We start from the raw sequence: 56,636 nt of genomic DNA, 5'->3' as shown, positions 1-56,636 counted from the left end.
CCTCGGCGTGGTCGGCGCGGTGCTGCTCGGCGGCGCCGGCGCCATCGGCTACGTGGTCTGGGACAAGGCCGAGAACACCGGCAAGAACAAGGTCGTGCTGCCGCAGTCCTTCCACGACATGACCTCCGACCCGGAGGACGAGACCACCAAGGCGCTCTCCACCGAGCTGCAGAAGGGCTTCGACGGCGAGAAGTCCTCCTTCACCCACCCCGTGCCGGTCAGCACCATCTACCGCTCCGCCGAGGGCACCAAGATGCTGCTGGTCTCCGGGGCCACCGGCAACGTGCTGCTCCCCTCGCAGGAGGTGGACGCGGCGTTCAAGAGCTTCTCCGGCGACGGCTCCACGGCCGTCACCGACCGCAGCGACATCGACCCGGGCCCGCAGGGCGGCAAGCTCTCCTGCGGCTCGATCGACCTCAGCGGCCAGAAGGGCGGCATCTGCGTCTGGGCCGACGGCTCCTCCGTGGTCGTGGTGCTGGAGATCGACGCCGAGAAGGAGGTCACCAAGGACGCCGTGGTGGCCGACACCAAGGAGCTCCGCAAGATCTCCGAGGTCCCGAAGTAGTCCGAGTGCCGGGCGCCGCACGGCGACCGGGCACGCGAAGGGCCCCGCACCTCACGGTGCGGGGCCCTTCTTCGCGTGGACCGGGGCGGTGCCCGGTCAGGCGCTCTTCTCCCGGCGCTCGCGCTTGATCATGTCGCGCGGGACCAGGGTCGGGATGGCGTGCTTGGAGACGACGTCCCCGGTGACCACCACGCGGGCGACGTCCTGCCGGGACGGCACCTCGTACATCACGGACATCAGCACCTCCTCCATGATGGCCCGCAGACCGCGCGCGCCGGTGCCGCGGAGGATCGCCTGGTCGGCGATCGCCTCCAGCGCGTCCCGGGTGAACTCCAGCTCCACGCCGTCGAGTTCGAACAGCTTGCGGTACTGCTTCACCAGCGCGTTCTTCGGCTCGGTGAGGATCTGCAGCAGCGCCTCGCGGTCCAGGTTGTGCACGCTGGTGATGACGGGGAGACGGCCGATGAACTCCGGGATCATCCCGAACTTCACCAGGTCCTCCGGCATCACCTGGCGGAAGTGGTCCGCGGAGTCCTGCTCGCGCTTGGAGCGGATGGTCGCGCCGAAGCCGATGCCCTTGGCGCCGGCCCGGCCCTCGATGATCCGCTCCAGGCCGGCGAACGCGCCGCCGACGATGAACAGCACGTTGGTGGTGTCGATCTGGATGAACTCCTGGTGCGGGTGCTTGCGACCGCCCTGCGGCGGCACCGAGGCGGTGGTGCCTTCCAGGATCTTCAGCAGCGCCTGCTGCACGCCCTCGCCGGAGACGTCGCGGGTGATCGACGGGTTCTCGCTCTTCCGGGCGACCTTGTCGATCTCGTCGATGTAGATGATCCCGGTCTCGGCCTTCTTGACGTCGTAGTCGGCCGCCTGGATCAGCTTCAGCAGGATGTTCTCGACGTCCTCGCCGACGTAGCCGGCCTCGGTCAGCGCCGTGGCGTCCGCGATGGCGAACGGCACGTTCAGCATCCGGGCCAGGGTCTGGGCGAGCAGCGTCTTGCCGGAGCCGGTCGGGCCCAGCAGCAGGATGTTGGACTTGGCCAGCTCGATCGCGTCGTCCCGGCCGGTGCCGGAGCGGCCGGCCTCGCCGGCCTGGACGCGCTTGTAGTGGTTGTAGACCGCGACCGACAGCGACTTCTTGGCGAGGTCCTGGCCGACCACGTACTGGTCGAGGAACTCGTAGATCTCGCGGGGCTTCGGCAGTTCCTCGAAGCGCACCTCGGAGCTCTCGGCGAGCTCCTCCTCGATGATCTCGTTGCACAGGTCGATGCACTCGTCGCAGATGTACACGCCTGGCCCGGCGATCAGCTTCTTCACCTGCTTCTGCGACTTGCCGCAGAACGAGCACTTGAGCAGGTCGCCACCGTCTCCGATGCGTGCCACGAGGTGCTTCCCCTTCGCCAGGGGCCCCGCGGGGGTCGGGGCCTGGTGCTGTGGACCGGCTTCGCCGTCGGCGGTCGGTCTGGTATCCGACGGTACTCTGCCGAGTCGCAGTTTCCGCCGACTTCGACCGCTCTGCCCTACGCCCTGGGCGAATTGATACCGAACAGATGCCGTCGCGGGTGCATGACCCGACAGCCATTGTGCCGGGCGCCGGGCCCCGACCGGAACGCCCCGGGGCGGGGCGTACATCACGTACGCACCGCCCCGGGGCGGGGGATCAGTCGGTGTACGAGTTCTTCCGGGTCGAGATGATCTGGTCGATCAGCCCGTACTCCAGCGACTCCTCGGCCGTCAGGATCTTGTCGCGCTCGATGTCCTCGCGGACCTGCTCGACGTCCTTGCTGGAGTGCTTGGCCAGCATGGTCTCCAGCTGCTCGCGCATCCGGAAGATCTCCTTGGCCTGGATCTCCAGGTCCGACACCTGGCCGCGGCCGGTCTCGGTGTACGGCTGGTGGATCAGCACCCGGGCGTTCGGCAGCGCCATCCGCTTGCCGGGGGTGCCCGCGGCCAGGATCACCGCGGCGGCCGAGGCCGCCTGGCCCATGCAGACCGTCTGGATGTCCGGCTTCACGAACTGCATGGTGTCGTAGATCGCGGTCAGCGCGGTGAACGAGCCGCCGGGCGAGTTGATGTAGAGCGAGATGTCCCGGTCCGGGTCCATCGACTCCAGGCAGATCAGCTGCGCCATGATGTCGTTCGCCGAGACGTCGTCCACCTGCGAGCCGAGGAAGATGATGCGCTCCTCGAACAGCTTGGCGTACGGGTCGTACTCGCGGACGCCCTGCGAGGTGCGCTCGACGAAGCGCGGCACGATGTAGCGGCCCTCGGCGCGCATGTCCTCCAGGCGCGCCTTGGCACCGGACAGGCTGGGGATGTTCATGTTCTCTGGTCCTCCGAAGCGTGCGGTCTGGGTTCCGATGCCGGTCAGCTTGCGGCGCCGGTGCCGCCGCCGCCGGGGACGTCCGCAGCGCTGTGCATGATCTCGTCGATCAGGCCGTACGCCTTGGCCTCCTCCGGGGTGAACCAGCGGTCACGGTCGGAGTCCGCGGTGATCTGCTCGAAGGACTGGCCGCTGTGCTGGGCGATCAGCTCGGACATCCGCTTCTTGGTGCGCAGCAGCTGCTCGGCCTGGATCCGGATGTCGGTGGCGGAGCCGCCGAGGCCCGCGGAGGGCTGGTGCATCAGGATGTTGGCGTTCGGCAGCGAGAAGCGCTTGCCCTTCGCGCCCGCGGTCAGCAGGAACTGACCCATCGAGGCGGCCATGCCCATGGCGATGGTGACCACGTCGTTCTTGATGTACTGCATGGTGTCGTAGATCGCCATGCCCGCCGAGATCGATCCACCCGGGGAGTTGATGTAGAGGTAGATGTCCTTCTCGGGGTCCGCCGCGAGCAGCAGCAGCTGGGCGGTGATCTTGTTGGCGATGTCGTCGTCGACCTGCTGGCCGAGGAAGATGATGCGCTCGTTGAGCAGCCGGTTGTAGACCTGGTCGCCCAGGCCGCCGCCCACGTCGCCGCCGGCGGCGTGCGGTGCCATCGGGCCAGGCATCTGCATCTGCGGGAACGTCACTTAGCCACCTGCTCAGTCGATCTGCGTGTGTGTCGCTGTCCACCGACCCTAACGCGCAGGCCCGGCCGCTGAATCCCCCACGCAGAACTGTTCGCTGTGAGCGCAGGGTCTGCGGAGCGTGAGCGGCGCGGACGCGAACGGGCCCGGGCACCGTGCGGTGCCCGGGCCCGTTCCCGGTCTGACGCGCCGTCGGGAACCCGACGGCTACGAGGCTCAGGCCTCGGCGGACTCGGTGGAGGTCTCCTCGGCGGCGGCCTCGGCGGTCTCGCCGGCCTCCTCCTCGTCGTCCTCGAAGGAGACGGTCTCGCCGTTGGTGTCGGTCACCTTGGCGGCCTCGACCACCAGGGCCAGCGCCTTGCCGCGGGCGACCTCGCCGACCAGCAGCTGCACCTGGTTGCCCTGGACGACCTGCTGGGCGAACTGGTCCGGGGTCATGCCGGAGCCGGCCGCGCGGCGGATGAGGTGCTCGGTGAGCTCCTCCTGGTTGACGCCCAGCTCCTCGTTCTTGACGATCTGGTCCAGGACGAACTGGGTCTTGATGCCCTTCTTCGCCTGCTCCTCGGTGTCCTTGTCGTAGTCCTCGCGGGACTTGTCCTGGGACGCCAGGTAGGTGTCGAGGGTCAGGCCCATCGGCTCCAGCTGGTGGTGCTCGAGGTTGTGCTTGCGGGTGTTGACCTCGTCCGCGAGCAGCTTCTCCGGGTAGTCCATCTCGACCCGGTTCAGCAGCTCGTCGAGGACCTTCTCCTGGGCCTGGGTGGCCTGGTCGAACTCCTTCATGCGCTCCAGGCGCTTGACGGAGTCGGCGCGGAGCTCCTCGATGGTGTCGAACTCGCTCGCGAGCTGCGCGAACTCGTCGTCCAGCTCGGGGAGTTCCTTCTCCTGGACGGCGGTCACGGTGACGGTGACCTCGGAGTCCTGGCCGACCGCCGTGCCGCCCTTGAGGGTGGTGGTGAAGGTCTTGGACTCGCCGGCCGACAGGCCGACGACGGCCTCGTCGATGCCGTCCAGCAGGCGGCCGGAGCCGATCTCGTAGCTCACGCCGGTGGCGGTGCCGTCCTCCGGCACCTCACCGTCGACCTTGGCCTCCAGGTCGACGACCACGACGTCGCCCTCGGCGGCGGCGCGCTCGACGTCCTTCACGGAGCTGAAGCGCTCGCGGAGCTGCTCGAGGGACTTCGCGACGTCCTCGTCGGTGACCTCGATCGGGTCGACCACGACGGCGATCTCGGCGAAGTCGGGCAGGGCGACCTCGGGGCGGACGTCGACCTCGGCGACGAACTTGAGGTCACCGCCGTCGGCGAGGTTCTCGACACCCTCGATGCCGGTGATGTCCGGCTGGCCCAGCACGTCGATCTGGCCCTCGTCGACGGCCTGCGTGTAGAAGCGCGGAAGCGCGTCGTTGACGGCCTCCTCCAGCACCGCGCCACGACCGAAGCGCTGGTCGATCACCTTGTTCGGGATCTTGCCCTTGCGGAAGCCCGGAACGGTGACCTGCTGGTTGATCTTCTTGTACGCCGCGTCGAGGCTGGGCTTGAGCTCCTCGAAGGGCACCTCGACGGTGAGTCGAACCCGGGTCGGGTTCAGAGTCTCGACGGCGCTCTTCACGGTTAGGTCTCCTAGGGGGCTTGCGGTCAGAGGCGATAGGCGGTTGGGGCTGAAAATGCTGTCCGTACTACCGCCAGCGATCCATCCTACCGGTACCACGAAAGCGACTGTGCCCGGCACCGGGTGCAGGTCGGCCGCACGTCGGCCGCGGGTCGGCCGCAGGTGGGAGCTGCCCTCAACGACAACAGGGCCCCGCCGCCGGCGAGACCCTGCCGCACACGGTCGGGGTGACCGGATTCGAACCGACGGCCTTCCGCTCCCAAAGCGGACGCGCTACCAACCTGCGCCACACCCCGTGGTGCCGAGCAGAAGAGTACACGTCGGCCCGCCCCCTCCCGGGGCGATATCCGCGAGCCGACAACCCCGTAAGGAGTGTGCATTCCACCGACCCGACCAGGTACGCTTGCCCAGTCCCCGCCACCGCGCCGCGGTCCGGGTACGCCTGTGCGGGTGTAGCTCAATGGTAGAGCCCCAGTCTTCCAAACTGGTCACGCGAGTTCGATTCTCGTCACCCGCTCCACTCCCCCGACGGCCCCGAACTGCCCAGGCAGCCGGGGCCGTCGGCGTTCCCGGGCGCTTTCCCGCCCCTGCGCCGCCCCCTCCCCGCACCCTTCACGGCGCCTTGCCGGCCCCTCCCCCCGCCTGCTGCCCGACGACGGCCCGAGGGCCCCGCGCACGGGGAGTGTGCGCGGGGCCCTCGGGGGGTGGGGTTCGGGGTCAGACGTTGACGCCGTGGGCCGCCAGGTAGGCGACGGGGTCGATGTCGGAGCCGTAGTCCGGGGTGGTGCGGATCTCGAAGTGCAGGTGCGGGCCGGTGACGTTGCCGGTGGCGCCGGAGAGGCCGATCTGCTGGCCCGCCGTCACGGACTGGCCGGCCGAGACGGAGATCGAGGAGAGGTGGGCGTACTGGGCGTACTTGCCGTCGGCGAGCTTGATGACGACCTGGTTGCCGTAGGCACCGCCGTTGCCGGCGGAGACCACGGTGCCCGCGGCGATCGCCTTGAGGCTGGTGCCGGTGGAGACCGGGAAGTCGATGCCGGTGTGGTAGCCGCTGGACCAGTTGGAGCCGGCCACCTTGTAGCCGGTGGTGACGCTGCCCGGGGCCGGGGCGACGTAGCCCTTGGAGGTGCTCGCGGCCGGGGCCGTCTGCTGGGTCTTGGTCTGCGCCGGGGCCTGGGTCTGGGTCTGGGTCTGGACCTTGGCGGTGGTGCTCTTCGTCGTGGTCTTCGGCACGGCCGCGGTCTTGGCGGCGGCCGTGTCGGAGGAGGACGAGGAGGACGACGACGAGGCCGGGGCGGAACTCTTGGCCGGGGCCGGGGCCGGGGCCGGGGCGGCCGCCGCGGCCTGGCCGTTGACGGTGAGCTGCTGGCCGGGGCGGATCAGGTCCGGGTTGCCGCCGATGACCGAGCGGTTGTCCTGGTAGAGCTTCTGCCAGCCGCCGTCGACGTCCTGCGCGTCGGCGATCCGGGAGAGGGTGTCGCCCGAGGCGACCCGGTAGGTGTGCGAGGCGGCGGCCGGGGTGGCGGCCTGCTCGGCGGCGGGGGCGCCGACGGCGGTGTCGGCGACGGGGGTGGCGTCGACCGAGACGTGCGCCCACTGGCGGCCGCCGTCGTGGTGGTCGGCGGTGCCGTGCGCGGAGGCGGCGGAGACCGGGAGGCCGATCGCGGCACCGGCCACGCCGGTGGCGATGACGATGCGGGCGATGGTGGTCAGGCTCGGCTTGCGGTGCTTGCCCTGAGCGGACATGAAGCAGTTCCTCTCCGACGCCTGCGAGGTGAGCTGTCGGGTTCGGGCGAGAGTTGCCCGGCCGCGTCTCCGCGGCTTCACCCCAAGCCGGCCCCGTGCGTTCCGGGCCCGGCGTACTACCTGTGGTTCCCCCGCTCCTGCCGTGGCGTGGTGATCTGGTCGGCACCGGGCGACGGCAGGACTAGGCGTTCCGCTCGGTGGCCTGCCCGGTCAGTGGCCGGGCTGCGGTGGAAGCAAAACCCACAGGTCGGAAAGCTGGCAAGCGCCGAAAAGCCCCGTTCCCGTGATCGGGAAGGGGCTGACGGTCCGCCAGGTCACGCTCCGTCGGCCGGGCGGCCGCGCTGCGCGCACGGGATCATGACGGGTCGCCTACGAACCGGACACGGCGGGCGACATTGGCCACCGTGTGCGGTCGGGCGTTCACCTGGCGTGACGGGGCGGGTGACCCTGGTCACCCGCGGGCAGGCCGAACGGACGGCCCGGGGCACCCCGGCCGCCATGAGGCACTGCCTGTGGTTCTGCTCGAAGTCCTGCCCGGAGTCCTGCCCGGGGGCCGACGGTCCGTCAGCCCGCGATGCTGGCGATGGCCTTGGACACCGAGGCGAGGAACTGCTGGATCGGCCCGGCCATGGTCGACTGGCTGAGCATGAAGCCGAACAGGGCGGCCATGATGGCGTGCCCGGTCTTCAGCTGCTTGTTGCGGATGAAGATGGCGACGATGACGCCGAACAGGACAAGCGCGGAGACGGAGAAGGCCACCGGGACTCACTTCCTCGATTCGTGGCGGGGGTTCGGGTCGGAACCTTCGGGCGGAACCGACGGCGGTTCCAGGCGGAAACCGGCCCCTGCCCCCCGTGTCCCCACCACTCCATCCGGACTCAGTGTGGTCGTTCGTGCCTACTGCGTAAAGGACTTGCCCCGTCGCCCGACGCGTGAACCGGGGTGGTGGGACTGATTTTCGCCGACCGTGACGATAGCGGACGGGTTCTGACGGAGCGTCGGCGGGGCGGGCCGCCGCGCGGCCGCCGGGGCGCGGTCGGGGCATATCGGCAGGCAGATCCGGGAACCGCCCACCGTCGGGGCGGCGCCCGGGAATTGGCCGAAGATCAACGTCCGGGTTTGACACTCCGTGGACACCCGGCGCTCACCGGCTCTCCGCAATCCGGCCCTCCGCGCTCCGGCCCTCCGCGATCAGGGAGGCCGGCCGCGGCGTCCTCAGCCGCGCCAGACCAGCAGGACCGCACGGTCGTCGTTGACGTGCTTGGCGACGGTGTCGATCAGCCGGACCGCGGCGCCGGAGCGGCCGCCCGGCGGGGCGGTGGCGACCAGCCGGTCGGCCTCGCCCATCAGCCGGTCCATGCCCTCGCCGAGGTCGCGGCCGGGGATCTCCACCATGCCGTCGGTGCAGAGCATCAGCAGGTCGCCGGGGCCCAGGGTGCCGCGCACCCCTTCGAACTTGGCGCCGTCGTAGACGCCGAGCAGCGGGCCCTCGGCCTCCTTGACCTCCCAGTGGCCGGCCCCGGCGAGGCGGTGCATGCCGGGGAGGTGGCCGGCCGAGAGGAGTTCGTACTCGCCGGTGTCCAGGTCGAGCACCAGGTGGGCGGCGGTGGCGAAGCCCTCGGCCCAGTCCTGGCGGAGCAGGTAGCCGTTGGCGGCGGGCAGGAAGTCGTGGGCGGGCAGCGAGCCGAGCAGGCCGCCGAAGGCGCCGGAGAGCAGCAGGGCGCGGCTGCCCGCGTCCATGCCCTTGCCGGAGACGTCGGCGAGGACGGCTTCGAGCATCCGGCCGCCGGGGCCGGTGCGGGCGGCGACCATGAAGTCGCCGGAGAAGGACTGGCCGCCGGCCGGGCGGAGCGCGGTGTCGGTGTGCCAGCCGTCGGGCAGTCGGGGGGTCCGGCCCTGGACCCGGATGCGCTCGCGCAGGTCGAAGAGCATGGTGGAGCCGCCGCGCCAGGGCACGCCGACCCGACGGCGGAACTGGGCGACCAGCAGGCCGGCCACGCCGACGGCGCCGACCACCAGGGCGGCGCCGGGGGTGACGCCGTGGCCGTAGGCGTCGGGGGTGTCGGAGGCCAGCCGCTCGCCGGTGTGCACCAGGGACTCGGTGACCAGGCCGGCTGCGGCGACGGCGTACAGCAGGACCAGGGTGCCGGGGCGCAGCAGCAGGGCGCCGGCCAGCACCGGCAGCACCAGCGCGGTGGGCGGGGCCCAGTCGGGGGCGAGGATGTTCAGCAGGACCAGCAGCGGGACGGCCAGGGCGAGGGCGGCGAACGCCCACCAGTCGGCGCCGTCGCCGCGGAAGTAGTCGACCCCGGTGCGGCGCAGCCTGCGTCGGGCCCGGGACAGCGCCGCGCGCAGCCGGGCCGTCACGGGTTCGCGGGACGTCCTGCGGTCCCGGCCCGTCGCACTGGAGCGCGCGCTGCCGGCCATGGGGACCGACCTTATCCACCGGCGGTCCGCACGTCGACGGGCCGGGTGGCACGGAGTGCAGCGGGCCGGGTCGCGGCGGTGGGTTTCGGCCGCCGGGCGGCGGGCGGGGCCGCGGGCGGGGGCGGCGGCGGCCGGGTCGGGGCGACAAATCGGTCGCGGACGGACGGATCGCCTGGTAGGCAAGGCCCCATGACGACGCGACAGCCCGAACTGACCGTGCGCCCCCTGCGGGCCGAGGAGTGGGAGCCCTGGTACGGCACCGTGGACGTGGCCTTCGGGGGTACCCCGGAGCCGCCCGAGGAGCGGGCGCTGTGGCGGGAGTTGACCGAGGTGGAGCGCTCGCTGGCGATCTGCGAGGGCGACCGGATCGTCGGCGGCGGCGGGATCTTCAGCCTGCGGCTGGCGGTGCCGGGCGGGGCGGTGCTGCCGGTGGCGGGCGTGACGATGGTGGGCGTGCTGCCGACGCACCGGCGGCGCGGCGCGCTGACGGCGCTGATGCGCCGCCAGTTGGACGACGTGCGGGCGGCGGGCGAGGCGGTGGCGGCGCTGACGGCCTCGGAGCCGGCCATCTACGGCCGGTTCGGCTACGGTGCGGCGACCCGCAAGGCGGCGGTGTCGCTGCTGCGCGGCCGGGTCCGGGTCCGGGTGCCGGAGCAGCGCGGCGAGGTGGTGCTGCGGCTGGCCGATCCGGTGGCGGAGCTGCCGCGCTGCGAGGAGCTGTACGCCCGGCTGGTGGCCGGGCGCCCGGGCGGTCTGGCCCGGCGGCCGGGCTGGGAGAAGGTCGCGGTGCTGGACGCGCCGGAGTCGCGCGGCGGCTTCTCCCCGCTGCAGTGCGTGCTGGCCGAGGACGCGGCGAGCGGGGAACTGCTGGGCTACGCCCGGTACGCGGTGAAGGGCGAGTTCGACGAGCGCGGCGCGGCCGGGACGGTGCGGGTGCGCGCGGTGCAGGCGGAGCAGCCGTGGGTGTACGCCCGGCTGTGGGAGTTCCTGCTGGACCTGGACCTGACGGTGCGGGTGGAGGCGGGCAGCCTGCCGGTGGACGATCCGCTGCTGCACCTGGTGTCGGACGTCCGGCACCTGACGCCGCGGCTGGTGGACGCGCTGTACGTGCGGCTGGTCGACCTGCCCGCGGCGCTGACGGCCCGCGCCTACGCCGCGCCGGTGGACGTGGTGCTGGAGGTGGCGGACGCGTTCTGCCCGTGGAACGCGGGCCGGTGGCGGCTGACGGCGGCGCCGGGCGGTCCGGCCTCCTGCGTGCGGACCGGCGATCCGGCCGAACTGGAGCTGGACGTGCGGGAGTTGGGCTCGGTGTACCTGGGCGGCGGTTCGCTGGCGGCGCTGGCCGCGGCGGGCCTGGTCCGGGAGGTCCGGCCGGGTGCGCTGGAGCCGGCCGCGGCGGCGTTCCGCTCGGCGCTGGAGCCCTGGCTGCCGCACGGCTTCTGATTCCGGGGCGTCGGCGCGGGGCGCGGAACGGAACGCGCCCGCCCGGAGGGTTCCGGGCGGGCGCGGTGCTGTGCGGCGCTGCGCTGTGCGGCGTGGCGCGCGGGATCAGCCCTGCGGGTGGTGGGCCGGGATCGGCGGGAGTTCGCCGGTGGTCTCGTACTCGGAGAGCATCTCGATCCGGCGGGTGTGCCGCGGCTCGCCGCTGTACGGGGTGGCGAGGAAGATCTCGACGAACTTGGTGGCCTCGTCCAGGGTGTGCATCCGGCCGCCGACCGAGATCACGTTGGCGTTGTTGTGCTCGCGGCCCAGCGCGGCGGTCTGCTCGCTCCAGGCGAGGGCGGCCCGGACGCCCTTGACCTTGTTGGCGGCGATCGCCTCGCCGTTGCCGGAGCCGCCGATCACCACGCCCAGCGCCTCGGGGTCGGCGGCGGTGCGCTCGGCCGCCCGGAGGCAGAACGGCGGGTAGTCGTCCTCGGCGTCGTAGATGTGCGGGCCGCAGTCGACCGGCTCGTGCCCGGCCCCCTTCAGCCACTCGACGAGGTGGTTCTTCAGTTCGTATCCGGCGTGGTCGGAGCCCAGGTAGACGCGCATGGGCACGAGTGTGACATGCCACCGGGCCCGCGCCCCGACAGGGGCGGCGGGCCCGGTGTCGCCGACGCTCCGTCAGCGGCGGTCGAGCAGCTTCCAGGTGAGCGGCAGGGCGGCCGTGGCGAGCACCAGCTTCAGCGCGTCGCCGACCAGGTACGGGTACAGGCCGAGGTCGGCGGCCTTCGCCAGCGGGACGTCCAGCGCGAACGCCAGGTAGGGCACGCCGACGGCGTAGATGGCCAGGCTGCCGAGCGCCATCGCGCCGGCCGTGCGCAGCGGGCTGCGGTCGGCGCCGCGGCGGGCCAGCGCGCCGGTGAGGGCGGCGGCGACCACGAAGCCGATCACGTAGCCGAGGGTGGCCAGGCCCGCGCCGGAGCTGCCCTGGGCGAACCAGGGCAGGCCGGCCGCGCCCGCCAGCAGGTAGAGGCCGAGGGCGGCGGCGCCGCGGCGGGCGCCGAGCGCGGTGCCGACCAGCAGCGCGGCGAAGGTCTGCCCGGTGACCGGCACCGGCGAGCCGGGGACGGGCACCGAGAGCTGCGCGGCCAGGCCGGTCAGCGCGGCGCCGCCGGCCACCAGGGCCAGGTCGCGGGCCCGCGCGCCGAGCCGGGTGGCGGCCTGCGGCAGCAGGTCGGCGAGGACGGCGGTGGACGGTATCGGTGCGGCGACGGCCATGGCTGCTCCCGGGGTTCCGTGGCGGATGATCACCCCTGAACCTACGTGCCGTCAGGTGTGCGCCGCCGCTGCGGTCCTGACAAAGCCGACCGGTCCCGCTTGTCGGGTCCGGCCTGTGACCGGGCCCTCATCCGTGACCTTCCGCGCCCGTGCGGTGGCGTTCCGTAGCATGTCCGTCCGGATTCCGGGACCGTTCGGGGTGAGCACGTCATATGCCGCAGAGTGGTCGGAAACCCGTGAAACGCTCCCATGCCCGAACAGTCTGGACACCCGCCGCATGACCCGCAGCACCGCCCCGTCCCCCAGCGCCCCGCCCCCCGGTGCCCCGGCCGCCGAGGACACCGGCCTGGGGCACGGCCTCAAGCAGCGCCACCTGTCGATGATCGCGCTGGGCGGGGTGATCGGCGCCGGGCTGTTCGTCGGCTCCGGCTCGGGGATCGCGGCCGCCGGTCCGGCCGTAGTGCTGGCCTTCGCCGCCTCCGGCCTGCTGGTGATGCTGGTGATGCGGATGCTCGGCGAGATGTCGGCGGCCCGGCCCGCCTCCGGCTCGTTCTCGGTGCACGCGGACCGGGAGATCGGCCCGTGGGCCGGGTTCGCCGTCGGCTGGCTGTTCTGGGTGCTGCTCTGCGTCGGCGTCGCGGTCGAGGCGATCGGCGCGGCCGGCATCGTCTCGGGATGGCTGCCCGCGGTGCCGTCCTGGGCCTGGGTCGCGGTGTTCATGGCCTTCTTCTGCCTGACCAACCTGGCGGCGGTGCGCAACTTCGGCGAGTTCGAGTTCTGGTTCGCCGCGGTCAAGGTGCTGGCGATCACCGCCTTCCTGGTGGTCGGCGTGCTGGCGGTGCTCGGCCTGCTGCCCGGCACCGACTCCCCCGGCGCCGCCAACCTGACCGGCCGCGGCGGCTTCTTCCCGACCGGCGCGGGCGGCCTGGTCACCGGCCTGCTCGCCTCGGTGTTCGCGTACGGCGGCCTGGAGACCGTCACGATCGCCGCCGCCGAGTCCGCGGACCCGCGGCGCAGCGTGGCCGTCGCGGTGCGCACCGCGATGTGGCGGATCGCGCTGTTCTACGTCGGCTCGATGGCCGTGATCGTCGCGCTGGTGCCGTGGGACGACCCGGCGGTGGTCCGGCCCGGGCCGTACGTGGCGGTGCTGGACCGCCTCGGCATCCCGGGGGCGGCGCAGCTGATGAACGCGGTGGTGCTGATCGCGCTGCTGTCCGCGATGAACGCCAACGTCTACGGCTCCTCGCGGATGGCGCACTCGCTGGTGGCCCGCGGCCACGGGCCGCGCGCGCTGGCCCGGCTCTCCGGGGGCGTGCCGCGCCGGGCGGTGCTGGCCTCCTGCGCGTTCGGCTTCCTGGCGGTGCTGCTCTCCTACTGGTGGCCGGAGACGGTGTTCAGCTGGCTGCTCAACATGGTCGGCGCGGCCGTCCTGGTGGTCTGGGCGTTCATCGCGGTCGCCCAGCTGCGGATGCGCCGCCACCTGACGGACGGGCAGCTCCCGGTCCGGATGTGGGCGTTCCCGTACCTGACCTGGCTGGCGCTGGCCGCGATCGGGGCCGTCCTGGTGCTGATGACGCTGGACTCCGCCCACCGCGTCCAGCTGTACTTCACGGCCGGCCTGACCCTGGCGCTGGCCGCGGCGGGGTGGGCGCGGAGCCGGCGGGCCGCCTGAGCGACGGCGACGGCCCCGCTCCCCCACCGGGGTGCGGGGCCGGTCGCGGGGCCGCTACTCGAAGGACGGGCCCGCGGTGCGGGTGCGCTTGATCTCGTAGAAGCCCGGGGTGGAGGCGACCAGCACGGTGCCGTCCCACAGCCGGGCGGCGGCCTCGCCGCGCGGGGTGGGGGTGACGACCGGGCCGAAGAAGGCGACCCGGTCGCCGTCCGGGCCGTCGACGGCGATCACCGGGGTGCCGACGTCCTCGCCGACCAGGCCGATGCCCTCGGCGTGCGAGGCGCGCAGCTCCGCGTCGTGGGCGTCGGTGTCGGCGGCGTCCGCCAGCTCCTCGGGGAGGTTCGCGGCGCGCAGCGCGGCCACGATGGTCTCCCGGTTGTTGGGCAGGTCCTGGTTGTGGAAGCGGGTGCCGAGCTCGGTGTAGAGCGGGCCGAGCACCTTGTCGCCGTGCGCCTTGGCGGCGGCGATCAGGACCCGGACCGGGCCCCAGCCGGCGTCGAGCAGTTCGCGGTACCGCTCGGGGAGGTCCTCGCGGTTCTCGTTCAGGACCGACAGGCTCATCACGTGCCAGCGGGTGTCCACCGGACGGAGCTGCTCGACCTCCAGCATCCAGCGGGAGGTCATCCAGGCCCAGGGGCAGATCGGGTCGAACCAGAAGTCGGCGATCTTGCGGGAGTCTGCGGTCGTCACTGACGGCGTCCTTCGGGTCGGGGTAGTGGGGGTGTTCCCCGGGGGATGCAACTCGGCGGTGTCCGCGATGATTCCGGCCCAGTGCAATGGCACTTCGGGGGGCGCGTGAAAGGATGCCCCCGCGGGGTGCCATGAGCGCCCCGGACCCGTGTGTTCCGTACAGAGGAGTGCCGCCGTGCCGGGCAAGAACCTGAGCCGCGAGGAGGCCCGCGACCGGGCCGCGATCATCCGGGTGGAGCGCTACCGCGTCCACCTGGACGTGAGTGCGGCGGCCGACGCCGATCGGTCCACCTTCCGTTCCACCACCCGCGTTTCGTTCGCCTGCGACGCCCCGGGCGCCGCGTCGTTCGCCGACCTGCTGGCCCCCGAGGTGGTCTCGGTGGAGCTGAACGGGACGGCCCTCGACCCGGCCGAGGTGTTCGACGGCGCCCGGGTCGCGCTGCCGGGCCTGGCCGCGCACAACGAGCTGACGGTGGTGGCCGAGTGCGCGTACAGCCGCACCGGCGAGGGCCTGCACCGCTTCGTCGACCCGGCGGACGGCGAGACCTACCTGTACACCCACTACGAGCCGGCCGACGCCCGCCGGGTGTTCGCGAACTTCGAACAGCCGGACCTGAAGGCCCCGTTCGCGTTCACCGTGACCGCCCCGGCGGCCTGGGACGTGTACGCCAACGCGGTGGCCGAGCGCGTGGTCGAGGAAGGCGCGGTCCGCACCTGGGAGTTCGCGCCGACCCAGCCGATCTCCACCTACCTGACCGCCGTGGTGGCCGGCCCGTACCACGTGGTGCGCGACCACTACCGGCGCGAACTGGCCGACGGCGGCGTGCTGGAGATCCCGCTCGCCGCGACCTGCCGCCGCTCGCTGGCCCCGTACTTCGACGCCGACCGGATCCTCGACGTCACCAAGCGCGGCCTGGACTTCTTCCACGAGGCGTTCGACTACCCGTACCCGTTCGGCAAGTACGACAGCTGCTTCGTCCCCGAGTACAACATCGGCGCGATGGAGAACCCGGGCTGCGTGACCTTCAACGAGGAGTACGTGTACCGCTCGAAGGTCACCGAGGCGTCGTACGAGAGCCGCGCCAACGTGATCCTGCACGAGATGGCGCACATGTGGTTCGGCGACCTGGTCACCATGAAGTGGTGGGACGACCTGTGGCTGAAGGAGTCCTTCGCGGACTTCATGGGCACCTTCGCCCAGCTGGAGGCGACCGACTTCCAGGACGGCTGGATCACCTTCGCCAACCAGCGCAAGGCCTGGGCGTACCGGCAGGACCAGTTCCCGACCACCCACCCGATCACGGCCGACATCCGCGACCTGGAGGACGCCAAGCTCAACTTCGACGGCATCACCTACGCCAAGGGCGCCGCCGTCCTCAAGCAGCTGGTGGCCTACGTCGGCCGGGACGCCTTCTTCGAGGGCGCCCGCCGGTACTTCAAGAAGCACGCCTTCGGCAACACCGTGCTCACCGACCTGCTGGACGCCCTGGAGGAGACCAGCGGCCGCGACCTGCGGGCCTGGTCCGCGGCCTGGCTGCAGACCTCCGGCGTCAACACCCTCACCCCCGAGGTGGCCCGGGACGCCGAGGGCCGGATCACCGAGCTGGCGATCCGCCAGGACGGCGCCCCGCTGCGCCCGCACCGGATCGCGGTCGGCCTGTACGACCTGGCCCCGGACGGCGCGCTGCTGCGCACCGGCCGCTTCGAGCTGGACGTCACCGGCGCCCGCACCGTGGTCGCCGAGGCGGCCGGGCGGCCCGCGCCCGCGCTGGTGCTGGTCAACGACGACGACCTGACGTACGGCAAGGTCCGCTTCGACGAGCACTCGCTGGAGACCCTGCGCACCGGCCTCGGCTCGCTCGCCGACGGCCCGGTCGCGGACGGCCTGCCCGCCCCCAGCCTGGCCCGGGCGCTGGCCTGGTCCGCGGTCTGGAACCTGACCCGGGACGGGCTGATGCCCGCCCGCGACTACCTGGACCTGGTGCGGCGCTTCGCCGGCCGGGAGGCCAACATCGGCGTGCTGCTCTCGCTGCACCAGCAGGCCGGCCTGGCGCTGGCGGTGTACACCGACCCGGCCCGCCGCGCCGAGGAGGCCGCCGCGCTCGCCGAGTGCGCGCTGCACGAGCTCGCGGCGGCCGCGCCCGGCAGCGACCACCAGCTGGCCTGGGCCCGCTTCCTGGCCGAGCTGGCCACCCGCGCCGACCACCTGCAGCTGCTCCGCGGCCTGCTGGACGGCACCGGCCGGATCGACGGCCTGGCGGTCGACCAGGAGCTGCGCTGGAGCTTCTGGCTGGCGCTGGCCGCGAACGGGGCCGCCACGGTCGAGGAGCTGGCCGCCGAGCTGGCCGAGGACAACACGGCCGGCGGCCGCCGCCAGCACACCCGCTGCCTGGCCGCGCTGCCCACCCCGGCGGCGAAGGCCGAGTCGTGGAGCGCCGTGGTCGACTCCGACGCGCTGCCCAACGCCCTGGTCGAGGCCCGGATCGCGGGCTTCAACCGGGCCGGGCAGCGGGAGTTGACGGCCCCGTACGCCGGGCCGTACTTCGAGCTGCTGGAGCGGGTCTGGGCGGAGCGCTCGATCGAGATCGCGATGCGGATCGTCGGCGGCCTGTTCCCGCGCTTCCAGACCGTGCCGGAGACGCTGGCGACCACCGACGCCTGGCTGGAGCGGCACCCGGACGCGGCGCCCGCGCTGCGCCGCCTGGTGCTGGAGTGCCGGGACGACCTGGCCCGGGCGCTGCGCGCCCAGGAGTGCGACGCCCGCTGACGCAGAGTGGGGCAACTCCCTTCTCTGGAAAGGGAGTTGCCCCACGTGCGAGGGTACTGCAGGAGTGCTGCGGGGGTGCCGCGGGCGCGCCGCGGTCAGCCCGTCACTTCAGCGTGGCGGAGGTCAGACCGGCCTGGACCTGGCGCTGGAAGGACAGGTACACCACCAGCACCGGCAGCATCGCGATCGTCATGCCGGCGAACAGCGCCGGGGCGTCGCTCTTGTAGCCGGACTGCAGGGCCAGGTTGACCAGGCCCTGGGCGAGCATCGAGTGGTCGGCCTCGCCGGCCGTGGTCGGCTGCATCAGGGTGACCGGCAGGATGTACTGGTTCCACTGGCCGAGCACGTTGAAGATGCCGACGCTGATCAGGCCGGGCTTGGCCATCGGCACCATGATCTGGAAGAACGTCCGGGTGTGCGAGCAGCCGTCCAGCATCGCCGCCTCGTGCACCGCGCTCGGCAGGGTGCGGAAGAACGAGTACATGAAGAACACGGTGAACGGCAGCGAGTAGGCGACGTACACCAGGATCAGGCCGGCGTAGCTGTTCAGGCCGAGGTACGGGGAGATCTCCCCGAGGTTGCGGACCATGAAGAACAGCGGGACCAGGGCCAGGTACACCGGGAACATCGAACCCGCGACGAACAGGTAGTAGATGAACCGGTTGCCCTTGAACTCGTAGCGGGCCAGCACGTAGGCGGCCATCGAGCCGAGCAGCATGGTCAGCGTGACGGAGCCCAGCAGCACGATGACGGTGTTGGTGAAGAAGCCGCCGATGCCCTTGGACCAGGCCCGGGAGAAGGCGTCGAAGCCCCAGTGCGCGGGCCAGCTCCAGGCGGAGCCGTTGATCTGGGAGTCGGTCTTGAAGGAGCCGAGGACCACCCAGACCAGCGGGAGGACGATCAGGACGGCCCAGATGGCCAGGAAGCCGTGCGAGAAGACGTTCAGGGCGCCGCCGCCGTCGGCGAAGCGCTGGGTCCGGTCCGGCTTCGGCCCGGAGGCGCGCTGACCGGGGACGCTCGCGGTCTTGTCGAGAGTGCTCATGTCCGGTCCCCGCTCAGTACTCGATCTTGTCGCGCTTGGTGGCCCAGAGCGAGACGACGGTCAGGATGAGGGTGAAGAAGAAGATCACCACACCCATCGCACAGGCGTAGCCCGCCTCTCCGTTGCGCAGGAAGCTGCGCATCAGGTAGGTCGAGATGAGCTCGCTGTGGTGGTCGGGGCCGCCGCCGAAGTAGGCGCCGGGCGTGATCGAGGAGACCAGCGCGAAGGCGTCCATGGCGACGATGGCCAGGTAGACCCAGGCGGTCTGGACGGTCTCCCAGAGCAGCGGCAGGGTGATCTTGAAGAAGGTCTGGCCGCGCTTGGCGCCGTCCAGCAGGGCGGCCTCGTAGATGTCCTTCGGGATGCCCTGCATGGCGGCCGAGAACAGCACCAGGTAGAACCCGACCCCGGACCAGACCAGCACCGCCAGCACGCACCACATGACCATGTCCGGGTCGGACAGCCACTGCACCGGATCGTTCGCGCTGGCCAGGCCGAGCTTGATCAGGATGCCGTTGGCCAGGCCGGCCTGGTCGGTGCGGTACACCGCGCCCCAGAGCACGGCGAGGATGGCGATCGAGAGCACCTGGGGGAAGAAGAAGACGACCTTGTAGAAGCCCGCGCCCTTGACGCCCTGGACGCCACCGGTGCCGCCCTTGCCGCCGACGTTCAGCATGAAGGCGAAGAACAGCGCGATCAGGATGGTGACGACCGGCAGCAGGATCAGCAGCAGCAGGTTGTGCCAGAGCGCGCCGGCGAAGACCTCGTCATCGAGGAGTCTCGTGTAGTTGTCCAGGCCGACGAAATCCATCTCCTGGCTCGCCCCGGACCAGTTGGTCAGGGAGTATCCGAAGGTCTGCGCGTACGGCCAGAGCACCAGGCCGACGTAGAGCAGAATCGGAAGGAAGAGGAACCCCACGATGAAGGGGTACTTGCCGTGACGCATGGTCACTTTCTCCTGTCCGTCAGGAAGACGCACCGGGGGCGGTTCGGGGCCCCCGGTGCGTTGTTCAAGTGACCGTTGATCAGGCGGTCTTGTTCTTGGTGGCCGACTCCTTGGCGCGCTTGATCCACTCGTCGGGACCGATGCGCTTGGCCATCAGCTCGCCCGAGGCGTTCTGCAGGTCCTCGTCGAACTTGGAGGCGGTGTTCGGGTACTGGAAGTTGAAGGTGTTGGAACCCGCGGCCTTCAGCGCCACCACGGTGGAGGCGGTACCCGGCTTCAGCTGGACCTCGGGGCCCACGCCGTCCTTGAGGCAGGTGAGGCTGTTGGCGGTCTGGGCGAACTTGCCCGAGGCCTCCTTGGTCAGCATCTTGCGCAGGAACTCCAGGCCGCCGGCCACGTTCTTGGCCTTGGACGGGACGATGAAGGGCTCACCGGCACCGGCGCGGATGGCCTCGAAGGGCAGCTTGTCGCCGGCCAGCGACGGCATCGGCAGGAACTTCATGTCGAAGTCGGCCGGGGTGGTCGGCAGCTGCTCGTTCTCCAGCCAGGAGCCGGACGGGATGAACGCGGCCTTGTACTGGTTCCACGCGGTCTGCGACTCGGTGTGGGTCATGCCGTTGGTGCCGGGGAGCAGGAAGTCCTTGTCCACGATCTGGTAGAACGCGGTCACGGCGGTCTTCACGGCCGGGTCGTCCCACGCCGCGGCGTCGAGCGAGTCGATCCGCTTCATGAGGTCCAGGCCGCCCTGCTTGGCGATCATGTCCATCATGACGACGTTGATGTAGTACGGGTACTTGCCCTGGTGCGCGACCGGGGCGATGCCCTTGGCCTTGATCTGGGTGCACAGGGTGATGAACTCGTCCCAGGTCTTGGGCGCGGTCCAGCCGTTGTCCTTGAACAGCTTGCCCGAGTACCACCAGCCGAAGACGGTGTAGACGTAGGACAGGTTGTAGACCTTGCCCTTGACCGTGCCGGACTCGACGGTGCCGGGCATCAGCACGTCGCGGATCTTCTTGGACGGGTCGTCGATGTACGGCGCGTCCAGCAGCGGGGCCAGGTCGGTGAGCTGGTTGGAGTCCGCGAGGACGTCCAGCTTCATCTGCTTGGCGCCCGAGTCGTCGATGACGTCCGGCGGGGAGCCGGCGTTGAAGCGCGGCTGGAGCTTGCCGGTGACGTCCTTGTCGGCCTGGTGGTTGATCTTCGCGCCCGGGAACTGCTTCGAGTAGATCGCCTCGAAGGACTTGGCGTACTCGTTGCCGTAGCCGCCGTCGAAGATGAAGACCTCGAGGCCGTCGGCGTCCTTGACCCCGAACGGGTTCTTGGCGTCGCTCAGGTTGAAGCCACCAGCCGCCTTGGCGCCCTTGTCACCGCTGCTGCCGGTACCGCCGGCACAGGCCGCGAGCAGCGAGCTGCTACCGGCCGCCAGCACGGTGATGGCGGCCGCGCGCTTGAAGAGATCGCGGCGGTTGTACTCAGTTGCAGAGCCCATGCGTGCCCTAACCCCTCAGTTCCAGAAGAGATGTGGACCGGAGCTGACAGTGCGTCAACTCCCGTTGCCCAGAAGGTGCCCAGCGGCGAAGGTGCCGGTCAGAGGCGGTGTGATGATGCTGCAAAGGTATAGTCCACTGTTCACTCAGCGGCAATAGTCAACGGGTCCGATAACAAACCTGACAGTCGAACCGTTGTCGGCGATGCAGCATGTGCAATGTGCAGGGTCCCTTCACATTGCGCGTCCGCGTCAGCCGCGAGCGCGAATCTAGCGCGTTACTGTTCGTTTGAACATAGAAACGCGCAGCTTCGCGCATCACGGTTCGGGAACCATGAGCGCGAAGCCGCGCGCGGAGGGGTGCGGAAGGACGCCTTCCGGGGGGTCAGTCGTCCCGCAGGCCCTTGTCCAGGGCGGCCACCAGGGTGCCCTGGGCGTCGTCGTTGTCCAGCGACCAGGCCATCACCCCGCCCAGGTCGTTCTGCTCGACGTAACGGGCCTTGCGGGTCAGCAGCTCCGGGGTGTCGTACGTCCAGAACTCGGTGCCGTCGTACTTCCAGGTGGCCCCGTGCGAACGGTCGGTGAACACCGTACCCGGCAGGTCCTTGATCTGGTTGTAGGGCAGGTTGCCGCCCCGGGCCAGGCCGGTGGCAGACTGGTACAGGCCGTTCTTCTTCGGACCGGCCGGCACGCCCGTCCAGCCGTAGCCGTAGAACGGGACGCCGACCACGGCCTTCTTCGCGGGCAGGCCGCGGTCCAGGTAGGCCCGCACCGTGCGGTCCACGCCCAGCTTCAGCCCGGAGGCGTCCGCCCGGTCCGGGTACAGGTTGGCGTCGTGGTTGGTCGGCCCCTGGGCCTCCCACGGGCCGTGCAGGTCGTAGGTCATCAGGTTCAGCCAGTCGACCGACCTGGCGACCTTCCCGACCTCGAACTGGTCGATCTTGCCCTCGGCGGCCGGCACCGCCGCGGTGAGCAGGTAGTGCGGGCCCCTCCGGCCGGACAGCGCGTCCAGCTGGCGGCGGAACTCCTGCATCAGCAGGGTGTAGTTCCTCCCGTCCTCGGGCCGCACCACGTTGCCCGCGTCACCGCCGCCGCCCGGGTACTCCCAGTCGATGTCGATGCCGTCGAAGACCCCGGCGCCCGCGCCCGCGCCGCCCTCGGCGGAGCCCAGCTGCGGCAGGTTCCCCTTGAGGTACAGGTCGAGGCAGGAGGAGACGAACTTCTTCCGCGAGGCGTCGGTGAGCGCCGCGTCCGAGAAGTACTTGGACCAGCTCCAGCCGCCGAGCGAGACCACCGCGCGCAGCTGCGGGTTCGCCGCCTTGAGCTTGCGGATCTGGTTGAAGTTGCCCTTGAGCGGCTGCTCGGCGGTGTCGGCCACGCCGTCCACCGCCTCCTCGGCGCCCACCGGGCGCTGGTAGTCGGCCCAGGCGTCGCCGACCCCGGCGCCGTTGGCCTCGAAGCAGGTGCCGTCGGCCGAGACGTTGCCGAAGGCGTAGTTGAGCACGGTGAGCTTGCCGGCCTGGCCGCTGTCCTGGACCTTCTTGGCCGAGAAGCCGCTGTAGACACCCCACTGGGTGAAGTAGCCGACCCGCTGGCCCTGCAGGCGGTGGTTCTTCTCGTGGGCCTGGGCCGGGGTGGCGGCGAAGGAGGCGATGAGCACGGCCGCGAGGACCGCCGATGTGCGTCTGGTCATTCCGTGAATCTCTCCGATTCAGCGTCAATTGGTATGGACCATGTGCTGATGGAGAGGTTTAGTCCATGCGCCCGGAACGCACAAGAGGCCGGACCGCGCGACGCGGTCCGGCCTCCCGGGTGCTACTGCCGGATCAGCCGATCAGGCTGCGCAGCACGTACTGCAGGATGCCGCCGTTGCGGTAGTAGTCCGCCTCGCCGGGGGTGTCGATGCGGACGACCGCGTCGAACTCGATCTCGCCGGCCTTGACCTTGACGGTCTTCGGCGTGCGGCCCTCGTTCAGCTCGGTGACACCGGTGAACTCGAAGGTCTCCTCGCCGGTCAGGCCCAGCGAGTCGGCGTTCTGGCCGGCCGGGAACTGCAGCGGCAGGACGCCCATGCCGATCAGGTTCGAGCGGTGGATGCGCTCGTAGGACTCGGCGATGACGGCCTTGACGCCGAGCAGCGCGGTGCCCTTGGCCGCCCAGTCGCGGGACGAGCCGGAGCCGTACTCCTTGCCCGCCAGGACGACCAGCGGGATGCCGGCGGCCTGGTAGTTCTGCGAGGCGTCGTAGATGAACGACACCGGCGCGTCCGCCTGGGTGAAGTCGCGGGTGTAGCCGCCCTCGGTGCCCTCCGCGATCTGGTTGCGCAGGCGGATGTTGGCGAAGGTGCCGCGGATCATCACCTCGTGGTTGCCGCGGCGCGAGCCGTAGGAGTTGAAGTCGCGCTTCTCCACGCCGTGCTCGGTGAGGTACTGCGCGGCCGGGGTGCCCGGCTTGATGTTGCCGGCCGGGGAGATGTGGTCGGTGGTGACCGAGTCGCCCAGCTTGGCCAGCACGCGGGCGCCGGCGATGTCGGTCACCGGGCTCGGGGTCTTGGCCATGCCCTCGAAGTACGGGGGCTTCCGGACGTAGGTGGACTCGGCGTCCCACTCGAAGGTGTTGCCGGTCGGGACCGGGAGCGACTGCCAGCGGTGGTCGCCGGCGAAGACGTCCTGGTAGCCCTTGTCGAACATGGCCTCGTCGATGGAGCCGGCGACGGTGTCGGCGACCTCCTGCTCGGAGGGCCAGATGTCGGCGAGGAAGACGTCGTTGCCGTCGGCGTCCTGGCCCAGCGCGTCCTTGGTGATGTCGACGTTCATGTTGCCCGCGAGGGCGTAGGCGACCACCAGCGGCGGGGAGGCCAGGTAGTTCATCTTGACGTCGGGGTTGATCCGGCCCTCGAAGTTGCGGTTGCCGGAGAGCACCGAGACCACCGCGAGGTCGGACTCGTTCACCGCGGCGGAGACCTCCTCGGGCAGCGGGCCCGAGTTGCCGATGCAGGTGACGCAGCCGTAGCCGACCAGGTTGAAGCCCAGCTTCTCCATGTACGGGAGCAGGCCGGCCTTCTCGTAGTAGTCCATGACGACCTTGGACCCGGGGGCCAGGGTGGTCTTGACCCACGGCTTGACCGTGAGGCCCTTCTCCACGGCCTTCTTCGCCAGCAGGGCGGCGCCCAGCATGACGGAGGGGTTCGAGGTGTTGGTGCAGGAGGTGATCGAGGCGATCACGACCGCGCCGTTGTCGATCTCGTAGGTCGAACCGTCGGGGGCGGTCACCGCGGTCGGCTTCGACGCCTCGGCCGAGTAGGTCGGCAGCGCCTCGGCGAACTTCGCGGCGGCCTCGGCCAGGACCACGCGGTCCTGCGGGCGCTTCGGGCCGGAGATCGACGGGACGACGGTGGAGACGTCCAGCTCCAGGTACTCGGAGAAGACCGGCTCGACCGACGGGTCGTGCCAGAGGCCCTGCTCCTTGGCGTACGCCTCGACCAGGGCGAGCTGCTGCTCGTCGCGGCCGGTGAGCTTCAGGTAGTTGATGGTCTCGGCGTCGATCGGGAAGATCGCGCAGGTCGAGCCGAACTCCGGCGACATGTTGCCGATGGTGGCGCGGTTCGCCAGCGGGATCGCGGTGACGCCCTCGCCGTAGAACTCGACGAACTTGCCGACCACACCGTGCTTGCGCAGCATCTCGGTGATGGTGAGCACCAGGTCGGTGGCGGTGGTGCCGGCCGGCAGCTGGCCGTTCAGCTTGAAGCCCACCACGCGCGGGATCAGCATCGAGACCGGCTGGCCGAGCATCGCGGCCTCGGCCTCGATGCCGCCGACGCCCCAGCCCAGCACGCCCAGGCCGTTGACCATGGTGGTGTGCGAGTCGGTGCCGACGCAGGTGTCGGGGTACGCCTGGCCGTTGCGGACCATGACGGTGCGGGCCAGGTGCTCGATGTTGACCTGGTGCACGATGCCGGTGCCGGGCGGGACGACCTTGAACTCGTCGAACGCGGTCTGGCCCCAGCGCAGGAACTGGTAGCGCTCCTTGTTGCGGCCGTACTCGATCTCGACGTTCTGGACGAAGGCGTCCGGGGTGCCGAACTTGTCGGCGATGACGGAGTGGTCGATGACCAGCTCGGCCGGCGCCAGCGGGTTGATCTTGGACGGGTCGCCGCCCAGCTCCTTCACGGCCTCGCGCATGGTGGCCAGGTCGACCACGCAGGGCACGCCGGTGAAGTCCTGCATGATCACCCGGGCCGGGGTGAACTGGATCTCCTCGGACGGCTCGGCCGTCGGGTCCCAGCCGCCCAGGGCGCGGATGTGGTCGGCGGTGATGTTCGCGCCGTCCTCGGTGCGGAGCAGGTTCTCCAGCAGGACCTTGAGGCTGTACGGCAGCCGCTCGGAACCCTCGACGGCGGAGAGCTTGAAGATCTCGTACGACTCGTCGCCCACCTGCAGCGAGCTGCGGGCGTCGAAGCTGTTCGCGGACACGACTGACTCCTTCTTGGTCCACCCGGTGATAAGGTAAGCCTTAGCTAACCTGACTGCCGCCGCTTACCGGGCCGAGGATGGAGGCCCGGGCCTCCCCCGGAGGCCCCGCGCCTCTCGGCAAGTATCTTGACGTCAAGATAAAGCGTAACGCGGAATGTATCTCGATGTCGAGATAAACCATAGTGCATGGGTCCTGCCCACACTTCACCGGCACGTCCCGCCGCGCAAACCGGTGCACGCCCCGTGCGCACCACCCGCCACAGAAGATTCTTCCGAAGCCTGTAACGCAACCGTCCGACCCGCGCGTCCTGTTCTGTGCAGGGGCGGGAACGGGAACCGGACGGGGGCACGCGGGTGATGGTGGGGCGGCGCAGGGCGGCCGAGGAGTTGCGCGAGTTCGAGGAGTTCGCCCGGTCCCGGGGCACCGCGCTGTTCCGCACCGCGCTGCTGCTCTGCGGCGACTGGCACCTCGCCGAGGACCTCACCCAGACCGCGCTCGCCCGGATCTACGCCTCCTGGGGCAAGGTCCGGGACGCCGACAGCCCCGCCGCGTACGCCCGCACCGTCCTGGTCCGCTGCTACCTCTCGCACCGGCGGCTGCGCCGCAGCACCGAACTGCCGGTGCTCGACCTGGTGCCCGAGCAGGCCGCCGCCGACCACGACCCCGCACTGCGGGTCGCCCTGCTCGGCGCGCTCGCCGAGCTGCCGCCCAAGGACCGGGCCGTCCTCGTCCTGCGCTACTGGGAGGACCGCAGCGTCGAGGAGACCGCCGCCGAGCTCCAGCTCACCCCCGGCACCGTCCGGGTCCGGGCACTGCGGGCGCTCAACAAGCTGCGCGGCCGGCTCTCCCCGCACCTGGACTCCTTCGCCTCCTGAGCCCTCCTGGGCCCTCTCCGGCCCGTGGGCCCCCGCCCCGGGAACCGACCGACCGATCGTCGGACACAGAAACCGTCAGAACAGAAAGCGAGAACTCCCCGATGCCCGAACAGGAGCTGAACGACGTCAGCGACGTCTTCGTCCGGGCGGTCGGCGGCGCCGCGCCCGACCTCGGGCTACTGGTCGCCGGCGCCACCGCCGAGGGCCGGTCGATCCGGCGCCGCCGCCGGGTCGCGCTCAGTGGCGCGGTCGCCGCCGTCCTGGCCGCCGCGGTCACCGGCGGCGTGCTGCTGCGCTCCGGCGCGGCCCCGGCCCCCGTGACTGCGGCCGCCCCCACCGTGTCGAGCCCCGCCCTCCCGGCCACGCCGGTCCCCGGCGCCACCACTCCGCCGCCGGGCATGGTGCCCGTCGACGCGTCGGTCCTGTACGAGACCCTGCGGCCGCTGCTCCCCGCCGTCCCGCCGGAGCACCGCGGCGACGCGTACGACTTCAGCACCAACCTCAAGGGCCCCGGCTCGGTGGCTGCCATCACGCAGGCGGCGGTCTGGTCGAACGGCGCGTGGGCGTCCGTCGGCGTCGAACTGCAGTACCCCGCGCCCGCCGCCCCGGAGCTCGCGGTGCGCTACGACTGCGCGACCTACCCGGCCGTCGACAACTGCGTCCCCGTGATGTCCGGCTCCGTCCCGGTCGGGGTGGTGATCACGGGGCGCGACCAGAAGAACCGGGTCGTCCACCAGGTGGACCTGGTGAACCGGACCGGTCTCCGGATCATCGCGCAGGCCATCGGCACCGCCGACACCCCCCCGGGAGTCGACCGGCAGGCCCTGACCGGGATCGCCACCAACCCGATCTGGAGCCCCTGGGTCACGGAGCAGGAGGCCGGGAAGGCCCGGAAGGAGCACCCGGTCGGCACCCACCCCGACCCGAAGTCCATCAACCTGCCGGTCGGCGGCCTGCCGCTGCCGGGCGCCGGCACACCGACCGGGAAGACCGACGGCGGGACCGGGGGCGGCGCCCACTGAGGGACGGGCCCGGGCGGCGGCGGAGGTGGGGCGGCGGGCTACGGTGGGCGGATGATCGTGGTCGACGCCTCCGCCGTGGTGCTGTCCCTCTCCGACCCCGGGCCGCGCGGTGACGCCGCGCGGGCCGAACTGGCCGCCGACCCCGAGTGGTTGGCGCCCGAGCACGTGCTGATCGAGGTGATGCAGTCGCTGCGCGGGCTGTACCTGGCCAAGGAGCTGACCGCCGAGCGGGTCGCCGAACTCGCCCGGCAGCTGCCGGAACTGGCCGTCCGGAAGGTGCCGGTCGCCCCGCTGCTCGACCGGATCTGGGAGCTCAAGGACAACCTGACCCCCGACGACGCCGCCTACGTCGCGGTCGCCGAGCGGCACGGCGCCGCGCTGGTCACCGCCGACCTGCGCCTGATGCGGGCCACCGGGCCGCGCTGCGAGATCCGCGGCATCGCCCCGGCCGACCGGCCCGCCGGGCCTGCCGCCGACTGACGGGCCCGGGGGCGGGGCGCGACGGGGTGGCGGGGTGGCGGGGTGTCGAACTGGTGCGGCAGCGCGTCCCGGGCGGTGTTCCCGTACGGGTGACTGTGCGCGGCGGTGCGGCACGGCGGCGTGCGCGGCAGCCGGGTCGGCGGCCACGGTGGGCGGTGTTCCCTGACGGCCCGTCGGAAGGTCCGCGATGCCCCTGTCCCCCGCCACCGGCGCGCTGCTGGTGCCGCTCGCCCTGCTGCCGATCAGCCCGCCCGGCACCGAGGGCCCGGCCGCTCCGGCCACCGACCGGGTGGTGGACGCCCGGTTCGACCGGGCGAACGGCATCGTCCCGGCCCGGGCGATCACCCACGCGCCCGACCTGGTGCCGTACGGCGCGCAGGTCCGGGTCACCGTCGGCCGGGCCGCCGGGCGCACCACCGTCTCGGTCGAGCTCTCCGGGGTGGCCGGGGCGCACGAGTTCCCGGCGCACGTGCACACCGGGTCCTGCGGCGCCGACCCGGCCGCCTCCGGTCCGCACTACCAGCAGGTCGCGGGCTCGGACGCCCCCGACAACGAGGTCCGGATGACGCTGCGCACCGACCCGGGCGGGGCGGCGGCGGCCGCCGCGAGCGTCCCCTGGCAGTTCCGGCCCGGCGAGGCGCATTCGCTGGTCCTGCACGCGGGCACCCCCGCCGGCCGGCACGCCCCGGCCGACCGGGTGGCCTGCGTGGACGTCGACTTCTGACGCCCCCTCCGCCCGCGGGGCGTCAGGAGCCGAGGGTCGCCACCATCACGGCCTTGATGGTGTGCAGGCGGTTCTCGGCCTGGTCGAAGACGACGGAGTGCGCGGACTCGAAGACCTCGTCGGTGCACTCCAGCGCCGACATGCCGGTCAGTTCGTGCATCTGCCGGCCGATCTCGGTGCCGAGGTCGTGGTACGCGGGCAGGCAGTGCAGGAACTTGACCGCCGGGTTGCCGGTGGCGCGGACGGTGTCCATCGAGACCTGGTAGGGCTTCAGCAGCGCGATCCGCTCCGCCCAGACCTCCTTGGGCTCGCCCATCGACACCCAGACGTCGGTGTACAGGAAGTCCGCGCCGGCCACGCCAGCCGCGACGTCCTCGGTCAGGGTGATCCGGGCGCCGGTCGTCGCGGCCAGCGCCTCGGCCGCCTTGCGGACCTCCTCGGCGGGCCACAGCTGCTCCGGGGCGACGATCCGGATGTCCATGCCCAGCAGGGCGCCGGTGACCAGCAGCGAGTTGCCCATGTTGAACCGGGCGTCGCCGAGGTAGACCAGCGTGGTCTCGTTCAGCGGCTTGGCGGAGTGCTCCCGGACGGTCAGCACGTCGGCCAGCATCTGGGTGGGGTGCCACTCGTCGGTCAGGCCGTTCCAGACCGGGACGCCCGCGTGGGCGGCCAGCTCCTCCACCACGTCCTGGCCGTCGCCGCGGTACTCGATGCCGTCGAACATCCGGCCCAGCACCCGCGCGGTGTCCTTGACCGACTCCTTGTGGCCCATCTGCGACCCGGCCGGGTCCAGGTAGGTGGTGGAGGCGCCCTGGTCGTGGGCGGCCACCTCGAAGGCGCACCGGGTGCGGGTGGAGGTCTTGGCGAAGATCAGGGCGATGTTCTTGCCGCGCAGCCGGGGCTGCTCGGTGCCCGCGTACTTGGCGGCCTTCAACTGGGCGGCGAGATCGACCAGGTGGCGGAACTCCTGGGGAGTGAAGTCGAGCTCCTTGAGGAAGTGCCTGTTCCGGAGGTTGAACGCCATACCGGTCTCCTGGGTCGGTCGACGGACTGAGACGGGAAGTGTATACGAGTCATCGAATATTCATGCAACAAGGTGATGGCCGACATGCGACCGGGAGGCACCACGGGGGCGCCTCCCGGTCGGGTCGGGGCGGAGCCGGGGTCAGCGCCCGGGTCAGAGCCGGGGGTCGACCGGCTCCGACTCCAGGGCCAGTACCGCGAACACCGCCTCGTGCACCCGCCACAGCGGTTCGCCCGCCGCCAGCCGGTCCAGCGACTCCAGGCCGAGCGCGTATTCGCGCAGGGCGAGCGAGCGCTTGTGGCCGAGCGAGCGCTGCCGCAGCCGGTCCAGGTGCCGGGTGTAGTCCGGACCGTAGATGATCCGCAGGTACTCGCGGCCGCGGACCTTCAGGCCGGGCTGGACCAGCCGCCCGGAGCCGTCCCGCTGCAGGGCCTCGACCGGCTTGACCACCATGCCCTCGCCGCCGGCCGCGGTCAGCTCCTCCCACCAGGCGGTGGCGGCGGCGATCGAGGTCTCGTCGCCGGTGTCGACGAGCATCCGGCCGGTGCGGTGCAGCACCGGGGCGGTGCCCGCCCGCCCGGCGGCCTCCCGGTCGGCGTCGACCAGGCCGTCGATCAGGTCGAGGTGCTCGGTGTGCGGGCGCAGCGCCAGGTTGGCTCCCTCGGCGGCGAGCAGCTGGAACGGGGCCAGCCGGATACCGTCGAGGCCCTCGGTGGGCCAGCAGTAGCGCCGGTAGGCCGCGGTGAAGGCGCGCGCGTCGGTGGCGCGCTCCTGCTGGCGTTCCGTCAGCTCGGCGACGTCGAGCCCGCGGGCGGCGGCCCCGGCCAGCGCCTCCAGGGCGACGGGCAGCGCGGCGCCGGCGGCCGCGCCGACCGCGGCGTACTGGCGGCGCAGCAGCTCGATCGCCTTCAGCGACCAGGGCATCAGCTCGGCGTCCAGCAGCAGCCAGCCGGTGTCGAGCGCGTCGAACAGGCCGGACCGCTCGGCGGCGGCCCGCAGCCGGTCGAGGAGGGCCTCCGTGAGCTGTTCGTCGCCGAGGAAGGCCCGGCCGGTCCTGGTCCAGATCGCGCCCGGGCCGGGCAGGCCGAAGCGCTTCTCCAGGGCGGCCCCGTCCCGGGCGACCAGGACGACGGCCCGTGAGCCCATGTGCTTCTCCTCGCAGACCACCTGCCGCACCCCGTCCTGCCGGTAGGCGAAGAACGCCTCCTCGGGGTGCTCCAGCAGGCCCTCGCGCCGGGCGGTCGGCGAGGGGGCCATGGTGGGCGGCAGGTAGGCGAGCAGCCGCGGGTCGAGCGCGAAGCGGCTCATCACCTCCAGCGCCGCGGCGGCGTTCTCCTCCCGGACGGCGACGTTGCCGAGCCGGGCGGTCTCCACCACCCGGCGGCCGAGCACGTCGGCGAGGTCGAGCGGACGGCCCTCGCGGGCGCCGGGCGCGTCCGTGTGCATCGGGCGGACCGGCTCGTACCACTCCTGCTCGGCCTCGACCGAGACGACCTCCCGCTCGGGGTAGCGCAGCGCGGTGAGGCTGCCGCCGAAGACGCAGCCGGTGTCCAGGCAGATGGTGTTGTTGAGGAAGGACGCGACCGGCACCGGGGTGTGGCCGTAGACCACCAGGGCGCGGCCGCGGTACTCCTCGGCCCACGGGTAGCGCACCGGCAGGCCGTACTCGTCGGTCTCGCCGGTGGTGTCGCCGTACAGCGCGTGCGAGCGGACCCGGCCGGAGGCGCGGCCGTGGAACTTCTCCGGCAGACCGGCGTGGCAGACCACCAGCGCGCCGCCGTCCAGCAGGTAGTGGCTGACCAGGCCGCGCATGAACTCCCGGACCTGGGCCCGGAACTCCTCGCTCTCGCCGGACAGCTGGTCGATCGACTCCTGCAGGCCGTGCGAGACGGTGACCTTGCGGCCGCCCATCCAGCGGCCCAGCTTGTTCTCGTGGTTGCCGGGGACGCAGAGGGCGTGGCCGGCCCCGACCATGCCCATCACCAGCCGCAGCACGCCCGGGGTGTCCGGGCCGCGGTCGACCAGGTCGCCGACGAAGACCGCGGTGCGGCCCTCGGGGTGCGCGGCGTCGACGGCGCGGCCCCGCTCGTCGCGGGTGATCGCGTAGCCGAGCCGGCCGAGCAGGGTCTCCAGCTCGGAGCGGCAGCCGTGGATGTCGCCGACGATGTCGAACGGGCCGGTCAGGTGCCGGAGGTCGTTGAACCGCTTCTCCGGGACGATCTCGGCGTGCTCGACCTCCTCGACCCCGCGCAGCACGTGCACCTTGCGGAAGCCCTCGCGCTCCAGCCCGCGCAGCGAGCGCCGCAGGTCGCGCTGGTGACGGGGGATCACGTGCGCGGGGAGCTGCCGGTCCGGCCGGGCCCGGTTGCGCTCGGCGCACACCTCGGCCGGGACGTCCAGCACGATGGCGATCGGCAGCACGTGGTGCTCGCGGGCGAGCGCGACCAGCGCCCGGCGGGCGTGGTCCTGCACGTTGGTGGCGTCGACCACGGTGAGCCGGCCCGCCGCGAGCCGCTTGCCGACGATGTAGTGCAGCACGTCGAAGGCGTCGGCGGAGGCCGACTGGTCGTTCTCGTCGTCGGCGACCAGCCCCCGGCAGAAGTCGGAGGAGACCACTTCGGTGGGCTTGAAGTGCTTGCGGGCGAAGCTGGACTTGCCGGAGCCGGTGCTGCCGATCAGCACCACCAGCGAGACGTCGGTGACGGGCAGCCGGCGGCCCGGCCGGGCAGGGGTCGGCTCCGGGGTGGCGGTGCTCATCGGTGGGCGCTCCCTTCCGGGGCGGGGTCGTTCGACGGGGTGGCGGTGGCGTCGAGGGTGCTGGTCGGGCCGGGTTCGGCGAGGCGGAAGTGGGCGAGCTGGGTGGGCGCGCCGACCTCGGGGTCGAGCGGGCCGACCGGCTCCCGGTCAACGGTGTAGCCGAAGGCCGCGGCGACCCGCTCCGTCCAGGCCGCGAACTCGGCGCGGCTCCACTCGAAGCGGTGGTCGTCGTGGCGCATCCGCCCGGCGGGCAGCGTCTCCCAGCACACGTTGTACTCGGCGTTCGGGGTGGTCACCACGACCGAGGCGGGCCGGGCCGCCCCGAACACGGCGTACTCCAGCGCGGGCAGCCGGGGCAGGTCGAGGTGCTCGATCACCTCGCACAGCACCGCCGCGTCGTAGCCCTTGAGCCGGGCGTCGGTGTACGTCAGCGCGCCCTGGACCAGCTTCACCCGGTGGGCCTGACGCTCCGGCAGCCGGTCCAGGTGGAGCCTGCGGGCGGCGATCGACAGCGCCCGCGCGGACACGTCCACGCCGAGCACCTCCGTCACCCGCGGCTCCTTGAGCAGCGCGCCGACCAGCTCGCCCTGCCCGCAGCCCAGGTCGAGCACCCGGGCGGCCCCGGTCCGGGCCAGCGCCGCCAGGATCGCCGCCCGCCGCTGCGCGGCCAGCGACTCGCCGCGTTCCGGCACCGCGGCCGCGTCCGGCGTGCCCGGCGCGTCCGAGGTGGCGTCCGGGGTGGCGTCCGGGGCCGCTTCCGGGGCCTGCGGAACGTCCGGGACGGTCTCCTGGACCTCCGGGGCCTCTGCGGTCTCCGGAGCCTCCGGAACATCCGGGACGGCGTTGTCGAGCTCCTCCGCCTCCCGGTCGTCGGCCTCGGCCAGGCGGGCCAGCGCGAGGCGTTCGGTGGCGAGCCTGGTCAGCGACCAGCGGCGGGACAGGTAGCGGCGGACGATCAGGGCGCGCTCGGGGTGGTCGGCGAGCCAGCCCCGACCGGCCGTGAGCAGCTTGTCCACCTCGTCGGGGGCGACCCAGTAGTGCTTGGCCCCGTCGAGGACGGGCAGCAGCACGTACAGGTGCTGCAGCGCCTCGGCGAGCCGGAGCGTGCCGGCGAGTTCGAGTCGCACGTACCGGGAGTCGCCCCACTCGGGGAAGGACTCGTCGAGCGGGACGGGCGTCGCGACGGTCCGCCAACCCAGTGGGGCGAACAGCCGCTCCACCAGGGCCGGGCCCTCGCTGCCGGCCACCGGGACGGCGGGCAGCTCGATCCGCAGCGGCATCGCCCGGCCGGGCAGCTCGGGGCGGTGCGCGCACTCGCCCTTCATCGCGGACCGGTAGACGGTGCGCAGCGCGACCGCCAGCAGCGAGGACGCGGCGTACGGCCGGTCGTTGACGTACTGGGCGAGCGCGAGGTCCGGCGAGCCGGCCCGGCCCTTGCCGCGGCCCTGCCGGAGCAGCGCCGTGGGGTCCACCTCCAGCAGCAGGGCGGCCGTGCACGCGTGGTCCCCGGACTCGGGGTAGAAGACGTGCGCGGTGCCGTGCGCGGTGGTGAACCGCTGCACCTTGTCGGGGTGCTTGTGCAGCAGGAAGCCCAGGTCGGAGGCGGGGTTCTCGGCAGTGCCGGTAGTGGAGATCGATACGAACACCCGGTCGAGTATGACTGTCGCGGCCGGACGGGGGCATCAGGTTTTGTCCGTCCGGTGAGCGTGTTGGTCAGTCCTCGCCCCGATTGGTTACGGTGCGGGATGTGACTGCTGAAACCTCCTCCTCCGCAAGTGGCGCGGTGGCCGTCGGCCTGGCGACCATCGCCGCCGACGGCGCCGTCCTCGACACCTGGTTCCCGGCGCCCGAGCTGGCCGCCGCCCCCGGCCCGGCCGGCAGCGTCCGGCTGAGCGCCGAGGAGGCCGAGCGGGAGCTCGGCCCGGGCGCCGCCGAGGCGCTCCGTGCCGACGCCCGGCGCGGCGTCGAGGTGGTGGCGGTGCGCACCGTGATCTCCTCGCTGGACGAGAAGCCGCTGGACGCGCACGACGTCTACCTGCGCCTGCACCTGCTCTCCGCCCGCCTGGTGCGGCCGCACGGCCAGAACCTGGACGGCATCTTCGGCCTGCTGGCGAACGTCGCCTGGACGTCGATCGGCCCGACCCCGGTCGGCAACGTGGAGCGGGCCCGGCTGGCGGTGCGCGCCGAGGGCGGGCAGCTCGCCCTGTACGGCATCGACAAGTTCCCCCGGATGACCGACTACGTCGCGCCGAGCGGCGTGCGGATCGCCCACGCCGACCGGGTGCGGCTGGGCGCGCACCTGGCCGAGGGCACCACCGTGATGCACGAGGGCTTCGTCAACTTCAACGCCGGCACCCTGGGCACCTCGATGGTGGAGGGCCGGATCAGCGCGGGCGTGGTGGTCGGCGACCACAGCGACATCGGCGGCGGCGCCTCGATCATGGGCACCCTGTCGGGCGGCGGCAAGCAGGTCGTCTCGGTGGGCGAGCGCTGCCTGCTGGGCGCCAACGCGGGCATCGGCATCTCGCTGGGCAACGACTGCGTGGTGGAGGCGGGCCTGTACGTGACGGCCGGCACCCGGGTCACCGCCCCGGACGGCAAGGTCGCCAAGGCGGTGGAGCTGTCCGGCCAGGACAACCTGCTGTTCCGCCGCAACTCGCAGTCGGGCGCGGTCGAGGTGATCGCCCGCTCCGGTTCGTGGGGCGGTCTGAACGCGGCGCTGCACGCGCACAACTGACCTCCTGTCAGGTGGTGTTCGTCCTCGGGGCGGCCGGTTTCCGGCCGCCCCGAGGCGTTCCGGGCACGGTCGGCGGCTCCGCCGGGCGGCGGCGGGTGCTGTAGCCGAGCGGGGGCGGCCCCCGCAAACTCGGCTCACTCCTGGGGCTGACCCGGCCCGGGGGTTGGACCTCAACGGGTGGTCCGGGGTGACCGCGCCCGGCGGGGGCTCGTTGGACCGGCGGCGCCGACCCCCGGCGCTTCACACCGCACCACCGAGTGGAAGGGGCCCCCTCATGTCCGAGCCCTGGACCGAGCCGCCCGCCGCGGGCGGCACTCCCGCCACCCCGAAGTCGCTGCTGGAGCAGATGCAGGAGTTGCTCGCCTCGATCAACACCGACCTGGCCGGACTCGACTCCGACCTCCGCTCCTCCGCCACCCGCGGCGCGCAGGAGACCGCGGCGGACGGCTCGCCCCGCGGCTGAGCGCGGCCCGCCGGGACCGGCGGGCCCAGCGGGACCACGAGCCTCGGCTCCTCCCGCCGGGCCCCGCCCGGCCACCGCCCGGCCCCCTCCCCGGCGATGCCGTCGCCCTCCGCACCGCCGCCCGCACCGCCATCGGGCCCGTCCGCCGCGTCCTCCGATCCATCCTCCGATCCATCCTCCGGGTAGTCCTCCGCCCCGCCCGTCGTCCGCCGCTGCTCCCGCAGCAGTTCGGCCACCAGGTCGCGGCACTCGGAGCCCGCGTCCAGCCCGTCGATGCAGCTCCAGTACAGGCTCTCGGTGTCGGCCCCGCAGGCGAGCACCACCAGGCTCTCGCGCATCTCGTCGAGCAGCGCGGCGAGTTCGACCAGGACCGGCTCCAACTCCCCGATCTCGGTGAGCCGTTCGACGAGGCCGGGGCCGGACCAGCCGGCGAAGCCGCCGGGCGGGTCGTCCAGGCCGGGTTCGGGCGGCTGCCGCAGGCAGCTCGCGGTGTGCGCCCCGGCCTCGCCGAGCAGTTGGCCGAGGGTGGCGAACTCCTCGCCGTCGTGGTCGGCGATCCGGGCGCCGACGGCTTCGGCGATCAGCCCGGACTGCCAGGCCTCGTGCAGGATGTCGCTCGCCGCCCGGGCCTCGGCCAGGGCGTGCCGGACGGTCTTGATCAGTCGCAGGGCTTCCACGGTGCGCGCTCCCCTCGTCCCGCCGCCGGCCTTCGGCGGTGCTGGACGGGACACAGCGTGCCGCCGTCGGCGGGGCGGTTCCCAGCGGGTTCGACGCGCCTGTGGACAACCCGGCCCTGTGGACAACCCGGGTCACCCGCAGGAGGGAAAACCGGATGATTCCTCAGGGTGCCGGGAACCGCTGCTCGTTGCGCACGATCTTCTCGGCCAGCGCCTGCAGCGGGTCCACCTCCAGCACGGTGCACAGCTGCAGCAGGTAGGCCAGGACGTCGGCCACCTCGTCGCGGACCCGGTGCGCCGTCCCCTCCGCGTCCATCACCGCCGCGGCCTGCTCGGGCGTCAACCACTGGAAGACCTCCAGCAGTTCGCCGGCCTCGACGGTCAGCGCCGCGGCCAGGTTCTTCGGGGTGTGGTACTGCCCCCAGTCGCGCGCGGCGGCGAACTCGGCCAGCCGCCGCTGGAGTTCGGGCACCGTCAGGTCGTCGTTCATGCCCCCAGGTCTACCACCGGGGCGTCCTCGCGCGCGCCGCCCTGGACCGGTACCCGCCCGCCCGGGTCGGTGCGGCGCAGCAGGCTGTGGCCGGTGGCCGGATCGCGCCGGCACTCGACCAGTTCGACGCCGTCCAGGGCGAGCGCGGGGCCGGGCTCCTGGAGCGCGGCGAGCAGCCGCATGTCGCCCTTGCCGGTGACCTCGCGGGCCAGGCCCAGCAGGGCGCCGATCTGGTCGGCCGCCAGGCCCGCCCCGAGGTCCTCCGCGAGCAGCACCAACTGCCGGTGGGCGTCCGGGACTTCGCCGGCCGGGTCGACGTCCAGCACGTCGGCGCCGGTGAGCAGCACGGCGGCGAAGGCGAGCAGCCGGAGCATGCCGTCGGAGGCCTGGTCGGCGCCGGTCCGGCCGAGCACGCCCTCGTCGAAGACGGCGAGCAGCCGCTGCCGGTCGCCCTCGCCGCGCCGGGCGACGTCCAGGCCGAGCAGCGGGTGCGGGGCGGCGGTCTGGACGGCGCGCAGCAGGCGGGCCCAGCGGCGCTGGCACTCCTGCTTGAGCCGGCCGAGCACGGCGGAGATGTTGGCGGCGGTGCCGAGCAGCCGGGCCTGCGGCTCGGGCCGGGTCCAGCCGCGCATCGCGGCGGGCACCGGGTGCAGGGCGAAGACCTCGCGCAGCGCGGTGAGCAGCTGCTCGGAGGCGGCCAGCACCTTGCGCTCGCCGTTGGTCGATCCGGCGACCCGGAGCGGCAGTTGGGCGGTGACCAGGCGGTTGCTGGGCATCGGGGCGCGGATGTCGCCCTGCCGGGAGTCGTTGTGCCAGGTGACGTTGATCCGGCCGCGGCCGAGGTCCTGCTCGCCGGTCTCCATCACGGTCTGGCCGTCCAGGGTGAGCCACTCGCGGGCGATCCGGACCCGTTCGTCGGTGCGCACCACCACTTCGAGGCGGATCGATCCGGCGCGGGAGCGGACGGTGCAGCCGAGGATGATCGCGTTGCGCCCGTGCGGCACGCAGCCGGCCAGGCCGCCGCGGACCGCGACGGCGAGCGGGCCGCTCAGGCCGCCGATGCCGTCCAGCGAGGGCTTGATCTCCTCGCCGAGGGCGAGCCGGGAGAGCACGCTCAACGCGTCCAGCGCGTTGGACTTGCCCGCCCCGGACGGGCCGTGCAGCACGGTCAGCGGCGAGAGCGGCAGGGTGGCCCGCCGGTAGGACTTGAACGAGGTCAGCCGCAGTTCCTCGACGGTGGGGCGCTTCACCTGCGGGGCGGCCTCGGGGAGCCGGTACTCCCCGCCGAACTCGCGAGACTCCCTGGGCGCGCGGGGTGCGCCGGGGGCGCTCGGCGCCCCGGACACGCCGGGCACACCGGATGCGCCCGGCGGGTGGGCGGCATCGGACGGACGCGGGACGCCGGACGGGCACGGGGCGCCGGACGGGACGGCCCGGGTCGGCGGGCGGGGCGGGGCGGAGGGGGCTTCGCTGGTCACTCCGAGCACTCTAGGCCCGCACTGAGCTGCAGAAACGTCTCTCCTAACGCCCTTTCACCCCTTCGAGTCCCAACCGTCCCCGGGCCCGTTCCGCGGTGTCACTCGTAGGCGGTGATCCGCACCGAGCCCGTGACCTCGACCGGCTCCGGCAGCGCGTCCAGGGCGGCCGCCAGCGCGGCCGGGTCGGTGTGCCAGGCGCTCGGGCCCATCCCGACCACGGCGGCGGCGTCGGCCCGGGACAGCCGCAGCGCGAACTCCACCTCGGTGCGCCCCACCGGCGCGAACCACGGGCCGAGCTTCTCCTCGATCCGCCGGTCCTTGTCCTCGTCGACCGAGAGCAGGCCCAACCCGCCGACCAGTTCCCGCAGGTGACGCGGGGTCGGGGCGGCCACCAGCAGCCGGCCGCCGGGGCGCAGCACCCGGCGCATCTCGGGGCCGTTGCGCGGCGCGAACACGTTCAGCAGCACGTCCGCCGCGTCGTCCCGCAGTGGCAGCGGGCGCCAGGCGTCGCACACCACGGCGCCGATCCGCGGGTGCGCCTTCGCGGCGCGGCGCAGCGCGTACTTGGACAGGTCCAGGGCGGCGCCGGCCGCGCCGGGCCGTCCTTCCAGCACCCGGGCCAGGTAGTGGCCGGTGCCGGCGCCGAGGTCGGCCACCAGCCCGGTCTCGGCGGGGACCTCGGCGGCGGCCCCGGCCAGCGCCCGCTCCAGCGGGGCGTAGTGGCCGGACTCCAGGAAGGCGCTCCGGGCGGCGACCATGTCGGCGGTGTCGGCGGTGCCGGCCTTCGCGTCCCCGGCGAGCAGGCTGACGTAGCCCTGCTTGGCCTGGTCGAAGCTGTGGCCGTCCGCGCAGCGCAGGGTGCGGGCGTCCAGCGCCAGCGGGCGGGCGCAGTGCGGGCAGACCAGGTAGGGCTCGATGTCCTGCAGCAACTCGGTGGTGTCCTCGCGGAGATCGTCAGGGGCCGGGGGAACGTCGAGGGTATCCCGCCCGCGGGCGCCTCGTCGCTCTCCCGGCCCCTGACGGGCCCGCGCCGGACGGCTCACTCCTCGCCGTCGTCGCCGACCTCTTCCTCCTCGTTCTCGTCCACCACCCACATCGCCAGCCGTTCGGCGACGCCGGTGATCCCGAGCTTGCCCTCCCGGATCGCCCGGGCCAGGCTGCGCACCTCGCGCGCGGTGGTCGCCACCCGGCAGCCGCTGGCCACCAGGTACGCGTAGGCCACGGCGGTGGCGAACAGCTCGTTGTTGCGCTCCAGCGCGGGCACCCGGATCAGCTGGTGCATCAGCGCGGCCGCCCGGTCCTGCGGCTCGGGGTAGACCGGAATGTCGAAGATCTCGGCCTGGTGCCTGGTGATCGCCGCGAGCAGCGATCCGTAGTCGATGACCTGCGGGTCACCGGGCGTGTACTGCTCCGCGGTCATGAGCAGCCACGAGAGGTCGACCTCAAGTTTCAACGGCGCACGTCCTGGAGTTCGCCCGGGGACCCGAACTCGGCGAGGAACACCGCCTCGTGCTCCTTCATGAACTGGGCCGCGGCGTCGACGAAATTGCGCCCGGCCTCCCCCATGTCCTGCTGCACCAGGCGCTCGATGTACTGGTTCATGCTGATCCCCTGCTGCTCCGCCCGCTCGCGGGCCATCTCGGCGGTGGTCGCGTCCACCCTGACGTTCAGCTGCTTCTTGGCCATACTTCACGCTAGCGCCGAAGTGCTAGCACAACAAGGGCGCAAACCGGCCGCACCCCCGCTCCCCCACCCTGTCCGCCCGCGCCCCCGCGAAAACCGGCCGACCGTCCCGATCCGGCAACCCTTCCCCACCCCGGGCCGGAACGGCGGGGCGGCCGCTACTCGGCGGGCTTGAGCACCTGGAGGACCTCGTGCAGGAAACGGTCGACGACGGTGTCCACGCTGCGGATGAAACCGGTCTCCTCGGCACCGCGTCTGGTCCCCATGCCCGTCGGCAGGGTCAGCCGGAACGCCCGGATCTCGGCCCCGTCGGTCGGCACCAGCAGCCCGGGCTCGGCCCGCAGGGCGCGCAGCAGTTCGCACGGCCCGGGACCGCCGTCGGCGGTGAGCGCCTCGATCCGCAGCTCCGCCGGCGACTCCGCGAGCTGGCGCAGCAGCCACTGCACCCGGGTGAGCGCCCGGGAGCGCTCGGCGGCCACCACCTCCACGCCCGCCTCGATCCGGCCGGTGCGCAGGTCCGCCTCCAGCAGGACCGGCCCGGGCAGGCCGGGGACCGCCCACTCGGACCGCATCCGGCCGGTCGCCGCCAGCTCGTCCACCGCCCCGGCCCGCCGGACGGCCGGCTCGACGCGCCGCTTGCCGCGGATCACCGGCGAGACGGGGACGCCCAGTTCGCCGCCGAGGCGCAGGCAGAGCTGCCGGGTGAGCCGCTCCCAGTTCTCGACCACCCGCAGCGCGTTGCGGTCGCCCGGGCGCAGGGTGCCCTCGGAGATCGCGTTGCGGACGGTGACCCAGGCCGGCCCCATGTTCTGGAAGCCGTGGCACCCGGAGTTCTCGTGCCGCAGGTAGTGCAGGAACTCGTTCAGCAGCCAGGCGTGCGCCGGGTTCACCACCCCGTCGTGGTGGCACAGCAGGTGGGCCTCGTGCGCCACCTCGGCCCAGGACAGGTGCCGCAGCGCGACCTTGCGGGCCCGGCGCCGGTCCACCGTCACCGGCGGTTCGCCGTCCAGCGCGAGGTCGTTGGACAGCGTGATGACGGTCTCGTAGCCGTGCCGCGCAGCCACGTCGAGGTACGCCTGCACCTGCTCCGACTTCAGCGGGCTGCCACCGGTCTTGGTCTCCACCAGCGCGGTCCAGATCTTGCCCGCGCGGCTGACCCGGATCGTGCCGTCGGGCCGGACGGTGCCGTCCCCGTGCTTGAAGCTCGTCTCGGTGAACGTCTGCAGCACTCCGGCCGGGGCGTTGAACATCGCGGTGACGCGGCGCCCGAACTCGGGCACCTCCGCCATCACCGACAGCAGCGTGGCGGTGGCCCGGACCTCGCGGTCCAGCTCGTTCTTCAGCCCGGCCACCGAGAACAGCCGGGCCGGACGCCAGGACGGGTGGTCGGCGAGGTCCACCTTCGCGGCCTTCGGCAGGGTGACCCGCTTCTTGGCGGTGCGCACCGCGCGCTTGGCGGCGGCGGGCTGCCCGGCGCCCGGCGCTTCCGGACCGGCCGCGGGAGCCGGGGCCGCCGGGACCGGGGCGGCGGACGGCTCGACGGGACCGGACGGCTCGGTCCCGCGGTCGGGTTCGTCCTCCTCGCCCTGCTCGACGTCGATGCCGAAGTCCCCGGCCAGACCGCCGAGTCCGGACCGGTAGCCCTGACCGACCGCGCGGAACTTCCACTCGCCGCCGCGCCGGTAGATCTCGCCGAAGACGAACGCGGTCTCCTCCCCCGCGTCGAGGATGTCGAAGGCCGCCAGGGTGTCACCGCTGCCGTCGAGCACCGCCAGCCGCAGTTCGGCGAGCGCGCCGAAGGTGGCGCCGGCGTACCGGCTGGCCGCCAGCACGACCTGGTGCACCTCGGCGGGCAGCGCCGCGAGGTCGATCAGGATGCGGTCCTGGGTGCCGCTGCCGGTCGGCACCTTGCCCAGCACCTGCACCGAACCGTCGGGCGTGGCGGGGTGGTTGTAGAACAGGAAGTCGGTGTCCTGGCGGACCTTGCCGTCCGCCCCCAGCAGCAGCACCGACACGTCCGCGTCGCCCGCTCCGGTCGGGTCGGTCCAGCTCAGGGCCACCGTCACCGGCCCGGGCTCGGCCCCCTCGGCGAACAGGGCGACGTTGGCCCCCTTGGTCAACTCGTGCACGGCTTCCCCTCCTGGACACAGCGAACCACGCGTGCACAGCGTTACCGTGCGCACACGTTCCGAGGATGCTACCGCCGCCCGATCTTCACGCCATCCCCTTGAACGGAATCGGTCCCGGGAAACGCCGCACGGGCACGGGAAGGCTCCCGTGCCCGTGCTCCCCCGTCCGGACGGCCGCTACCGGGCGGGCTCCAGGATGGCCACGCACTCGAAGTGGTGGGTCATCGGGAACAGGTCGAACGCCCGGAGCGAGACCGGGCGGTAGCCGCCCTCGCGGAAGAAGGCGAGGTCGCGGGCGAGGGCGGCCGGGTCGCAGGCGACGTAGGCGATCCGGCGGGCCGACAGCGAGCTGAGGTGGGCGACGGTCTCGCGGCCGGCGCCGGCCCGGGGCGGGTCGAGGACGATCAGGTCGGTGGAGGTGATGCCGGTGCGGGGCAGCAGGGCCTCGACCTTGTCGCACTCGATCCGGACGTTCTCCAGTGCCGCCAGGTTGTGCCGGGCGTCGGCGACGGCCTGCTTGCCGGACTCGATGCCGAGCACCGCGCCGTCCTCGCCGACCCGCTCGGCCAGCGCGCCCGCGAACAGGCCGACGCCGCAGTACAGGTCGAGCGCGTTCTCGCCCCACTGCGGGTCGAGGCCGGTCAGCACCGCGTCGACGAGCGTCTCGGGCGCCTCCGGGTGGATCTGCCAGAAGCCGCCGTTGGAGACCCGCCAGGTGCGGCCGACGGCCCGCTCGCGGACGAAGGTGCGGCCGTGCACGCGGTGGAACAGGTCCTGGTCGTCGACCCGGGCGATCGAGGTCTCCCGGTCGAGTTCGACCAGCGGCAGCTGCTCGCCGGGCCGCGGCCGCAGGATCACCTGCCGGTCGGAGGAGCCGGTCGCGGCGATCGCGTCCACCGAGGCGACGCCCGTCCAGTCCCGGGACTCGATGCCGAGTTCGGTGACGCCGGGCGCGGCGATCAGGCAGCGGTCGATCGGCTGGAGGTCGTGCGAGCGGTGCTTGCGCAGCCCGACCGTGCCCTCCTCGTCGACCGCGTACTGGACCCGGCTGCGCCAGGCCGGGACCTCGCCCGGGGCGAGCTTGCCGCCGACCGGCTCGATCGAGCCGTCCCAGTGCGCCTCCTCCGGGGTGAGGCCGGCCAGCTTGGCGAGCTGCTCGGTGAGGACGGCGCCCTTCAGCTTGCGCTGCCCGCCCGGGGTGACGTGCTGCCAGTCGCAGCCGCCGCACTTGCCGGGGCCGGAGAACGCGCAGGGCGCCTCGATCCGGTCCTTGGCGGCCTCCAGCACCTCCACCGCGTCGGCCCGCAGGAAGCGCGAGGTGGTGGTGCCCTCGGTCACCAGCGCGACCACCCGCTCGCCGGGCAGCGCGTGCCGGACGAACAGCACCCGGCCCTCGTGCCGGGCCACGCAGTGCCCGCCGTGCGCGACCGGCCCGACCTCGACCTCGTAGCGCTCGCCGACCAGCGGGTCGCCGGACGGCTGCCGCAGCACCGGCTGGGCGGGCCGCAGCGCCTTCGGCGGGCGCACCGCCCCGGGCCGGCGCTCCTGCCGGGAGGCGGCGGACTTCTTCGCCGCGCCGTCCTTGGCACCCGCGTCCTTGGCACCGGCGTCCTTGGCACCGGCGCCCTTGGGGCCCGCGCCCTTCGCGCCCGCGCCGTCCTTCTTCCCCCCGGCCGCGGCGGCCGGGGCCCGGCCCTGCGGGGGCGCCGCGGGGCGCTCCTCGTCGCGCACCGGCGGCAGGCTGCGGGCGGTGTTGCCCTCCCGGTCGGTGGCCTCGGGCCGGCTGCGCCGGTTGCTCCAGCGCGGGTGCGCGACCTGCCCTGGCTTGGCACCGGACGTGCCGCCGGAGCGGCCGGAGCGACCGGAGGAGCGGGGCGGGTTGTTGCGGGTCACGGGGCGCTTCCTTACGCGATACGGGGTGGGGACACGGGCGGTGCAGGTGGAGAACAGCGGCGGCCCGCGGCGGACCGGGTTCGATCCGCCACGGGCCCATTCAAGGCCATCGGGGGCCCCGGGCGCGGCGCGCCGCTAGTCGCGCGGCGCGGCGTCCGCGGCGTTCCGGCCGTCGTCGGCGGCCGCGGGGGCCTGCCGGCGCGGCTCGCCGCGGCGGACCGCGCCGGGCGCGGACCACGCCTTGGGCGCCTTGCGGCGCTCCGAGGACTCCAGCTGCCAGGGTACGGACGTCACCATCACGCCGGGCTTGAACAGCAGGCGCCCCTTGAGCCGCAGCGCGCTCTGGTTGTGCAGCAGGTGCTCGTACCAGTGGCCGACCACGTACTCGGGGATGTAGACCGCGACCACGTCGCGCGGGCTGGAGCGGCGCAGGTTCTTCACGTAGTCCAGCACCGGCCCGGTGACCTCGCGGTACGGCGAGTCGAGGACCTTCAGCGGCACGTCGATGCCGCGCTCGTCCCACTCCTGCCGGAGCGCCGCGGTGTCGGCCGGGTCGACGTTGACGGTGACCGCTTCCAGGGTGTGCGCCCGGGCGAGCCGGGCGTAGGCCAGGGCGCGCAGGGCCGGCTTGTGCAGCTTGGAGACCAGCACGATGGCGTGCACCCGGGTCGGCGGGGCGGCGTCGTCGGGCTCCTCGGCGGCCTTCAGTTCGGTGCTGACCCGGTCGTAGTGGCGGCGGATCGCCTTCATCATCACGAACAGCACCACCATCAGGGCGATGGCGATCCAGGCGTGGGTGATCTTGGTGACCAGCACCACGATCAGCACGGCCATCGTCATGATCAGGCCGAAGGTGTTGATCGCCCGGCTGCGCTGCATGTGGGCGCGCTTCTTCGGGTCGGTCTCGGTGCGCAGCAGCCGGGTCCAGTGCCGGATCATGCCGGACTGGCTCATGTTGAAGGCCACGAAGACGCCGACGATGTACAGCTGGATCAGCCGGTTCGGGTCGGCGCCGAACGCCACGATGAACAGGATCGCCGCGCCGGCCAGCAGCACGATGCCGTTGGAGAACGCCAGCCGGTCGCCGCGGGTGTGCAGCTGGCGGGGCAGGTAGCGGTCCTGGGCGAGGATCGAGCCGAGCACCGGGAAGCCGTTGAACGCGGTGTTGGCGGCCAGCACCAGGATCAGGCCGGTGGTGGCGGCGATGAAGTAGAAGCCCGGGGTGAAGTTGGAGAACACCGCCTCGGAGATCTGTGCCAGCACGGTCTTCTGGTGGTAGTTCTCCGGCGCGCCGATCAGCTGCTCGGCCGGGTTCTCGGCCATCTGCGTACCGGTCAGGTGGGCCAGGTAGATGATGCCCATGAACATCGCCACGGCGACGGTCGCCATCATCAGCAGCGTGGTCGCCGCGTTCTTGCTCTTGGGCTTGCGGAAGGCCGGCACGCCGTTGGAGATCGCCTCCACGCCGGTCAGCGCGGCACAGCCCGAGGAGAACGCCTTCAGCAGCAGGAACACCAGGGCGAACCCGGCCAGCGACCCGTTCCCGGGCGTCGCCTCCAGGTGGTACGCCGCACTCTCCGCGGGCATCGCGGCCCCGAAGCCGAAGTGCCGGACCAGGCCGTACACCACCATGCCGATCACGCCGACCATGAAGGCGTACGTCGGGACGGCGAAGGCGCTGCCGGACTCGCGGACGCCGCGCAGGTTCATGCCCATCAGCACGATGACCAGGAACACCGACAGCGCCATCTCGTGGCCGCGCAGCGCCGGCACCGCCGACACCACGTTGGCCACGCCGGAGGTCGTCGACACCGCCACCGTGAGGATGTAGTCGACCATCAGCGCGCTCGCCACCACCAGGCCGGAGTTCGACCCGTGGTTGACGGTGGCGACCTCGTAGTCGCCGCCACCGCTGGGGTAGGCGTACACGTTCTGCCGGTACGAGGCGACCACCGCGAGCATCACGATGGCGACCACGACGCCGATCTGCCAGGAGAAGTGGATCGCCGACGCGCCGGCCAGCGACAGCGTGAGCAGGATCTCCTCGGGCGCGTACGCAACGGAGGAGAGCGCGTCCGAGGCGAACACCGGCAGCGCGATCCGCTTGGGGAGAAGGGTCTCCCCCAGCTTGTCGCTGCGCAGCGCACGCCCGATCAGGATGCGTTTCGGTAGGTCAGCAGGCATAGGCACAGCAAGGAATCGTAAGGGTTGGACGTGGCACCGGATGCCTCGCGGGGCCACCTTGCTCGCGACTGTGTTCGGTGGACCGGCTAGCGTGTCGACAGAAGGCTCAGCGGGCAACACCGAGTTGCCCCTCGCGCCCGATCGCAGGCGCGGCTGACGACTCGCCCTCGAAACCGAGGGCACGGAAGGACGATGAGCGGTGTTTACGCAGGTCATGACCCCCACGGGACGGATGAGGTAGGCGCGTGCACATCGTCATCATGGGCTGCGGACGCGTCGGGTCCGCCCTCGCCAGAACGCTGGAGAAACAAGGCCACTCGGTCGCGGTGATCGACCGGGACCCGACCGCCTTCCGTCGGCTCGGCGCCGGCTTCAACGGCCGCCGGGTCACCGGCGTCGGCTTCGACCAGGACACCCTGAAGGAAGCGGGCATCGAGGAGGCCGGCGCGTTCGCCGCCGTCTCCAGCGGCGACAACTCGAACATCATCGCGGCCCGGGTGGCCCGCGAGAACTTCGGCGTCGAGCACGTCGCGGCCCGCATCTACGACCCGCGCCGCGCCGAGGTCTACCAGCGCCTGGGCATCCCGACCGTCGCCACCGTCCGGTGGACCGCCGACCAGATGCTGCGCCGGCTGCTGCCGAGCGGCGCCGAGCCGCTCTGGCAGGACCCGTCGGGCGCCGTCCAGCTGGCCGAGGTCGCGTTCTCCCCGGCCTGGGTCGGCCACCGGCTCGCCGAGCTGGAGGAGTCCGCCGGCGTCCGGGTGGCGTTCGTCACCCGGGTCGGCGAGGGCACCCTGCCCACCCCGCAGATGGTGGTCCAGGAGGGCGACCTGGTGCACGTGATGCTGCGCCGCAACGAACTGACCGCGGTCGAGGCGGCCTTCGCCAAGGGCCCCGAGGAGGCTGGTCACTGATGCGCGTCGCCATCGCCGGAGCCGGTGCCGTCGGCCGTTCCATCGCCGGGGAGCTGCTGGAGAACGGCCACGAGGTCCTGCTGATCGACAAGAACCCGAACTCCATCTCGGTGGAGCGGGTTCCGCTCGCCGAGTGGCTGCTCGCCGACGCCTGCGAGATCACCTCGCTGGACGAGGCCGCGCTGCAGCGCTGCCACGTGGTGATCGCCGCCACCGGTGACGACAAGGTCAACCTGGTGGTGTCGCTGCTCGCCAAGACCGAGTACGGCGTGCCGCGGGTGGTCGCCCGGGTGAACAACCCGAAGAACGAGTGGCTGTACAACGAGTCCTGGGGCGTGGACGTCGCGGTCTCCACCCCGCGCCTGATGTCGGCGCTGGTCGAGGAGGCGGTGAGCGTCGGCGACCTGGTCCGCCTGATGCGCTTCTCCCAGGGCAACGCCAACCTGGTCGAACTGACCCTGGCCGCCGACAGCCCGCTGGTCTCCACCCGGGTCGGCGACGTGGCCTGGCCGGTCGACACCGCGCTGGTCACCATCATCCGCGAGGGCCGGGTGCTGGTGCCGGGCGGCAGCGACACCCTGGAGGCCGGGGACGAGCTGCTGTTCGTCGCCGCCCAGGAGCGCGAGGAGGAGCTGGAGACGCTGCTGGCCGGCTGATCCCGCCCCCGGAACGGCGAAGGGCCCGCGCGGTGCGCGGGCCCTTCGCCGTTCCGGCCGTCACTTCCCGGCCGTCACTTCCCGGGTTCTTCCTCGTCGTCCTCGACGACCGCCTTGATCGGCGGCGGCGCGGTCAGCAGGATGCGCCAGGTCACGTACATCGCCAGCAGCATCGGCGGGATGCCGAGCGCGACCTTCAGCCAGCCCAGCAGGCTGACCTGTCCGGCCGCCCAGAGCGGGAACAGGACCACCGGCTTCAGGCCCATGATCACCGCCCAGGCCCAGGTCGCCCGGGTGTAGGCGGCCAGCCGGCCCGGGTTCTGCTTGCGCCAGGTGAACATCTCGCCGGTGATCGGGCCGAGCATGATGCCGATCATCGGCCAGCGGACCAGCGCGGAGACCGCGAACGCCGCGCAGTAGCCGACGTTCCAGAGCAGGCCCGGCAGGTAGAAGTCCTCGGCCTTGCCGGTCTTCATCGCGAACCAGGCGCTGATGCCCACGCCGAACACGCCGGAGAAGGCGTGCTGGATGGTCTCCCGGCGCAGCAGCCGGACCACCACGAACACCGCGCACAGCGCCAGCGCCGCCCAGGCGGACGCGGCCACCTGGTGGGTGATGTTGAAGGTGACGATGTAGACCAGGCCGGGCAGCGTGATGTCGATCATGCCGCGGACGCCGCCGAAGGCGCTCATCACGGTGTCGGCCGCCTCCTTGGAGGCGTCGCGCTCCGGCGGGGGCTGCTCGCCGTCCTGCGGGCCGTTCGGGCCGTGCGCGGTCACCCGGATCGCCTCGTTGCTCACGCGGACTCGCTCCCGTGGCCGACCGGCCGCAGCTCGTAGCGGGGGTTGAAGAGCACGCGCCGTCCGCGTGCGTGGCTGATCCGGCCGCTGGCGATCAGGCGGCGGCCCGGCTCGATCCCGACGATCGAGCGGCGGCCCAGCCAGACCACGTCCAGCGCCTCGGTGCCGTCGAACAGCTCGGCCTCCAGCGCGGGCACGCCCGCGCGCGGGCGGAGCGTGACCGTCCGCAGGGTGCCGGCGACGGTGACCACCTCGCGGTCGCCGCAGGAGGCGATCGGGGTGCAGCCCGCCTCGGCGGTGTCCTGCCGCAGCTCCTCGGCGGCGAGCTCCTCGGAGGAGGACGTCAGCCGGTTCAGCATGCGGCGGAAACGGCCCTGCGGCTGGTCGCCGGTGTTGTCACCACTCATGCGGGAAGGGTACCGGTTCGGCGGTCCGGCACGGCAGAGCACCGCGTGGGCCCGGTCACGGTTCGAAGCGGTAGCCCATGCCGGGTTCGGTGACGAAGTGCCGGGGGTGCGAGGGGTCGGCCTCCAGCTTGCGGCGCAGCTGCGCCAGGTAGACCCGCAGGTAGTTGGTCTCCTTGCGGTAGGCGGGGCCCCAGACCTCCTGGAGCAGCTGGGTCTGGCTGACCAGCCGCCCGGAGTTGCGCACCAGCACCTCCAGCAGGTGCCACTCGGTGGGCGTGAGCCGGATGTCCGCGCCGTCCCGGGCGACCTTCTTGGCGGCCAGGTCGACGGTGAAGGAGTCGGTGGTGACCACCGGCTCGCCCTCGGCGGTGACCGGTTCGGCGCGGCGGACGGCGGCCCGCATCCGGGCCAGCAGCTCGTCCATGCCGAAGGGCTTGGTGACGTAGTCGTCGGCGCCCGCGTCCAGTGCCTCGACCTTCTCGTCGGAGGCGTGCCGGGCGGACAGCACGATGATCGGCACCCTGGTCCAGCCGCGCAGGCCGCGGATCACCTCGACGCCGTCCATGTCGGGCAGGCCGAGGTCGAGCACCACCACGTCGGGGTGGCGGGCGGCGGCCAGTTCCAGGGCGCCCGCGCCGTCGTGCGCGGAGTCGACCTCGTACTTGCGGGCCTTGAGGTTGATCACCAGGGCGCGGACGATCTGCGGTTCGTCGTCCACCACCAGGACCCGGGTCATGCGGGACCGGCCTTTCGGTTGTCGGGGTGTTCCAGCTCGACGGCGTCCAGGGACACCACCATGGTCAGTCCGCCGCCGGGGGTGTCCTCGGCGGCGACGGTGCCGCCCATCGCCTCGGCGAAGCCGCGGGCCACGGCCAGGCCGAGGCCCACGCCGGTGCCGCGCGGGGCGTCGCCGTGCCGCTGGAACGGGGCGAAGATCCGCTCCCGGGCCTCCTCGGGGACGCCCGGTCCGCGGTCGACGACGCGCAGCTCGACCCGGCCGCCCTGCGGCAGCAGATCCGCCTTCACCAGCACGGGTGAACCGGGCGGTCCGTACTTGACGGCGTTCTCCACCAGGTTGGCCAGCACCCGCTCCAGCAGCCCCGGATCGGCCCGCACCATCGGCAGCGACTCGGCCACGTCCAGCCGCACGCTGCCCGACGGGACGCCGCCCAGCACGAACGGCACCACCTCGTCCAGGTCGGTCGGCCGCAGCAGCGGGGTGACGGTGCCGGTCTGCAGCCGGCTCATGTCCAGCAGGTTGTTGATCAGGTGGTCGAGCCGGTCCGCGCCCGACTCGATCCCGGCCAGCAGCTCCGCCTCGTCCTCCGGGTCCCACTCGACGTCCTCGGCCCGCAGCGAGCTGACCGACGCCTTGATCCCCGCCAGCGGTGTGCGCAGGTCGTGCGAGACCGCCGCCAGCAGCGCGGTGCGGATCCGGTTGCCCTCGGCCTCCCGCCGGGCCGCCGCCGCCTCCCCGGCCAGTCGGCGCCGGTCCAGCAGGACGGCCGCCTGGTTGGCGAAGGCGCCGAGCATCCGGCGGTCCTCGGCGGGCAGCACCCGGCCGCGCAGCACCAGCGCCAGCCGCTCGCCGACCGGGACGTCCACGTCCGCCTGCTCCGGACCGGTCGGCGGGTGCGGCCCGACCGCGGCGGCGCGGTGCCACGCCCCGTGCGGGTCGGCCCGCTCCAGCAGCGCCACCGACTCCTGCTGGAAGGTCTCCCGGACCTGCTCCAGCAGCGCCGTCAGCACCCCCTCGCCGGTCGGCGCGCCGCGCAGCACAGTGCCCGCCAGCGCGGACAGCGTCTGCGCCTCGGCCCGGGCCCGGGCCGCCTGGTGGCTGCGCCGGGCGGCCAGGTCGACCACGGTGGCGACCGCGATGCCGACCGCGGCGAAGATCGCCACCGCCGCGATGTTCTCCGGCTGGGCGATGGTGAAGGTGTGGATGGGGGGCGCGAAGTAGTAGTTGAGCGCCGAGGAGGAGACCAGCGCGGACGCTATCGCCGGGAACAGCCCGCCGACCAGCGCCGCGCACACCGTCAGCGACAGGAACAGCAGCATGTCGGTGGGCAGGCCCGGCCCGGCGAACCGGCTGAGCAGCAGCGCCAGCAGCGGCGGACCGGCCACGCCGATCAGCCAGCCCGCCACCGTCCTGGTCCGCCCCAGGTCGGTGACCCTGCGGATCGGCAGCCGGCCCCGGCCGCGCGCCGCGTGCTCGTGGTTGACCATGTGGACGTCGATGTCGCCGGAGTCCCTGGTCACGGTGTAGCCGACGCCCGGCCCGTACACGTACTGCCAGACCTTGCGGCGGCTGGTGCCGATCACGATCTGGGTGGCGTTGACGCCGCGCGCGAAGTCCAGCAGCCCGGCCGCCGGGTCGTCGCCGAGCACCGTGTGGAAGCTGCCGCCGAGGCTCTCCAGCAGGGCGCGCTGCTCGATCAGCGCCTGCGGCGAGGAGCCGGACAGGCCGTCCGAGCGCGAGATGTGCACCGCCAGCAGCTCGCCCGCGCTGGTGCGGGCCGCGATCCGGGCCGCCCGGCGGATCAGCGTGGCGCCCTCCGGGCCGCCGGTCAGGCCGACCACGATCCGCTCCCGGGCCTGCCAGGTGCCCTGGATGCCCTGCTCGGCCCGGTAGCGCTGCAGGTACTCGTCGACCCGGTCGGCCGTCCACAGCAGCGCCAGCTCGCGCAGCGCCGTCAGGTTGCCGGGCCGGAAATAGTGCGCGAGCGCCGCGTCGACCTTTTCCGGCGCGTACACGTTGCCGTGCGCCAGCCGGCGGCGCAGCGCCTGCGGCGACATGTCGACCAGCTCGATCTGGTCGGCCCGGCGCACCACCTCGTCCGGGACGGTCTCCCGCTGCCGGACGCCGGTGATGCCCTCGACCACGTCGCCCAGCGACTCCAGGTGCTGGATGTTCACGGTGGAGACGACGTCGATCCCGGCCGCCAGCAGTTCCTCGACGTCCTGCCAGCGCTTGGCGTTGCGCGAGCCCGGGACGTTGCTGTGGGCGAGTTCGTCGACCAGCGCCACCGCCGGGTTCCGGGCCAGCAGGGCGTCCAGGTCCAGTTCGGTGAACTCGGCGCCGCGGTGCCGCAGCGCGCGGCGCGGGACGGTCTCCAGTCCGGCCAGCAGCTCGGCGGTGCGGGCCCGGCCGTGGGTCTCCACGAAGCCGACCACCACGTCCGCGCCGCGGTCGAGCCGGCGGTGCGCCTCGGCGAGCATGGCGAAGGTCTTGCCGACGCCCGGGGCCGCCCCGAGGTAGATCCGCAGCCTGCCGCGGGCCGTGTGCACCATGGCTCCGAGACTAGAGCCTCCGGTAGCAATATCCGCTGATCAGCCCGGGTCACCTGAAGAATTGTCAACTTCTTGACGGCCGCTCGGCCAGAATGCCGAATGAACCGGCCGCACCCGGCCGACCACTTCGAGGGGGAACCACCATGCGCGGACTCGTACTCGGCGGCGGCGGAGTCGCCGGCATCTCCTGGACGACCGGCCTGCTGCACGGACTCGCCGAACACGGCGTCGACCTCCCCGGCACCGCCGACCGGGTCCTCGGCACCTCCGCCGGCGCCACCGTCGCCGCCCAGCTCGCCTCCGGCCTCCCGCTCGCCGAGCTCTACCGCCGACAGACCGAACCCGACCTGCAGAACCACGAGCTCGTCCCGCCCGCCGAGGCGCTGCCCGCCCTCTTCGAGACCATCGGCAAACTGCTCGCCGAGATCGCCGACCCGGCCGAACTCCGCCGCCGCATCGGCCGGATCGCCCTCGACGCCGACACCGTCCCGGCCGCCGACCGGCTCGCCGTCATCGCCGCCCGCCTCCCCGGCCGCGACTGGCCCGCCTGGCCGCTCACCCTCACCGCCGTCGACGCCGAGAGCGGCGAACTCCGCACCTTCGACCGCGACAGCGGCGTCCCGCTGCTCGACGCCGTCGCCGCCAGCTGCGCCGTCCCCGGCATCTGGCCGGTGGTCGGGATCGACGGCCACCGCTACATGGACGGCGGCGCCCGCAGCGCCAACAACGCCGACCTGATGACCGGTCAGCAGGCCGTCCTGGTCCTCGCCCCGATGGCCGACCCTCCCCCAGCCTTCGGCCGGGGGTACCCCCTCCTCGACGCCGAACTCGACGCCCTGCGGGCCACCGGCCGGGCGCTCGCCGTCGGCCCCGACGAGGACGCGCAGGCCGCCTTCGGCGCCAACCCGCTCGACCCCGCCGTCCGCACCCCCTCCGCCGAGGCCGGCCGGGCCCAGGCCGCCCGGGTCGCGGAACAGGTCCGCGCACTCTGGGCGGTCTGACGACCCCCTGCTCCTACTCCTCGACGATCCTGCCGTCCCGCAGCTCCAGGACCCGGTCCGCCAGTTCCATCAGCTGCGGGTCGTGCGTCGCCACCAGCGCCGTCACGCCCTCGCTGCGCACCACCGCGCGCAGCAGCTGCATGATCGCCAGACCGGTGTCCGAGTCCAGCTGGCCGGTCGGCTCGTCCGCGATCAGCAGCGCCGGCTCGTTCGCCAACGCCCGCGCCACCGCCACCCGCTGTTGCTGGCCGCCCGACATCTCGGTCGGCCGCTGCTCCATGTGGTCCGCCAGACCCACCATCGCCAGCAGTGTGCGGACCCGCTCCTCGCGCTCCTTCACCGCCACCTTGCGCAGCCGCATCGGCACCCCGACGTTCTCCGCCGCCGTCAGCACCGAGATCAGCCCGAACGACTGGAACACGAAACCGATCCGGTCCCGCCGCAGCTCCAGCCGCCCCGACTCGTCCAGGCCCGCCAGGTCCGTCCCGGCGATGCTGATCTTCCCCGAGGACGGCGTGTCCAGCCCGCCCACCAGGTTCAGCAGCGTCGTCTTGCCCGACCCCGACCGGCCCCGCAGCGCAGTCAGCTCCCCGGCCTTCGCCGTGAACGACACCCCGCGCACCGCGTGCACCGCCCGGTCGCCCTCACCGAAGGTCCGGCGCACATCCTCCACGACCACCATCGCACCGCTCATCCCAGCACCTCCGACTCCTCGGCCCGCCAGACTCCGACGTGGTCCTCTTCCAATGCCAGCCGCACCCGACGGCTCAGCCCCAATGCCTCGGTGAAGTCCTGCGGCAGCTGCAACCGCCCCACCCGGTCCAGCACCGCGTACTCCACCCCCGGCTCGCCCCGCTCCGGACGCAGCACCTCGGTCGAGGTGCGGCCGTTCCGGATGCGAACAGTACGCCGAACTTCGTTCGCAACCATAGGGTCGTGGGTGACGATCAGGACCGTCACCCCCAGTTCCTCGTTCACCGACCGCAGCGCCGCGAAGATCTCGTCGCTGGTCGCGCTGTCCAACTCCCCCGTCGGCTCGTCCGCCAGCAGCAGCGCCGGCTCGTTCGCGTTCGCCACCGCGATCGCCACCCGCTGCTGCTCACCGCCCGACATCTCGGCCGGCCGACGCTCCGTCAGGTACCCGACACCCAGCAGCCCCAGCAGCTCGGTCGCCCGCCGCTGCCGCTCCCGCCGCGGCACCCCCGCGTACCCCATCGGCACCATCACGTTCTCCACCGCCGTCAGGTACGGCAGCAGGTTGCGCGCGGTCTGCTGCCAGACGAACCCGACCGTCCGGCGGCGGAAGTCCAGGCGTTCGCGCTTCCCCATCGCCAGCAGGTCGTGGCCCGCCACCCGGGCACTGCCCGCCGTCGGCACGTCCAGTCCCGCGAGGATCCCCAGCAGCGTCGACTTCCCCGAACCCGAGGCGCCGACCACCGCGATCAACTCGCCGTCCTCCACCGTCAGGTCCAGCCCCTGCAGGGCCTGCACCTCGACCCCCTCGGACCGGTGGATGCGCACCAGGTTCTCGCACACCACCATGCCCTCGGCCGGCGGCGGACCCGACGCGGCGGCCAGCCGCCGCAACTCCGCCAGGTCCGGCACGGCCCGCACCGACTCGCCCCCCACGCGCTCCCCCTCCGGGCACCACGGCCCGTCCTCCCGGAGCACGTCGCCGCGCCCCGATGCACGGCCGGCCGGTCGGGACAGTCCCCTGTTCTGCCCCGACCGGCCGTCCGCCCTCACATTCGGCCCTGCGCCCACACAGCGAAGGCCACACCTCTCCAACGCGGCCCGAACCGGACGGGTTGCATCGCCTTCCGGACTTTTTCCGATCGTTCTTCCGATCGGTCCGTCCGCCGGTCCGCCGACCGGCCCGCGCTCAGCGCGTCGGCTGCCCCGCCCCCGGCTCCCCCAGGGCCAGGAACTCCGCCATCGCCGCCCGGAACGGGTCCGACAGCCCCGCCGTCGGCGCCACCCCCGGGCCGCCCCGACGCACCGTCAGCACCGCCACCATCGAACCCCTGACGTGCACCGCCGCCTCCTCCGCGAACGGCAGCGGCTGCCACACCCCCAGGGCCACCCCGCCCTCCAGGTGCTGCTCGATCGCCCAGCCCGCCCCCGGCAGCACGCACTCCCCACCGGCCAGCAACCGCGCGCCCGCCCCCTCCGCCTCGCCCGCCGACCCGAACCGCAGCACGTACTGCCGGGCCGTCGCCTGCGCCGTCCCACCGTTCTCGTACGTCTCCACCCACACCTGCGCGGCCCCCGCGGTCCGCACCAGGACCGGCACGCACCCGTCCACCGCCGCGTCCGCCGGCAACGGGACCCGCCCCGGGCCCTGCGTCGTCCCGGGAGTGGCCCCGGACGACGCGCCCGACGACGCGCCCGGTGTCGGGCTCGACGTCAGACCCGACGTCGCACCCGGCGTCGTCCCGGCCGAGGTGCTCGGCACCGGCAGCACCGTCCACGGGCCGTACCCGCCCAGCACGCTCGGCAGCCGCGACACGTCCAACGCCAGGGCCCGCGCCTCCGGCTCCGCCGCCCCCAGCGGCGCCGCCCAGGTCTCGGCCGTACCCGCCGTCCCGCCCGTCCCCGCGGACGCGCTCGCGGCCGTCGCGGCGTACTCGGTCGAGGACATGACCGAGGACGGCGACGGGAGCGTCTTGGGCCCCGTCAACGTCACGTCCTCCGTCGGCCCCGGCTTCAGCACCGGCGCCGGAGCGGCCACCCCGTGCCCACCGGACGACGGCACCACCGACAGCCCCGACCACAGCGCCGCGGCCCCCAGCACCCCCGCACCGACCGCCGCACCCGCCCGCCGACGGCGACGCCGCGCCCCGCGGAGCACCACCTCGGCACCGTCCGGCGCCGGAACCGCCAGCACCACCTCGCGCCGCAGCCCGTCGAACATCGCCTCCAACCGGGCAGCCCCGATCGCCGGACGCTCGTCCTCCGCCCCCGTCTCCGCCCTAGACACGAGAACCGCAGTCCTCGACCACCCGGACCCGAACCCCCGCCGACTCCACCGCCACCTGCTCCTCGCCCTGCTGCTCCCCCGGCACCGCCGCACCCGCCACCTCAGCGGCAGCCGTCCGAACCGGCCGCAACGACGCGCCCACCGACTCCTCGACGACCACCGCCGGCTCTTCCCCCAACAACACCGCCAACGCCTGCCGCCCCCGGTGCAACCGCGCTTTCACCGTCCCCACCGGCACCCCTTCGTCCGCGGCGATCTCCGCCACCGAACGACCCCCCATGTGGTGCCACACCAACGCCGACCGCTGCGCCTCCGGCAACTGCCGCAGCGCCTCCACCAACGCCACCGTCTCCGGCCCCGGCCCCGGAACCGGCGCCTGCACACCCCCGTGCCTGATCCAGCTCTGCAACGCCGTCCGCGCCCGCCGCCACCGGCTGATCGCGATCCGCTGCCCCGTCAGCCTGACCCACGCCACCGGATTCTCGTGCGACACCAGCCGCCCCCAGTGATGCCAAGCCCGGACGAACGCCTCCTGGGCAGCGTCCTGCGCCTCGCCCAGATCCCCCGTCAACGCGTACAGGTGCGCAACCAGCTGACCGTACGCCGCCTCGTAGAACGCCCGAAAGTCGTCGCCGCCCCGCTCGGCTCCACCGCCGGCGTCCTCGCCCTGCTCCACGACCATGACGCCACAGTGTGCCGTGCACCGACCGACCCGGCAATACTCCGCTCGTCCCAAAACGCGAAGAAGCCCCCTGACTTCCCGTCAGGGGGCTTCTCCACAATGATTGTTCGGCGGCGTCCTACTCTCCCACAGGGTCCCCCCTGCAGTACCATCGG

General features: G+C 72.7%; 47 protein-coding genes, 2 tRNA genes and 1 riboswitch (1 of these 50 running past the window's edge). Of the genes, 13 read left to right on the top strand and 36 right to left on the bottom strand.

All coding sequences use genetic code 11. The features are described from left to right. Positions 1-565: the 3' portion of a hypothetical protein gene (locus ACIQBJ_RS19510; RefSeq protein WP_400711555.1), read on the top strand. It extends 224 nt beyond the left edge of the window; only the last 565 of its 789 coding nucleotides appear in the window; its start codon lies off the left edge, out of view; it ends in the stop codon at positions 563-565. A 96-nt stretch (positions 566-661) separates the two neighbouring features. On the opposite strand, the gene clpX is transcribed toward ACIQBJ_RS19510, so the two are convergent. The 5 genes from clpX to ACIQBJ_RS19485 form a co-directional block, all read right to left on the bottom strand. Further along, complete coding sequence (gene clpX / locus ACIQBJ_RS19505; protein ID WP_400711552.1) at positions 662-1,948, bottom strand: ATP-dependent Clp protease ATP-binding subunit ClpX; 1,287 nt, start codon at positions 1,946-1,948, stop codon at positions 662-664. A 277-nt stretch (positions 1,949-2,225) separates the two neighbouring features. Continuing rightward, on the bottom strand, positions 2,226-2,888 hold the full coding sequence (locus ACIQBJ_RS19500) for an ATP-dependent Clp protease proteolytic subunit (protein WP_400711549.1): 663 nt from the start codon (positions 2,886-2,888) through the stop codon (positions 2,226-2,228). 44 nt (positions 2,889-2,932) lie between these two features. Then, the gene (locus tag ACIQBJ_RS19495; protein WP_400711546.1) at positions 2,933-3,544 is read right to left on the bottom strand and encodes an ATP-dependent Clp protease proteolytic subunit; all 612 of its coding nucleotides are present in this window, start codon (positions 3,542-3,544) and stop codon (positions 2,933-2,935) included. A gap of 246 nt (positions 3,545-3,790) precedes the next feature. After that, complete coding sequence (gene tig, locus ACIQBJ_RS19490; protein WP_400711543.1) at positions 3,791-5,182, bottom strand: trigger factor; 1,392 nt, start codon at positions 5,180-5,182, stop codon at positions 3,791-3,793. A 222-nt stretch (positions 5,183-5,404) separates the two neighbouring features. Further along, positions 5,405-5,478, bottom strand: a tRNA-Pro gene (locus tag ACIQBJ_RS19485). A gap of 150 nt (positions 5,479-5,628) precedes the next feature. On the opposite strand from ACIQBJ_RS19485, the gene ACIQBJ_RS19480 reads away from it, so the two are divergent. Then, positions 5,629-5,702: transfer RNA gene (locus tag ACIQBJ_RS19480), tRNA-Gly, on the top strand. Between the two features lie 197 nt (positions 5,703-5,899). Here the strand turns inward: ACIQBJ_RS19480 and ACIQBJ_RS19475 are convergent. From ACIQBJ_RS19475 to ACIQBJ_RS19465, 3 genes are all read right to left on the bottom strand, one after another. After that, the gene (locus ACIQBJ_RS19475) at positions 5,900-6,928 is read right to left on the bottom strand and encodes a peptidoglycan DD-metalloendopeptidase family protein (RefSeq protein ID WP_400711540.1); all 1,029 of its coding nucleotides are present in this window, start codon (positions 6,926-6,928) and stop codon (positions 5,900-5,902) included. A 5-nt stretch (positions 6,929-6,933) separates the two neighbouring features. Then, a riboswitch (cyclic di-AMP (ydaO/yuaA leader) is annotated at positions 6,934-7,086 on the bottom strand. Between the two features lie 406 nt (positions 7,087-7,492). After that, positions 7,493-7,687, bottom strand: a complete 195-nt coding sequence (locus tag ACIQBJ_RS19470; RefSeq protein WP_400711537.1) for a hypothetical protein — start codon at positions 7,685-7,687, stop codon at positions 7,493-7,495. Between the two features lie 456 nt (positions 7,688-8,143). Then, positions 8,144-9,355 carry a PP2C family protein-serine/threonine phosphatase gene (locus ACIQBJ_RS19465; protein ID WP_400711534.1) on the bottom strand — a complete coding sequence of 404 codons (1,212 nt, stop codon included), beginning with the start codon at positions 9,353-9,355 and terminating at the stop codon, positions 8,144-8,146. A 189-nt stretch (positions 9,356-9,544) separates the two neighbouring features. Between ACIQBJ_RS19465 and ACIQBJ_RS19460 the strand changes: the two genes are divergently transcribed. After that, on the top strand, positions 9,545-10,798 hold the full coding sequence (locus tag ACIQBJ_RS19460) for a GNAT family N-acetyltransferase (protein ID WP_400711531.1): 1,254 nt from the start codon (positions 9,545-9,547) through the stop codon (positions 10,796-10,798). Positions 10,799-10,903: 105 nt separating this feature from the next. Here ACIQBJ_RS19460 and ACIQBJ_RS19455 read toward each other — a convergent pair whose 3' ends face one another. Together ACIQBJ_RS19455 and ACIQBJ_RS19450 are read right to left on the bottom strand one after the other, a co-directional pair. Continuing rightward, complete coding sequence (locus ACIQBJ_RS19455; protein WP_400711528.1) at positions 10,904-11,389, bottom strand: ribose-5-phosphate isomerase; 486 nt, start codon at positions 11,387-11,389, stop codon at positions 10,904-10,906. A 72-nt stretch (positions 11,390-11,461) separates the two neighbouring features. Then, positions 11,462-12,058, bottom strand: coding sequence for a biotin transporter BioY (locus ACIQBJ_RS19450; protein WP_400711525.1), 597 nt, complete (start codon positions 12,056-12,058; stop codon positions 11,462-11,464). Positions 12,059-12,335: 277 nt separating this feature from the next. Between ACIQBJ_RS19450 and ACIQBJ_RS19445 the strand changes: the two genes are divergently transcribed. Further along, complete coding sequence (locus tag ACIQBJ_RS19445; RefSeq protein WP_400711522.1) at positions 12,336-13,730, top strand: amino acid permease; 1,395 nt, start codon at positions 12,336-12,338, stop codon at positions 13,728-13,730. 54 nt (positions 13,731-13,784) lie between these two features. On the opposite strand, the gene ACIQBJ_RS19440 is transcribed toward ACIQBJ_RS19445, so the two are convergent. Beyond that, a complete protein-coding gene (locus tag ACIQBJ_RS19440; RefSeq protein WP_400711519.1) occupies positions 13,785-14,420 on the bottom strand; it encodes a disulfide bond formation protein DsbA in 636 nt (211 codons plus the stop codon). Between the two features lie 175 nt (positions 14,421-14,595). Between ACIQBJ_RS19440 and pepN the strand changes: the two genes are divergently transcribed. Further along, complete coding sequence (gene pepN / locus ACIQBJ_RS19435) at positions 14,596-17,187, top strand: aminopeptidase N (protein WP_400711516.1); 2,592 nt, start codon at positions 14,596-14,598, stop codon at positions 17,185-17,187. Positions 17,188-17,290: 103 nt separating this feature from the next. On the opposite strand, the gene ACIQBJ_RS19430 is transcribed toward pepN, so the two are convergent. The 5 genes from ACIQBJ_RS19430 to acnA all read right to left on the bottom strand — a co-directional run bounded on the left by ACIQBJ_RS19430 (position 17,291) and on the right by acnA (position 25,133). Further along, positions 17,291-18,229 (bottom strand): carbohydrate ABC transporter permease, encoded by a 939-nt coding sequence (locus ACIQBJ_RS19430; RefSeq protein ID WP_400711513.1) that lies wholly within the window; start codon positions 18,227-18,229, stop codon positions 17,291-17,293. 13 nt (positions 18,230-18,242) lie between these two features. Beyond that, a complete protein-coding gene (locus tag ACIQBJ_RS19425) occupies positions 18,243-19,175 on the bottom strand; it encodes a carbohydrate ABC transporter permease (RefSeq protein WP_400712540.1) in 933 nt (310 codons plus the stop codon). Between the two features lie 79 nt (positions 19,176-19,254). After that, positions 19,255-20,664 (bottom strand): N-acetylglucosamine/diacetylchitobiose ABC transporter substrate-binding protein, encoded by a 1,410-nt coding sequence (gene ngcE, locus ACIQBJ_RS19420; protein WP_400711510.1) that lies wholly within the window; start codon positions 20,662-20,664, stop codon positions 19,255-19,257. Positions 20,665-21,046: 382 nt separating this feature from the next. After that, complete coding sequence (locus ACIQBJ_RS19415; RefSeq protein ID WP_400711507.1) at positions 21,047-22,354, bottom strand: glycoside hydrolase family 18 protein; 1,308 nt, start codon at positions 22,352-22,354, stop codon at positions 21,047-21,049. Positions 22,355-22,487: 133 nt separating this feature from the next. Continuing rightward, a complete protein-coding gene (acnA, locus tag ACIQBJ_RS19410) occupies positions 22,488-25,133 on the bottom strand; it encodes an aconitate hydratase AcnA (RefSeq protein WP_400711504.1) in 2,646 nt (881 codons plus the stop codon). Positions 25,134-25,490: 357 nt separating this feature from the next. Between acnA and ACIQBJ_RS19405 the strand changes: the two genes are divergently transcribed. The 4 genes from ACIQBJ_RS19405 to ACIQBJ_RS19390 all read left to right on the top strand — a co-directional run bounded on the left by ACIQBJ_RS19405 (position 25,491) and on the right by ACIQBJ_RS19390 (position 28,235). Continuing rightward, on the top strand, positions 25,491-26,009 hold the full coding sequence (locus ACIQBJ_RS19405) for a SigE family RNA polymerase sigma factor (protein ID WP_400711501.1): 519 nt from the start codon (positions 25,491-25,493) through the stop codon (positions 26,007-26,009). A gap of 101 nt (positions 26,010-26,110) precedes the next feature. Further along, positions 26,111-27,031: a hypothetical protein gene (locus tag ACIQBJ_RS19400; RefSeq protein ID WP_400711498.1), complete on the top strand. Its 921-nt coding sequence runs from the start codon at positions 26,111-26,113 to the stop codon at positions 27,029-27,031. Positions 27,032-27,082: 51 nt separating this feature from the next. Continuing rightward, positions 27,083-27,511, top strand: coding sequence for a type II toxin-antitoxin system VapC family toxin (locus ACIQBJ_RS19395; protein ID WP_400711495.1), 429 nt, complete (start codon positions 27,083-27,085; stop codon positions 27,509-27,511). Between the two features lie 187 nt (positions 27,512-27,698). Then, positions 27,699-28,235, top strand: a complete 537-nt coding sequence (locus tag ACIQBJ_RS19390; protein WP_400711492.1) for a superoxide dismutase family protein — start codon at positions 27,699-27,701, stop codon at positions 28,233-28,235. Positions 28,236-28,257: 22 nt separating this feature from the next. Here ACIQBJ_RS19390 and argF read toward each other — a convergent pair whose 3' ends face one another. The 3 genes from argF to ACIQBJ_RS19375 all read right to left on the bottom strand — a co-directional run bounded on the left by argF (position 28,258) and on the right by ACIQBJ_RS19375 (position 33,662). Beyond that, positions 28,258-29,259: an ornithine carbamoyltransferase gene (gene argF / locus ACIQBJ_RS19385; protein WP_400711489.1), complete on the bottom strand. Its 1,002-nt coding sequence runs from the start codon at positions 29,257-29,259 to the stop codon at positions 28,258-28,260. A 153-nt stretch (positions 29,260-29,412) separates the two neighbouring features. Beyond that, entirely contained in the window at positions 29,413-32,016 is a 2,604-nt protein-coding gene (locus ACIQBJ_RS19380) for a polynucleotide kinase-phosphatase (protein WP_400711486.1), read from the bottom strand. Next, entirely contained in the window at positions 32,013-33,662 is a 1,650-nt protein-coding gene (locus ACIQBJ_RS19375) for a 3' terminal RNA ribose 2'-O-methyltransferase Hen1 (protein WP_400711483.1), read from the bottom strand. The genes ACIQBJ_RS19380 and ACIQBJ_RS19375 overlap by 4 nt, the downstream gene beginning before the upstream one ends. 101 nt (positions 33,663-33,763) lie before the next feature. Between ACIQBJ_RS19375 and dapD the strand changes: the two genes are divergently transcribed. Further along, on the top strand, positions 33,764-34,753 hold the full coding sequence (gene dapD / locus ACIQBJ_RS19370; protein ID WP_400711480.1) for a 2,3,4,5-tetrahydropyridine-2,6-dicarboxylate N-succinyltransferase: 990 nt from the start codon (positions 33,764-33,766) through the stop codon (positions 34,751-34,753). A 240-nt stretch (positions 34,754-34,993) separates the two neighbouring features. Here the strand turns inward: dapD and ACIQBJ_RS19365 are convergent, their stop codons facing one another. From ACIQBJ_RS19365 to ACIQBJ_RS19325, 9 genes are all read right to left on the bottom strand, one after another. After that, positions 34,994-35,893, bottom strand: a complete 900-nt coding sequence (locus ACIQBJ_RS19365) for a DUF6099 family protein (RefSeq protein WP_400711477.1) — start codon at positions 35,891-35,893, stop codon at positions 34,994-34,996. A 163-nt stretch (positions 35,894-36,056) separates the two neighbouring features. Further along, positions 36,057-36,383 (bottom strand): nucleotide pyrophosphohydrolase, encoded by a 327-nt coding sequence (locus ACIQBJ_RS19360; protein ID WP_400711474.1) that lies wholly within the window; start codon positions 36,381-36,383, stop codon positions 36,057-36,059. Continuing rightward, on the bottom strand, positions 36,380-37,861 hold the full coding sequence (locus ACIQBJ_RS19355) for an ATP-binding protein (RefSeq protein ID WP_400711471.1): 1,482 nt from the start codon (positions 37,859-37,861) through the stop codon (positions 36,380-36,382). Before ACIQBJ_RS19355 ends, ACIQBJ_RS19360 begins: the two co-directional genes overlap by 4 nt. A gap of 98 nt (positions 37,862-37,959) precedes the next feature. Further along, positions 37,960-38,790 (bottom strand): putative RNA methyltransferase, encoded by an 831-nt coding sequence (locus tag ACIQBJ_RS19350; RefSeq protein WP_400711468.1) that lies wholly within the window; start codon positions 38,788-38,790, stop codon positions 37,960-37,962. A 110-nt stretch (positions 38,791-38,900) separates the two neighbouring features. Beyond that, positions 38,901-39,314: a fic family toxin-antitoxin system, toxin component gene (locus ACIQBJ_RS19345; RefSeq protein WP_400711465.1), complete on the bottom strand. Its 414-nt coding sequence runs from the start codon at positions 39,312-39,314 to the stop codon at positions 38,901-38,903. After that, positions 39,311-39,547: a toxin-antitoxin system HicB family antitoxin gene (locus ACIQBJ_RS19340; RefSeq protein ID WP_030458280.1), complete on the bottom strand. Its 237-nt coding sequence runs from the start codon at positions 39,545-39,547 to the stop codon at positions 39,311-39,313. Before ACIQBJ_RS19340 ends, ACIQBJ_RS19345 begins: the two co-directional genes overlap by 4 nt. 155 nt (positions 39,548-39,702) lie before the next feature. After that, positions 39,703-41,673: a TerD family protein gene (locus ACIQBJ_RS19335; RefSeq protein ID WP_400711461.1), complete on the bottom strand. Its 1,971-nt coding sequence runs from the start codon at positions 41,671-41,673 to the stop codon at positions 39,703-39,705. A 177-nt stretch (positions 41,674-41,850) separates the two neighbouring features. Then, positions 41,851-43,161 carry a class I SAM-dependent RNA methyltransferase gene (locus ACIQBJ_RS19330; RefSeq protein WP_400712537.1) on the bottom strand — a complete coding sequence of 437 codons (1,311 nt, stop codon included), beginning with the start codon at positions 43,159-43,161 and terminating at the stop codon, positions 41,851-41,853. A gap of 540 nt (positions 43,162-43,701) precedes the next feature. Further along, a complete protein-coding gene (locus ACIQBJ_RS19325; protein WP_400711458.1) occupies positions 43,702-45,750 on the bottom strand; it encodes an APC family permease in 2,049 nt (682 codons plus the stop codon). A gap of 245 nt (positions 45,751-45,995) precedes the next feature. Between ACIQBJ_RS19325 and ACIQBJ_RS19320 the strand changes: the two genes are divergently transcribed. Beyond that, entirely contained in the window at positions 45,996-46,664 is a 669-nt protein-coding gene (locus ACIQBJ_RS19320) for a potassium channel family protein (RefSeq protein ID WP_400711455.1), read from the top strand. Beyond that, positions 46,664-47,320, top strand: coding sequence for a potassium channel family protein (locus tag ACIQBJ_RS19315; protein WP_400711452.1), 657 nt, complete (start codon positions 46,664-46,666; stop codon positions 47,318-47,320). Before ACIQBJ_RS19320 ends, ACIQBJ_RS19315 begins: the two co-directional genes overlap by 1 nt. Before the next feature lie 74 nt (positions 47,321-47,394). On the opposite strand, the gene ACIQBJ_RS19310 is transcribed toward ACIQBJ_RS19315, so the two are convergent. Genes ACIQBJ_RS19310 through ACIQBJ_RS19295 form a run of 4 tightly spaced genes read right to left on the bottom strand, consistent with a single transcriptional unit; the run spans position 47,395 to position 51,818 of the window. After that, positions 47,395-48,120: a DUF3159 domain-containing protein gene (locus ACIQBJ_RS19310; RefSeq protein WP_400711449.1), complete on the bottom strand. Its 726-nt coding sequence runs from the start codon at positions 48,118-48,120 to the stop codon at positions 47,395-47,397. After that, the gene (locus ACIQBJ_RS19305; protein ID WP_400711446.1) at positions 48,117-48,527 is read right to left on the bottom strand and encodes an OB-fold nucleic acid binding domain-containing protein; all 411 of its coding nucleotides are present in this window, start codon (positions 48,525-48,527) and stop codon (positions 48,117-48,119) included. The genes ACIQBJ_RS19310 and ACIQBJ_RS19305 overlap by 4 nt, the downstream gene beginning before the upstream one ends. 55 nt (positions 48,528-48,582) lie before the next feature. Next, the gene (locus ACIQBJ_RS19300; protein ID WP_400711443.1) at positions 48,583-49,263 is read right to left on the bottom strand and encodes a response regulator; all 681 of its coding nucleotides are present in this window, start codon (positions 49,261-49,263) and stop codon (positions 48,583-48,585) included. Continuing rightward, entirely contained in the window at positions 49,260-51,818 is a 2,559-nt protein-coding gene (locus ACIQBJ_RS19295; protein ID WP_400711440.1) for an ATP-binding protein, read from the bottom strand. Before ACIQBJ_RS19295 ends, ACIQBJ_RS19300 begins: the two co-directional genes overlap by 4 nt. A 143-nt stretch (positions 51,819-51,961) precedes the next feature. On the opposite strand from ACIQBJ_RS19295, the gene ACIQBJ_RS19290 reads away from it, so the two are divergent. Further along, positions 51,962-52,819, top strand: coding sequence for a patatin-like phospholipase family protein (locus tag ACIQBJ_RS19290; RefSeq protein WP_400711437.1), 858 nt, complete (start codon positions 51,962-51,964; stop codon positions 52,817-52,819). A 13-nt stretch (positions 52,820-52,832) separates the two neighbouring features. Here the strand turns inward: ACIQBJ_RS19290 and ACIQBJ_RS19285 are convergent, their stop codons facing one another. From ACIQBJ_RS19285 to ACIQBJ_RS19270, 4 genes are all read right to left on the bottom strand, one after another. Further along, entirely contained in the window at positions 52,833-53,513 is a 681-nt protein-coding gene (locus ACIQBJ_RS19285; RefSeq protein WP_400711434.1) for an ABC transporter ATP-binding protein, read from the bottom strand. Further along, the gene (locus ACIQBJ_RS19280) at positions 53,510-54,361 is read right to left on the bottom strand and encodes an ABC transporter ATP-binding protein (RefSeq protein WP_400712534.1); all 852 of its coding nucleotides are present in this window, start codon (positions 54,359-54,361) and stop codon (positions 53,510-53,512) included. The genes ACIQBJ_RS19285 and ACIQBJ_RS19280 overlap by 4 nt, the downstream gene beginning before the upstream one ends. A gap of 340 nt (positions 54,362-54,701) precedes the next feature. Continuing rightward, positions 54,702-55,799, bottom strand: coding sequence for a hypothetical protein (locus ACIQBJ_RS19275; protein WP_400711431.1), 1,098 nt, complete (start codon positions 55,797-55,799; stop codon positions 54,702-54,704). Continuing rightward, entirely contained in the window at positions 55,792-56,481 is a 690-nt protein-coding gene (locus ACIQBJ_RS19270) for a SigE family RNA polymerase sigma factor (protein WP_400711427.1), read from the bottom strand. Before ACIQBJ_RS19270 ends, ACIQBJ_RS19275 begins: the two co-directional genes overlap by 8 nt. Positions 56,482-56,636: the final 155 nt, after the last annotated feature.

The sequence above is a fragment of the Kitasatospora sp. NPDC088391 genome, from assembly GCF_044753345.1.
Classification (GTDB): Bacteria; Actinomycetota; Actinomycetes; order Streptomycetales; family Streptomycetaceae; genus Kitasatospora.
This window is presented reverse-complemented; position numbering and strand designations above follow the sequence as displayed.

Bases quoted from the DNA above. Each gene is read 5' to 3' on its own strand.
- ACIQBJ_RS19500 (WP_400711549.1), bottom strand. From the start codon at position 2,888: ATGAACATCCCCAGCCTGTCCGGTGCCAAGGCGCGCCTGGAGGACATG.
- ACIQBJ_RS19495 (WP_400711546.1), bottom strand. From the start codon at position 3,544: ATGGCACCGCACGCCGCCGGCGGCGACGTGGGCGGCGGCCTGGGCGAC.
- ACIQBJ_RS19475 (WP_400711540.1), bottom strand. From the start codon at position 6,928: ATGTCCGCTCAGGGCAAGCACCGCAAGCCGAGCCTGACCACCATCGCC.
- ACIQBJ_RS19465 (WP_400711534.1), bottom strand. From the start codon at position 9,355: ATGGCCGGCAGCGCGCGCTCCAGTGCGACGGGCCGGGACCGCAGGACG.
- ACIQBJ_RS19460 (WP_400711531.1), top strand. From the start codon at position 9,545: ATGACGACGCGACAGCCCGAACTGACCGTGCGCCCCCTGCGGGCCGAG.
- ACIQBJ_RS19455 (WP_400711528.1), bottom strand. From the start codon at position 11,389: ATGCGCGTCTACCTGGGCTCCGACCACGCCGGATACGAACTGAAGAAC.
- ACIQBJ_RS19450 (WP_400711525.1), bottom strand. From the start codon at position 12,058: ATGGCCGTCGCCGCACCGATACCGTCCACCGCCGTCCTCGCCGACCTG.
- ACIQBJ_RS19445 (WP_400711522.1), top strand. From the start codon at position 12,336: ATGACCCGCAGCACCGCCCCGTCCCCCAGCGCCCCGCCCCCCGGTGCC.
- ACIQBJ_RS19430 (WP_400711513.1), bottom strand. From the start codon at position 18,229: ATGAGCACTCTCGACAAGACCGCGAGCGTCCCCGGTCAGCGCGCCTCC.
- ACIQBJ_RS19425 (WP_400712540.1), bottom strand. From the start codon at position 19,175: ATGCGTCACGGCAAGTACCCCTTCATCGTGGGGTTCCTCTTCCTTCCG.
- ngcE (WP_400711510.1), bottom strand. From the start codon at position 20,664: ATGGGCTCTGCAACTGAGTACAACCGCCGCGATCTCTTCAAGCGCGCG.
- ACIQBJ_RS19415 (WP_400711507.1), bottom strand. From the start codon at position 22,354: ATGACCAGACGCACATCGGCGGTCCTCGCGGCCGTGCTCATCGCCTCC.
- ACIQBJ_RS19405 (WP_400711501.1), top strand. From the start codon at position 25,491: ATGGTGGGGCGGCGCAGGGCGGCCGAGGAGTTGCGCGAGTTCGAGGAG.
- ACIQBJ_RS19400 (WP_400711498.1), top strand. From the start codon at position 26,111: ATGCCCGAACAGGAGCTGAACGACGTCAGCGACGTCTTCGTCCGGGCG.
- ACIQBJ_RS19395 (WP_400711495.1), top strand. From the start codon at position 27,083: ATGATCGTGGTCGACGCCTCCGCCGTGGTGCTGTCCCTCTCCGACCCC.
- ACIQBJ_RS19390 (WP_400711492.1), top strand. From the start codon at position 27,699: ATGCCCCTGTCCCCCGCCACCGGCGCGCTGCTGGTGCCGCTCGCCCTG.
- argF (WP_400711489.1), bottom strand. From the start codon at position 29,259: ATGGCGTTCAACCTCCGGAACAGGCACTTCCTCAAGGAGCTCGACTTC.
- ACIQBJ_RS19380 (WP_400711486.1), bottom strand. From the start codon at position 32,016: ATGAGCACCGCCACCCCGGAGCCGACCCCTGCCCGGCCGGGCCGCCGG.
- ACIQBJ_RS19360 (WP_400711474.1), bottom strand. From the start codon at position 36,383: ATGAACGACGACCTGACGGTGCCCGAACTCCAGCGGCGGCTGGCCGAG.
- ACIQBJ_RS19340 (WP_030458280.1), bottom strand. From the start codon at position 39,547: ATGGCCAAGAAGCAGCTGAACGTCAGGGTGGACGCGACCACCGCCGAG.
- ACIQBJ_RS19325 (WP_400711458.1), bottom strand. From the start codon at position 45,750: ATGCCTGCTGACCTACCGAAACGCATCCTGATCGGGCGTGCGCTGCGC.
- ACIQBJ_RS19315 (WP_400711452.1), top strand. From the start codon at position 46,664: ATGCGCGTCGCCATCGCCGGAGCCGGTGCCGTCGGCCGTTCCATCGCC.
- ACIQBJ_RS19305 (WP_400711446.1), bottom strand. From the start codon at position 48,527: ATGAGTGGTGACAACACCGGCGACCAGCCGCAGGGCCGTTTCCGCCGC.
- ACIQBJ_RS19300 (WP_400711443.1), bottom strand. From the start codon at position 49,263: ATGACCCGGGTCCTGGTGGTGGACGACGAACCGCAGATCGTCCGCGCC.
- ACIQBJ_RS19295 (WP_400711440.1), bottom strand. From the start codon at position 51,818: ATGGTGCACACGGCCCGCGGCAGGCTGCGGATCTACCTCGGGGCGGCC.
- ACIQBJ_RS19290 (WP_400711437.1), top strand. From the start codon at position 51,962: ATGCGCGGACTCGTACTCGGCGGCGGCGGAGTCGCCGGCATCTCCTGG.
- ACIQBJ_RS19285 (WP_400711434.1), bottom strand. From the start codon at position 53,513: ATGAGCGGTGCGATGGTGGTCGTGGAGGATGTGCGCCGGACCTTCGGT.
- ACIQBJ_RS19280 (WP_400712534.1), bottom strand. From the start codon at position 54,361: ATGGTGGTGTGCGAGAACCTGGTGCGCATCCACCGGTCCGAGGGGGTC.
- ACIQBJ_RS19270 (WP_400711427.1), bottom strand. From the start codon at position 56,481: ATGGTCGTGGAGCAGGGCGAGGACGCCGGCGGTGGAGCCGAGCGGGGC.